This is a genomic window from Streptomyces sp. CBMA152 (assembly GCF_014596475.1).
In the GTDB taxonomy this organism is placed as follows: domain Bacteria; phylum Actinomycetota; class Actinomycetes; order Streptomycetales; family Streptomycetaceae; genus Streptomyces.
The window spans coordinates 1-57,671 of sequence record NZ_MECJ01000005.1 but is presented as its reverse complement, the minus strand read 5'-3'; the positions used below and the strand labels follow the sequence as shown (position 1 = coordinate 57,671).

Annotated in this window: 44 protein-coding genes and 1 pseudogene; 25 read left to right on the top strand and 20 right to left on the bottom strand. The window is 70.9% G+C overall.

Going from position 1 to position 57,671, the window contains the following annotated elements:
- Positions 1 to 248: 248 nt before the first annotated feature.
- The 3 genes from BG418_RS05545 to BG418_RS05535 form a co-directional block, all read right to left on the bottom strand.
- On the bottom strand, positions 249 to 1,226 hold the full coding sequence (locus tag BG418_RS05545; protein WP_188272562.1) for a VCBS repeat-containing protein: 978 nt from the start codon (positions 1,224 to 1,226) through the stop codon (positions 249 to 251).
- A 237-nt stretch (positions 1,227 to 1,463) separates the two neighbouring features.
- Positions 1,464 to 2,399 (bottom strand): VCBS repeat-containing protein, encoded by a 936-nt coding sequence (locus BG418_RS05540; protein ID WP_317453517.1) that lies wholly within the window; start codon positions 2,397 to 2,399, stop codon positions 1,464 to 1,466.
- A 154-nt stretch (positions 2,400 to 2,553) separates the two neighbouring features.
- Positions 2,554 to 6,405, bottom strand: coding sequence for a GH92 family glycosyl hydrolase (locus BG418_RS05535; RefSeq protein ID WP_188272560.1), 3,852 nt, complete (start codon positions 6,403 to 6,405; stop codon positions 2,554 to 2,556).
- 539 nt (positions 6,406 to 6,944) lie between these two features.
- Here BG418_RS05535 and ngcE point away from each other — a divergent pair.
- The 10 genes from ngcE to BG418_RS05485 all read left to right on the top strand — a co-directional run bounded on the left by ngcE (position 6,945) and on the right by BG418_RS05485 (position 20,615).
- Positions 6,945 to 8,396, top strand: a complete 1,452-nt coding sequence (gene ngcE, locus BG418_RS05530) for an N-acetylglucosamine/diacetylchitobiose ABC transporter substrate-binding protein (protein ID WP_188272559.1) — start codon at positions 6,945 to 6,947, stop codon at positions 8,394 to 8,396.
- 60 nt (positions 8,397 to 8,456) lie between these two features.
- Complete coding sequence (locus tag BG418_RS05525; RefSeq protein WP_188272558.1) at positions 8,457 to 9,383, top strand: carbohydrate ABC transporter permease; 927 nt, start codon at positions 8,457 to 8,459, stop codon at positions 9,381 to 9,383.
- Positions 9,380 to 10,297 (top strand): carbohydrate ABC transporter permease, encoded by a 918-nt coding sequence (locus BG418_RS05520; RefSeq protein ID WP_188272557.1) that lies wholly within the window; start codon positions 9,380 to 9,382, stop codon positions 10,295 to 10,297. The genes BG418_RS05525 and BG418_RS05520 overlap by 4 nt, the downstream gene beginning before the upstream one ends.
- Positions 10,298 to 10,514: 217 nt before the next feature.
- Complete coding sequence (locus BG418_RS05515) at positions 10,515 to 11,714, top strand: ROK family transcriptional regulator (protein ID WP_188272556.1); 1,200 nt, start codon at positions 10,515 to 10,517, stop codon at positions 11,712 to 11,714.
- A 120-nt stretch (positions 11,715 to 11,834) separates the two neighbouring features.
- Positions 11,835 to 12,950: a sugar ABC transporter substrate-binding protein gene (locus tag BG418_RS05510; RefSeq protein ID WP_188272555.1), complete on the top strand. Its 1,116-nt coding sequence runs from the start codon at positions 11,835 to 11,837 to the stop codon at positions 12,948 to 12,950.
- Positions 12,951 to 13,171: 221 nt separating this feature from the next.
- Positions 13,172 to 13,960: an ATP-binding cassette domain-containing protein gene (locus tag BG418_RS05505; protein WP_188272554.1), complete on the top strand. Its 789-nt coding sequence runs from the start codon at positions 13,172 to 13,174 to the stop codon at positions 13,958 to 13,960.
- 56 nt (positions 13,961 to 14,016) lie between these two features.
- Positions 14,017 to 15,297 carry an ABC transporter permease subunit gene (locus BG418_RS05500; RefSeq protein WP_317453523.1) on the top strand — a complete coding sequence of 427 codons (1,281 nt, stop codon included), beginning with the start codon at positions 14,017 to 14,019 and terminating at the stop codon, positions 15,295 to 15,297.
- A 178-nt stretch (positions 15,298 to 15,475) separates the two neighbouring features.
- Positions 15,476 to 17,392, top strand: coding sequence for a 1-deoxy-D-xylulose-5-phosphate synthase (gene dxs, locus BG418_RS05495; RefSeq protein WP_188272592.1), 1,917 nt, complete (start codon positions 15,476 to 15,478; stop codon positions 17,390 to 17,392).
- A gap of 152 nt (positions 17,393 to 17,544) precedes the next feature.
- Positions 17,545 to 19,020: an amino acid permease gene (locus tag BG418_RS05490; protein WP_188272552.1), complete on the top strand. Its 1,476-nt coding sequence runs from the start codon at positions 17,545 to 17,547 to the stop codon at positions 19,018 to 19,020.
- Positions 19,021 to 19,070: 50 nt separating this feature from the next.
- Positions 19,071 to 20,615 (top strand): glycosyltransferase family 39 protein, encoded by a 1,545-nt coding sequence (locus tag BG418_RS05485; RefSeq protein ID WP_188272551.1) that lies wholly within the window; start codon positions 19,071 to 19,073, stop codon positions 20,613 to 20,615.
- Here BG418_RS05485 and BG418_RS05480 read toward each other — a convergent pair whose 3' ends face one another.
- A complete protein-coding gene (locus tag BG418_RS05480) occupies positions 20,616 to 21,002 on the bottom strand; it encodes an NTP pyrophosphohydrolase (RefSeq protein WP_188272550.1) in 387 nt (128 codons plus the stop codon).
- A gap of 159 nt (positions 21,003 to 21,161) precedes the next feature.
- Here BG418_RS05480 and BG418_RS05475 point away from each other — a divergent pair, with 159 nt between their 5' ends.
- Positions 21,162 to 22,319, top strand: coding sequence for a hypothetical protein (locus BG418_RS05475; protein WP_223184407.1), 1,158 nt, complete (start codon positions 21,162 to 21,164; stop codon positions 22,317 to 22,319).
- 88 nt (positions 22,320 to 22,407) lie between these two features.
- Here the strand turns inward: BG418_RS05475 and BG418_RS05470 are convergent, their stop codons facing one another.
- The 5 genes from BG418_RS05470 to BG418_RS05450 form a co-directional block, all read right to left on the bottom strand.
- Positions 22,408 to 24,537 carry a 3-hydroxyacyl-CoA dehydrogenase NAD-binding domain-containing protein gene (locus tag BG418_RS05470; protein ID WP_188272549.1) on the bottom strand — a complete coding sequence of 710 codons (2,130 nt, stop codon included), beginning with the start codon at positions 24,535 to 24,537 and terminating at the stop codon, positions 22,408 to 22,410.
- Positions 24,534 to 25,760 carry an acetyl-CoA C-acyltransferase gene (locus tag BG418_RS05465; protein WP_188272548.1) on the bottom strand — a complete coding sequence of 409 codons (1,227 nt, stop codon included), beginning with the start codon at positions 25,758 to 25,760 and terminating at the stop codon, positions 24,534 to 24,536. Before BG418_RS05465 ends, BG418_RS05470 begins: the two co-directional genes overlap by 4 nt.
- A 208-nt stretch (positions 25,761 to 25,968) precedes the next feature.
- The gene (locus BG418_RS05460) at positions 25,969 to 27,255 is read right to left on the bottom strand and encodes an HRDC domain-containing protein (RefSeq protein ID WP_188272547.1); all 1,287 of its coding nucleotides are present in this window, start codon (positions 27,253 to 27,255) and stop codon (positions 25,969 to 25,971) included.
- A gap of 204 nt (positions 27,256 to 27,459) precedes the next feature.
- Complete coding sequence (locus BG418_RS05455; protein ID WP_188272546.1) at positions 27,460 to 28,122, bottom strand: LuxR C-terminal-related transcriptional regulator; 663 nt, start codon at positions 28,120 to 28,122, stop codon at positions 27,460 to 27,462.
- Positions 28,123 to 28,473: 351 nt separating this feature from the next.
- Positions 28,474 to 29,118, bottom strand: coding sequence for a DUF3000 domain-containing protein (locus BG418_RS05450; RefSeq protein ID WP_188272545.1), 645 nt, complete (start codon positions 29,116 to 29,118; stop codon positions 28,474 to 28,476).
- Positions 29,119 to 29,208: 90 nt separating this feature from the next.
- On the opposite strand from BG418_RS05450, the gene hemE reads away from it, so the two are divergent.
- Complete coding sequence (gene hemE, locus BG418_RS05445) at positions 29,209 to 30,273, top strand: uroporphyrinogen decarboxylase (RefSeq protein WP_188272544.1); 1,065 nt, start codon at positions 29,209 to 29,211, stop codon at positions 30,271 to 30,273.
- Between the two features lie 7 nt (positions 30,274 to 30,280).
- Here hemE and BG418_RS05440 read toward each other — a convergent pair whose 3' ends face one another.
- A complete protein-coding gene (locus BG418_RS05440) occupies positions 30,281 to 31,657 on the bottom strand; it encodes an FAD-dependent oxidoreductase (protein ID WP_188272543.1) in 1,377 nt (458 codons plus the stop codon).
- A gap of 175 nt (positions 31,658 to 31,832) precedes the next feature.
- Here BG418_RS05440 and hemG point away from each other — a divergent pair, with 175 nt between their 5' ends.
- A complete protein-coding gene (gene hemG / locus BG418_RS05435; protein ID WP_188272542.1) occupies positions 31,833 to 33,263 on the top strand; it encodes a protoporphyrinogen oxidase in 1,431 nt (476 codons plus the stop codon).
- A gap of 4 nt (positions 33,264 to 33,267) precedes the next feature.
- Positions 33,268 to 33,981: a hydrogen peroxide-dependent heme synthase gene (gene hemQ / locus BG418_RS05430; protein WP_188272541.1), complete on the top strand. Its 714-nt coding sequence runs from the start codon at positions 33,268 to 33,270 to the stop codon at positions 33,979 to 33,981.
- 76 nt (positions 33,982 to 34,057) lie between these two features.
- Here the strand turns inward: hemQ and BG418_RS05425 are convergent, their stop codons facing one another.
- The 5 genes from BG418_RS05425 to BG418_RS05405 form a co-directional block, all read right to left on the bottom strand.
- Positions 34,058 to 35,656: an alpha/beta hydrolase gene (locus BG418_RS05425; protein ID WP_188272540.1), complete on the bottom strand. Its 1,599-nt coding sequence runs from the start codon at positions 35,654 to 35,656 to the stop codon at positions 34,058 to 34,060.
- A 124-nt stretch (positions 35,657 to 35,780) separates the two neighbouring features.
- Positions 35,781 to 36,527: a TIGR04222 domain-containing membrane protein gene (locus BG418_RS05420; protein ID WP_188272539.1), complete on the bottom strand. Its 747-nt coding sequence runs from the start codon at positions 36,525 to 36,527 to the stop codon at positions 35,781 to 35,783.
- Positions 36,528 to 36,601: 74 nt separating this feature from the next.
- On the bottom strand, positions 36,602 to 37,384 hold the full coding sequence (locus BG418_RS05415) for a DUF4142 domain-containing protein (RefSeq protein WP_188272538.1): 783 nt from the start codon (positions 37,382 to 37,384) through the stop codon (positions 36,602 to 36,604).
- A gap of 180 nt (positions 37,385 to 37,564) precedes the next feature.
- Complete coding sequence (locus BG418_RS05410) at positions 37,565 to 38,842, bottom strand: DUF692 domain-containing protein (RefSeq protein WP_188272537.1); 1,278 nt, start codon at positions 38,840 to 38,842, stop codon at positions 37,565 to 37,567.
- Positions 38,843 to 38,969: 127 nt separating this feature from the next.
- Positions 38,970 to 39,695 carry a peptidyl-tRNA hydrolase gene (locus BG418_RS05405; protein WP_188272536.1) on the bottom strand — a complete coding sequence of 242 codons (726 nt, stop codon included), beginning with the start codon at positions 39,693 to 39,695 and terminating at the stop codon, positions 38,970 to 38,972.
- Positions 39,696 to 39,765: 70 nt separating this feature from the next.
- On the opposite strand from BG418_RS05405, the gene BG418_RS05400 reads away from it, so the two are divergent.
- The 3 genes and pseudogenes from BG418_RS05400 to BG418_RS05390 all read left to right on the top strand — a co-directional run bounded on the left by BG418_RS05400 (position 39,766) and on the right by BG418_RS05390 (position 41,942).
- Positions 39,766 to 40,443 (top strand): AIM24 family protein, encoded by a 678-nt coding sequence (locus tag BG418_RS05400; RefSeq protein ID WP_188272535.1) that lies wholly within the window; start codon positions 39,766 to 39,768, stop codon positions 40,441 to 40,443.
- Entirely contained in the window at positions 40,440 to 41,276 is an 837-nt protein-coding gene (locus BG418_RS05395) for an ATP-binding cassette domain-containing protein (protein ID WP_223184420.1), read from the top strand. The genes BG418_RS05400 and BG418_RS05395 overlap by 4 nt, the downstream gene beginning before the upstream one ends.
- Positions 41,273 to 41,942 (top strand): annotated as a pseudogene (locus tag BG418_RS05390) (ABC transporter). The gene BG418_RS05395 and the pseudogene BG418_RS05390 overlap by 4 nt, the downstream one beginning before the upstream one ends.
- A 25-nt stretch (positions 41,943 to 41,967) precedes the next feature.
- Here BG418_RS05390 and BG418_RS05385 read toward each other — a convergent pair.
- Entirely contained in the window at positions 41,968 to 42,861 is an 894-nt protein-coding gene (locus tag BG418_RS05385; RefSeq protein WP_188272534.1) for a polysaccharide deacetylase family protein, read from the bottom strand.
- Between the two features lie 532 nt (positions 42,862 to 43,393).
- Here BG418_RS05385 and BG418_RS05380 point away from each other — a divergent pair.
- The 4 genes from BG418_RS05380 to BG418_RS05365 all read left to right on the top strand — a co-directional run bounded on the left by BG418_RS05380 (position 43,394) and on the right by BG418_RS05365 (position 49,688).
- Complete coding sequence (locus BG418_RS05380; RefSeq protein WP_317453515.1) at positions 43,394 to 44,809, top strand: MFS transporter; 1,416 nt, start codon at positions 43,394 to 43,396, stop codon at positions 44,807 to 44,809.
- Entirely contained in the window at positions 44,806 to 46,689 is a 1,884-nt protein-coding gene (locus tag BG418_RS05375) for an alpha/beta fold hydrolase (protein ID WP_188272533.1), read from the top strand. Before BG418_RS05380 ends, BG418_RS05375 begins: the two co-directional genes overlap by 4 nt.
- A gap of 361 nt (positions 46,690 to 47,050) precedes the next feature.
- A complete protein-coding gene (locus BG418_RS05370) occupies positions 47,051 to 48,979 on the top strand; it encodes a RiPP maturation radical SAM C-methyltransferase (protein WP_188272532.1) in 1,929 nt (642 codons plus the stop codon).
- A 34-nt stretch (positions 48,980 to 49,013) separates the two neighbouring features.
- The gene (locus tag BG418_RS05365) at positions 49,014 to 49,688 is read left to right on the top strand and encodes a DUF5825 family protein (protein WP_188272531.1); all 675 of its coding nucleotides are present in this window, start codon (positions 49,014 to 49,016) and stop codon (positions 49,686 to 49,688) included.
- A gap of 7 nt (positions 49,689 to 49,695) precedes the next feature.
- Here the strand turns inward: BG418_RS05365 and BG418_RS05360 are convergent, their stop codons facing one another.
- The 4 genes from BG418_RS05360 to zapE all read right to left on the bottom strand — a co-directional run bounded on the left by BG418_RS05360 (position 49,696) and on the right by zapE (position 53,728).
- On the bottom strand, positions 49,696 to 50,562 hold the full coding sequence (locus tag BG418_RS05360) for a PPK2 family polyphosphate kinase (RefSeq protein ID WP_317453514.1): 867 nt from the start codon (positions 50,560 to 50,562) through the stop codon (positions 49,696 to 49,698).
- Between the two features lie 59 nt (positions 50,563 to 50,621).
- Positions 50,622 to 51,998, bottom strand: a complete 1,377-nt coding sequence (locus BG418_RS05355) for an alkaline phosphatase PhoX (RefSeq protein ID WP_188272529.1) — start codon at positions 51,996 to 51,998, stop codon at positions 50,622 to 50,624.
- Between the two features lie 181 nt (positions 51,999 to 52,179).
- On the bottom strand, positions 52,180 to 52,605 hold the full coding sequence (locus BG418_RS05350; protein WP_188272528.1) for an OsmC family protein: 426 nt from the start codon (positions 52,603 to 52,605) through the stop codon (positions 52,180 to 52,182).
- A gap of 52 nt (positions 52,606 to 52,657) precedes the next feature.
- Positions 52,658 to 53,728, bottom strand: coding sequence for a cell division protein ZapE (gene zapE, locus BG418_RS05345; protein WP_317453513.1), 1,071 nt, complete (start codon positions 53,726 to 53,728; stop codon positions 52,658 to 52,660).
- A 36-nt stretch (positions 53,729 to 53,764) separates the two neighbouring features.
- Here zapE and BG418_RS05340 point away from each other — a divergent pair, with 36 nt between their 5' ends.
- From BG418_RS05340 to msrB, 4 genes are all read left to right on the top strand, one after another.
- Positions 53,765 to 54,529, top strand: a complete 765-nt coding sequence (locus BG418_RS05340; RefSeq protein ID WP_188272527.1) for a pyrimidine reductase family protein — start codon at positions 53,765 to 53,767, stop codon at positions 54,527 to 54,529.
- Between the two features lie 161 nt (positions 54,530 to 54,690).
- The gene (locus tag BG418_RS05335; RefSeq protein ID WP_188272526.1) at positions 54,691 to 55,176 is read left to right on the top strand and encodes an indole-3-glycerol phosphate synthase; all 486 of its coding nucleotides are present in this window, start codon (positions 54,691 to 54,693) and stop codon (positions 55,174 to 55,176) included.
- A 205-nt stretch (positions 55,177 to 55,381) separates the two neighbouring features.
- Positions 55,382 to 56,776, top strand: coding sequence for a UDP-N-acetylmuramate--L-alanine ligase (murC, locus tag BG418_RS05330; RefSeq protein WP_188272525.1), 1,395 nt, complete (start codon positions 55,382 to 55,384; stop codon positions 56,774 to 56,776).
- A 13-nt stretch (positions 56,777 to 56,789) separates the two neighbouring features.
- On the top strand, positions 56,790 to 57,203 hold the full coding sequence (gene msrB / locus BG418_RS05325; protein ID WP_188272524.1) for a peptide-methionine (R)-S-oxide reductase MsrB: 414 nt from the start codon (positions 56,790 to 56,792) through the stop codon (positions 57,201 to 57,203).
- Positions 57,204 to 57,671 lie beyond the last annotated feature (468 nt).

Below are 57,671 nucleotides of genomic sequence, written 5' to 3'. Positions count from 1 at the left end.
GTCTCCATTGGTCGAGATTGAGACGCGATGCGACTCACGGGATGAGTCGAGTCACGAGTTCAGCGGAATCGTTTCACGACTCCTTTACCTGTCAACCCGCCAGAGGCCGAAGGGGAGCAAGTCAACAGCCGTTTCTCGCCACGTGTTTACCCCCTGTATCCCGATTTGGAACAGAAGGGCCGCACCCCCTGCGTGGGGAATGCGGCCCTCCGGTTGTGTCGACGGTCGGAACAGCAATCAAACAGCAATCAGAAGAGCAACCGGTACGTGTTCCAGCCGCCGTTGCCGATCTTCACCCGGGGCTTGTACGGCGCCGCCGCGTCCCCCGTGCCCCGGTACAGCCACAGCGCGCCCGCGCCGTCGCGCGCCACCAGGTCGGTCTTTCCGTCGAGGTCCACATCGCCCGAGGACACGATGGCGTTGTAGATGTTCCAGCCGCCGCCGATCTTCGTACGGGGCTCGAAGGGGGCCTTGTAGTTGCCGGTGCCCTTGTAGAGCCACAGCGTGCCGGACGCGTCGCGGGCGACGATGTCGGGCTTGCCGTCGCCGGTCAGGTCGCCGTTGCCGGCGAGCGCGGTGTACTGGCCCCAGCCGCCGCCGACCTTGTAACGGGAGGTCAGTTTGCCGTTGCCGTAGCCCAGGTAGAGCCAGAGCGCGCCGGACGCGTCGCGGCCGAGGAGGTCGCCGCCCTCGGCGCCGCCGAGGTTTCCGGGGGACAGGAGTGTGTTGTAGATGTTCCAGCCGCCGCCCACCGTCACCGTGGTGAGGTCGGTGAGGGGCTCGAAGGTCATGGTGCCCTTCGCGTCCCACTTCCAGGTGCCGTCCGGGGCGCCGTCGGCGTCGTTGTCGACCTGTGCGGCGTTCTTGACGCCGCCCTGGCCTTCGTCCATCTGCATACGGGCCGAGAAGCCGCCCTCGAAGTCGGGCAGATAGGCGTACTCGTTGCCCGAGCGGTCCACGCCCCTGAGCGGGAAGACCGGGTAGGCGCCGTTCGGGTCGCCGTCCGCGCGCGCGGCGCCGTGCAGGGCGGCACCGCTCCTGGCGGCGATGGCCTTCTTCGCCGCGGCCTTCACCGACGCCTTGGCGGAAGAAGGTGCCGTCGGGTTGTCGGCGGCGAACGCGGAGGCGCCGGTGGCGACGAGTGCCGCGGCGACCGCCGCAGCAGCGAGACGGGCGGATATCCGCCCCCGCGTACGCCCAGAAATCTTGGCCGGAGTCTTGGCCACGTATCTCTCCAGAGTCTCGATGGTCTCGATGAGAGGTGACGCGGCACCGGCGCGCCATGGAGCCGAGCACCGGACACGTCACGCGATCAGCGAGATCCTTACACAACTCCCTTACGTGTCAACCTGTTTGAGTGCGGACCGGCCACCAAAGGACGCGCTCACGACGGAGGGTCATAGCGCACGGCAAAGGGCCGCACTCCTGGTGGGAGTACGGCCCTCTCGTCGCGTAGGACGGGATCAGAAGAACAGCCGGTACGTGTTCCAGCCGCTCGTCCCGATGTTCTGGCGCGCCGCGAACGGCGCCGCCGCGTTGCCCGTGCCCGAGTAGCGCCACAGGCCGCCGTTGGTGTCCCGGGCCAGCAGATCGGTCTTGCCGTCCAGGTCCAGGTCGCCGACGGAGAAGATGGCGTTGTAGGCGTTCCAGCCGCCGCCGATCTTGATACGGGGCTCGAAGGGGGCCTTGTAGTTGCCGGTGCCCTTGTAGAGCCACAGGGTGCCGGACGTGTCGCGGGCGACGATGTCGGGCTTGCCGTCGCCGGTCAGGTCGCCGTTGCCCGCGATCAGGTTGTACGCGTTCCAGCCGCCGCCGATCTTGTAGCGGGAGGCGACCTTGCCGTTGCCGTACCCCAGGTACAGGTACATCGTGCCGGTGGCGTCGCGGGCGAGCAGGTCGCCGGCCGAGGCGCCACCGAGGTTGCCGGGGGACACCAGCATGTTGTAGGTGTTCCAGCCGCCGCCGACGGTCCACGGGTCGGTGGCGTCGTCCGGGGCGTAGTACATCGTGCCGTTGTTGTCCCACTCCCACCAGCCGTCGGCGTAACCGTCGGCGTCGTTGTCGACCTGGACCGTGTTCTTGATCTTGTCCCAGCCCGTGTCGATCTTCGCGCGCGGGCTGAACGCGCCGCCGCCGTCGCGGATGTAGCCGTACAGCGTGTTGGCCCGGTCCGCCGCGAACAGGTCGAACTGCGGCGCGTCCGCGCTGGGTGCGGAGGCGACGCCGGAGCGCAGCGACGGCGTCAGTGTGGTGGCGCTGGTGTACGGCTTCGGCGGGTTGTCGACGGCGACGGCCGACGTACTGGTGCCGACGATCGCGGCGGCCGCCACCGCGGCGGCGAGACGGGTGGCTATCCGCCCACGCCCACGGCCGGAATTCTTGGCCACTGTCTTGGCCACGTAGTTCTCCATGAGGCTCAGATGCGTCGTGGCGCGCCTCAGCAGACGAGACGCGCCACGGGTTTCACCGGAATCTTGTCATGACTCCTTTACATGTCAATCGGCTTGAGGTAAAAGCGGCCAACTCGACATCCGTGCCCGCCCGATGGAACCGTCACCGCAGAAGTTCCGTCTCCGCTAGGGTTGCCGGGCCACCGGTGGACACCAGCCGGTAGTGCCCGTACGAGCCGGGGCGGGCCACGGAGAACACCCGGGTCTGCTTGTCCCAGGCGAACGACTCGCCGGTCCTTCTGTCGAGATCGACCCACTTCGTCCCGTCGGTGGAGCCCTGGAGGACCCAGCCCGTGGGGGCCTTGGCGCGCTCCGACGACGTCAGGGTGTACTGCACCGCGCGCGTGGGCGACGCCACCGGCAGCTCGACGGAGTCGAACGTCGCCGCCGTGGCCGAGGTGTTGTCGAAGAGCGGACCGCTCCCCGAGATCGCGTCGGACGGCGGCGTGGGCACCTTGTCGTCCCGGGTGATCGAGGTCGGCGCCGCGTTCTTGCCGCTGCCCCAGGTCGACGGACGCGGCCCCATGGCGAAGTCCAGCGTGCCGCCCCGGGCGAGCAGGGAGTGGGGGAGCGCGGTGGAGTTCCACGCCTTGCCGTTCACCCGCAACGACTGGACGTACACGTTCCGGTCGCTGTTGCGCGGCGCCTTCACCACCAGGTCGCGGCCGTTCTCCAGGTGCAGCGTCGCCTTGGTGAACAGCGGCGAGCCGATGGCGTACTCGCCGCTGCCCATGACCAGCGGATAGAACCCGAGCGCCGAGAACAGGTACCAGGCCGACATCTCGCCGTTGTCCTCGTCGCCGGGGTAGCCCTGGCCGATCTCGCTGCCGATGTACAGGCGGCGGGTCACTTCGCGGACCTTCTCCTGGGTCTTCCAGGGCTGTCCGGCCGCGTCGTACATGTAGGCCACATGGTGGGCGGGCTGGTTGGAGTGCCCGTACATGCCCATCCGCACGTCACGGGCCTCGGTCATCTCGTGGATGACGCTGCCGTACGAACCCGCGAAGTCGGGCGAGGCGGTCTCCGGGGTCGCGAAGAACGTGTCCAGCTTCCTGGCCAGTCCACCCTGGCCGCCGTACAGGTTGGCGAGACCGCGCGAGTCCTGCACAGCGGTGAACGCCATGCCCCAGCCGTTGGTCTCGGTGTAGTCGTAGCCCCAGATACGCGGGTCGTACGTGCCGCTCGGCACCCGCCAGTCGCCCTTGGCGTCGCGGCCCTGGAAGAAGCCGGGGGCGCCCGCACCGGCGCTGGCCGCCTTGGGGTCGAAGAGCTTGACGTAGTTCTGGGCGCGGCCCAGGAAGTACGTGGACTCGTCCTTGTAGCGGGACTTGCCCGTCTTCTTGTAGAGCGCCTCGCCCATCCGCGCCAGGCCGTAGTCGTTGAGGTAGCCCTCCAGGGACCAGGACAGGCCCTCGCCGGTCGAGGTCGGGGTGTAGCCGAGGAACGGTGAGGTGTCCATGCCCTTGCGGCCGACCCCCGGCGACGGCGGGGCGACCGTGGCGTTCTTCAACGCGGCCTCATAAGCGGCCTCGCCGTCGAACTTCACGCCCTTCACATACGCGTCCGCGAACGCCACGTCCGAGCTGGTGCCGGTCATCAGGTCCGCGTAACCGGGTGAGGACCAGCGGGAGATCCAGCCGCCGTCCTTGTACTGCTGGACGAACCCGTCGACCATCTCGCCCGCCCGACCTGGGGTGAGCAGCGAGTACGCGGGCCAGGTCGTGCGATAGGTGTCCCAGAAGCCGTTGTTGACGTACACCTTGCCGTCGACGATCTTCGCGCCGGTGTGGGTGGGGGTGTTCTCACCGGTGCCGGGGGAGAAGGGGCTGGCGTAGACGTCCTTCGAACCGGCCTTCTCGGAGCTGGAGTTGGGGTAGAGGTAGAGCCGGTAGAGCGAGGAGTAGAGGGTGGTGAGCTGGTCCTGGCTCGCGCCCTCGACCTCGACCCGGCCCAGGATCCGGTCCCAGGCGCGCTGCGCCTGGTCCTTGACCCGGTCGAAGGGCGTCCCGGCGGGGATCTCGGCGGCGAGGTTCGCCTTGGCCTGGTCCACACTGATGAGTGATGTCGCGAGCCGCAGGGTGACGGTCCGGTCCTTGCCGGGTTTCAGGCGCAGATAACCGGTGACGTCCGCGCCCCCGCCGCCGGGCAGCTTGGCCCCCGCGGTGGCCGGCGCGTCGAAGACCCCGTACACGAAGAGCCTGGTCGCGCCCGCCGACAGACCGCTCTTCACATCGGAGTAGCCGGTGAACGAGGACGTCGACGGGTCCAGGGTGAGCCCGCCGTTGTTGTTGACGTTGTCGAGGACGACGCTCGCGTCGTCACCGGGATAGGTGAACCGCATCGTCGCCGCGTGATCGGTGGGCGCCATCTCGGCCTTGAGGCCGTTCTCGAAGGTGACCCCGTAGTAGTACGGCTTCGCCACCTCGTTCTCGTGCTTGAACGGCAGCGCCCGCGCGGTCCGCGAGGCGTCCGGGGTCCCGGCCGCAGCGGACGGCATCAGCTGGAACGTCTGCCGGTCGCCCATCCACGGGCTCGGCTCATGGCTGGCCCCGAACGCCTGCAACACCGGCAGATTGTCCGTGTTGTTGCGCCGCGCGTAGTCGTACAGCCAGTCCTGGGATGCGGCGTTGGTCATCGGGGTCCAGAAGTTGAACCCGTTGGGCACGGCCGTCGCCGGGAAGGTGTTGCCGCGCGAGAAGGAGCCGCTGGAGTTGGTGCCCCGGGTGGTCAGGGCGTAGTCGGAGAGGTGCGCGAGGCGCTTTTCCGGCTTCTTCGGGGCGATCGCGATGTCGTCGATCCAGCCCTGGAATTTCGCCGGGCCCTTGGGCGAGTCGTACGCGAGGAGGATCCGGTCGACGGTCTTGCCCGCGGCCACCGCGCCGATCCGCGACGACACCTGGTTCCACTGGTTCACATAGAGCGTCTTCGCCGCGCCCTGGCCCTGCGGGCTGAGCAGCCCGCCGTGCGAGTCGACGGCCCGCAGATCACTCAGATAGGTGCCGTCGGTGAAGGCGAGGTCCACCGACACGTTCGTGGCGGGGTAGTTGAGGTCCGTCTCCGGCATCGACGGGAAGATCTTGTAGTCGAGCTCGGTGTCCCGGCCGATCCGGGTGTTCACGTGGAAGACCTTGTTGTACGAGTACGCCCGGCCGTCCGCCTTGTGCGTACCGGCGTAACGCAGGGCCCTCTTTCCGGTGAATCCGGCGTTCGCCTTGGCGGTCGGCGATCCGCCCGGTCCCCGGTCGGGCTGGGTGCGCATGTCCGGCGGGACGGGGGTGTTGGTGTTCCCGTCGGAGAACTGGATGTCCGCCAGCTGGGTGATGTCCGCGCCGCTGTTGCGGGTGATCTCCAGGCGGTAGTGCGCGTACGCCGTGGAGTTGGTGAAGTCGTACGACTTGGTCTGGAAGCGCGAGGAGAACGTTTCGCCGGACCGGGTGTCGAGCGTCGTCCAGCTCTTGCCGTCCGCCGACCCCTTCAGCGTCCAGTCCTTGGGGTCGCGGGGAGCGGCGTCATTGGCCGAGGTCAGGGCGTAGGTGACGACCTTGACGGGCGCGTCGAGATCGAACTCCAGCCAGGCGGTCGGGGCGAAGGCGAGCCACTTGGTGCTGGGCTGGCCGTCGACGAGGTTCTCCTTCACCTCGCCCGAGGCCTCGTTCTCGGCGCTCGCCCGGACCTCGGTCACGTGGTCGGTGACATTGCCCGGTATTCCGCTGGTGAAGGAGCCGTCGACGCCCGACGCGCGCTTGGTGCCGTCGGGTCCGCTGTCCACGGTGTTGAGCCAGTCGGGTTGCGGCTGGCCGGTTTCGAACGATGTCCGGAACGTGTCGCCGCCCGAAGCGGGTTCGGCGACGGCAGGCTGGGCGGTCGCGGCCCACTGGGCGGTCACGACGAGCATGAAGGCGGCAGCCGCCAGGGCGGCCGCCGGTCCTTGTCTGTGCCGGGATCCGGTCGGCATAGGGGGCCTTTCGATTGGCGGGCGCATGACACACCTCGGCCGAAACAGGGACACGTCCGGCCGGTGTACGGCGGTCATACGATCTGGACAACGTTGTCAGAGTGAAAATGCAGGATCCAGTAGGAAGGTAAGTCATAGGTGGTGTCAAGGGTGTTGAGGGGGAATGGCGCGGTCGTCCCGGATCTTGCCGGAAGTGTCGCGTCGGCGCGGCCCGTCGCGCTCCGCCGCCAGATATCCAGGAGGTCTCAACTCGGGAAAGGATGCCGTCCAACCATGCTTTCGATCTTGCTCAGTTGACGGAAAGTGGACTATACCTGTCGGCGTCCGCTCCGCCGGGAAACCGACGGACCTGGGGGACGGAGGACGTCGGGGAAGCAACGGCACGTCATCCTCCGCACAGTCCGACGTATCCGCTGCGTACCCTGCACTACCCAAGCTTCAGCACAACTGACCGCGGTGGCGGGGCCCTTCGCCTGTTGGCGATTCGGTACGGGCGACCGGTACACCGCCTGAGTCCTGGAGAAGGCGAGGACTTGAGCATGGGATCCACCTCCGCCCACGACACCAATGAGGGCCTGGGCCGTCGCGATCTGATCAAGCGGTCCGCGGCGCTCGGTCTGATCGCTGTTCCGGCAATGGGCTTCCTGTCCGCCTGTGCGAGCGGCAGTGACGACAGCGGCACGAAGCCCACCAAGGGCACCAAGTCCGCCCAGAATCCGCTGGCCGTCAATGAGACGGCCCCCCTCGAAGTCGTCATCTTCGACGGCGGATTCGGCACCAAGTACGCGACCGACGCGAATGCCGTCTACCAGAAGGCGTTCCCGAAGGCAAAGATCAATTTCCACAAGACCCAGAAGATCCAGTCGGAACTCCAGCCGAAGTTCAACGGCGGCACCCCGCCGGACCTGATCGACAACTCGGGCGCCGAGCAGATGGACATGGGCGTCCTGGTCGGCAAGAGCCAGCTCACCGACCTCACCCCGCTGCTCGACGCGCCCTCCATCGACGACCCGAACAAGAAGGTCCGCGACACGCTGCGGCCCGGCATCGTCGAGATGGGCCAGTTCGACGGTGAGCAGTGCTGGATCTTCTACTACGCGTACACCGTGTACGGCGTCTGGTACTCGCAGACCGCGCTGGACAAGCTGGACGCCAAGTACCCCGAGACCTGGGACGAGATGCTCGCCCTGTGCGAGAAGGCGAAGAAGCAGGGCATCGCCGGCTGGACCTACCCCGGCAAGTACCCGTACTACCTGCCGTTCTCGCTCTACCCGTTCATCGCCAAGATCGGCGGCAGGGAAGTCCTCGACGCCATCGACAACCTGGAGCCGAAGGCCTGGGAGCACCCGGCCGTCAAGGCCGCGTTCGAGGCGTACTACGAGCTCTACAAGAAGGGCTACATCCTCCAGGGCACCCCGGGCATGACCCACATCCAGGCGCAGACCGCCTGGACCAAGGGGCAGGCGCTGTTCATCCCCAACGGCTCCTGGGTGGAGAACGAGGCGGCTCCCACCACGCCCAAGGACTTCAAGATGATGGTGGGCGCGCCCTCCAGCCTGGACGGCAACGACAAGATGCCGTTCGGCACCATCTGGGCGTCCGGCGGCGAGCCGTTCATCGTCCCGGCCAAGGCCAAGAACCCGGCGGGCGGCATGGAGCAGCTGCGCATCATGCTCAGCGAGGCGTCCTCGAAGAACTTCACCACCCAGGTGAAGTCGCTCTCCGCCTTCAACGGCGGCACCGACGGCCTCCAGCTCTCCACGGCGCTGCAGTCCGGTGTCGACGCGCTGAAGAAGGCCGGCACCAATGTCGTCAACCCGCGGCTCCAGGACTGGTATGTGAAGCTCCAGAAGGAGCAGATCGGTGTCTCGGGTCTCGGCGAGATGATGGCCGGCCGCGCGACCCCGGCGGAGACCATCAAGAAGATCCAGGGGTACGCCGACAAGGCCGCCCAGGACCAGAACATCAAGCACTACAAGCACAAGAAGTAGCGGCACAGTGGGCAAGCGTCACCAGCGGCGGCACCCGCCAGCAGATCGGGGTCGGTAACCATGCAACACGGCAAGTACCGGTTCATCGTGGGATTTCTGGTACTCCCACTGGCGTTGTACTCACTCTTCGTCATCTGGCCGTTCGTCCAGTCCATCTACTACTCGTTCACGGACTGGACCGGTCTGAGCCCGGACTTCAAGATGGTCGGCTTCGACAACTACAAGCGGATGTTCCACGACGACATCTTCTGGAAGTCGTTGCGGCACAGTCTGCTGTTCGTGGCGCTGCTTCCGCTGGTGACGCTGGGTCTCGCGCTGTTCTTCGCCTTCATGCTCAATGTCGGCGGGCGGCGCCGGAAAGGCGCCGCCATCGCCGGAGTGCGCGGCTCCGGTTTCTACAAAATCGCGTACTTCTTTCCGCAGGTGCTCTCGATCGCGATCGTCGCCCTGCTCTTCCAGTTCGCGTACAACCCCAATAACGGCGTCATCAACTCGGCGCTCAAGGGCGTCGGTCTCGGCAGCGTCCAGCCCAACTGGCTGGGCGATCCGAAACTGGCCCTCTACTGCGTGATGGCCGTGCTCGTCTGGTCCACGGTCGGCTTCTTCGTGGTCCTGTTCTCGGCCGGAATGGCCTCCATTCCCCGGGACTTCTACGAGGCGGCGCTGCTCGACGGGGCGAGCCGTTTCACCACGTTCTTCCGGATCACCCTGCCGCTCCTGTGGGACACCGTGCAGTCCGGCTGGGTCTACATGGGGATCCTGGCGCTCGGCGCCGAGGCGTTCGCCTCCGTGCAGATCATGACGGTGGGCCCCGGCGGCCCCGACTACTCGACCACGGTGCTGCCGCTGTACGTCTATCAGTCGGCGTTCCGCGACGGGCAGGCCGGCTACGCGACCACGATCGGTGTCGCGCTCCTCGTCGTCACGCTGCTGTTCGCGGCGATCGTGATGCGGCTGGGGCGGCGCGAGCGGCTGGAGTTCTCATGACCACTGACACCTCGACCGCCGACCTCGCCGAGGAGGAGCGTCCTCCCGTGGCCGAACAGAGCGCGCCCGCCGCCAAGGAGAGCAAGGGCGAGGGGCGGATCCTCAACGTCTTCTCGCACGGTGTGCTGATCATCTGGGCGTTCATGGTCGTGATCCCGCTGCTCTGGGCGGTCATGGCGTCGTTCAAGGACGACGACTCGATCCTGTCGACCCCGTGGGCGCTCCCGGACAAGCTGCACTTCGACAACTGGTCGCGCGCCTGGTCCCAGGCCCACATGAGCGACTACTTCGGCAACACCCTGATCGTGGTGGGCGGTTCGCTCTTCGGGACGCTGCTGCTCGGCTCGATGGCCGCGTATGTGCTGGCGCGCTTCGACTTCCCCGGGAACCGGTTCATCTACTACCTGTTCATCGGCGGGATGAGCTTCCCGATCATGCTGGCGCTGGTGCCGCTGTTCTACGTGATGAACAACCTGAGCCTGCTGAACACGACGCACGGGCTGATCCTGGTCTACATCGCGTACTCGCTGCCGTTCACGGTCTTCTTCCTCACCTCGTTCTTCCGTACGCTGCCGACCTCGGTCGCCGAGGCGGCGATGATCGACGGCGCCTCCCACACCCGTACCTTCTTCCAGGTGATGCTGCCGATGGCCCGTCCGGGTCTGATCAGCGTGGGCATCTTCAACTTCCTGGGGCAGTGGAACCAGTACATGCTGCCGACGGTCCTCAACACGGACCCGGACAAGCGGGTGCTCTCGCAGGGTCTGGTCGAGCTCGCGACCAGCCAGGGGTACAAGGGCGACTGGTCGGGGCTGATGGCGGGACTGGTCATGGCCATGCTGCCGGTGCTCGCCGCGTACATCGTCTTCCAGCGGCAGGTCGTCGCGGGCCTGACGGCGGGGGCGCTGAAGTAGCGGTACGTCACACTCCGTATCCACCACGGGACCGCCCGTCGGCGACACGCCGACGGGCGGTCCCGTGGTATGTCCCACTGCTCAGGTCTTGACGGGAGACAACCCGAAAGGCTCAGCTTAGAGTTCACATGTTGGAGATAGGACGGGGCCTCGGAGTTGCGGTCCCGTGCGGGGGCGGCCGTCGTGCCGCCTGCCTACGGCGGGAGTGGATGAGTCGATGGAGACTCCGGGGTCGCAGACGTCATTGCACCGGGCCAACCTTGAGCGGGTCGTACGTGCGGTCCGCATGGCCGGCTCACTCACCCAGGCCGAGATCGCCAGGACGACAGGGCTCTCCGCGGCCACGGTCTCCAACATCGTTCGGGAGCTGAAGGACAGCGGCACCGTCGAGGTCACGCCCACGTCGGCGGGCGGCCGCCGGGCCCGCAGCGTCTCGCTCAGCGGCTCCGCGGGCATCGTGATCGGCGTCGACTTCGGGCATACGCACCTGCGCGTCGCGGTCGGCAACCTGGCCCACCAGGTGCTCGCCGAGGAGTCCGAGCCGCTGGACGTCGACGCCTCCGCCGCGGAGGGCTTCGACCGGGCGGAACAGCTGGTCAACCGCCTGATCGCGGCCACCGGCATCGGCCCCGACAAGGTCATCGGCGTCGGCCTCGGCGTGCCCGGCCCCATCGACATGGAGTCCGGCACGCTGGGTTCCACGTCCATCCTGCCGGGCTGGACCGGCATCAACCCCAGCGAGGAGCTCTCGGGCCGGCTGGGCGTGCCGGTCTACGTCGACAACGACGCCAACCTGGGCGCGCTCGGCGAGCTGGTCTGGGGCAGCGGGCGCGGGGTCAAGGACCTGGCGTACATCAAGGTCGCGAGCGGTGTCGGCGCGGGTCTGGTCATCGACGGGCAGATGTACCGGGGCCCGGGCGGCACGGCGGGCGAGATCGGGCACATCACCCTGGACGAGTCGGGCCCGGTGTGCCGCTGCGGCAACCGCGGCTGCCTGGAGACCTTCACGGCCGCGCGGTACGTCCTGCCGCTGCTCCAGTCGAGCCACGGACCCGATCTGACCATGGAACGCGTGGTCCAGCTGGCCCGCGAGGGCGACCCCGGCTGCCGGCGTGTCGTCGCGGACGTGGGCCGCCACATCGGCAGCGGTGTCGCCAACCTCTGCAATCTGCTCAACCCCAGCCGGGTGGTGCTCGGCGGCGATCTGGCCGAGGCCGGTGAGCTGGTCCTGGGGCCCATCAGGGACTCCGTGTCGCGGTACGCCATCCCCAGTGCGGCGCGCCAGCTTTCGGTCCTTCCGGGTGCCCTGGGCGGGCGCGCCGAGGTGCTCGGCGCGCTGGCTCTGGTACTGAGTGAAATGGGCGATTCGACCCTGTTGGAGAACGCTCTTCCGGCGAGCACCCCTGCCTTCACTTAGATAACGGATGGCACCGTTGTCATCTCGTTAAGGATTTACTCCTTGACGGTGGCTCCCCGGCCGAGTTGACTTCCAGCCACCTCGGCCGCAACGTCGCGGCCTCGTCAGGGAGGTTTCAGAATGAACACGCGTATGCGTCGTGCCGCCGTGGCCGTGGCCGCCACCGCGATGGCTGTCTCTCTCGCCGCCTGTGGCAGCGCCAAGGAATCCGGCAACAAGACGAAGGAGTCGTCCGGCTCCACCAAGGGCGACGCCATCAAGATCGGTCTGCTCCTGCCGGAGAACCAGACCGCGCGCTACGAGAAGTTCGACAAGCCGCTCATCGAGAAGAAGGTCAGCGACCTGACCAACGGCAAGGGCCAGGTGATCTACGCCAACGCCAAGCAGGACGCGACGACGCAGACGCAGCAGGTCGACACGATGATCACCAACAAGGTCGACGCGCTGATCGTGGACGCGGTGGACTCGAAGGCGATCGCGGGTGCGGTGAAGAAGGCCAAGGACGCGGGTATCCCGGTCGTGGCGTTCGACCGTCTGGCCGAGGGTCCGATCGACGCGTACACGTCGTTCGACAACGAGCAGGTCGGCCATGTGCAGGGCAAGGCCCTGGTGGACGCGCTGGGTTCGAAGGCGAAGGACGGTGACATCGTGATGATGAACGGTGCGATCACCGACCCGAACGCCGCGCTGTTCAAGAAGGGCGCGCACGCCGAGCTGGACGGCAAGGTGAACATCGGCAAGGAGTACGACACCAAGGAGTGGAAGCCGGAGAACGCCAACGCCAACATGGAGGGCGCGATCTCGGCCCTGGGCAAGGACAAGATCATCGGTGTCTACTCCGCGAACGACGGCATGGCGGGCGGCATCATCACGGCCCTGAAGGCCGCCGGTCTCTCCAAGCTTCCCCCGGTCACCGGCCAGGACGCGGAACTCGCGGGCGTGCAGCGCATCGTCGCGGGCGAGCAGTTCATGAGCGTCTACAAGCCGTACGTCCAGGAGGGCCCGATCGCGGCCGAGATGGCCGTCGCGCTCGCCAAGGGTGAGAAGCTGGACTCGATCGCGAAGTCCAAGGTCGACAGCCCGACCACGAAGGGCGTCCCGTCGGTCATCCTGCCGGTCGTCTCGCTGACCAAGGACAACATCAAGGACACCGTCATCAAGGACGGTATCTACAAGGTCGACGAGATCTGCACCGCGAACTACAAGGCCGCCTGCGACGCGATCGGTCTGAAGTAGTTCCCCGCCGGGTCCCGCCCACGTACACAGCCTCCCGCTCGCGTACGTGACCGGGTTCCCGGCCCCCCCCGAAGCCCCTCCGGCGCCCCGCCCTCCTTCTCAGCCCCCGCTATCGGGCGGGGTGCCGGACGGAACGCTTCTCCTCCTCGTTCTCTTCTGCTCAACCTTCGCGCCCCCTCTCCTCGGGGCGCGGCATCCCCGCCGGTCAGGCGGCGAAGGAGATGGTTCACGTGTCCGCTACGCCCGTGCTGGCGTTGCGCGGGGTCTCCAAGCGGTTCGGTGCTGTTCAGGCGCTCACCGACGTAGAGCTTGAGGTCCACGCCGGTGAGGTGGTCGCCCTGGTCGGCGACAACGGTGCCGGAAAGTCCACGCTGGTCAAGACGATCGCCGGCGTCCACCCCATCGATGACGGCGCCATCGAGTGGGAAGGGAAGTCCGTACAGATCAACAAGCCGCACGACGCCCAGAGCCTGGGCATCGCGACCGTCTACCAGGACCTCGCGCTGTGCGACAACATCGACGTCGTCGGCAACCTCTACCTCGGCCGGGAGCTGCGCAAGCGCGGCATCCTCGACGAGGTCGAGATGGAGCGCCGCTCGCGCGAGCTGCTCACGACGCTGTCGATCCGCATCCCGAGCGTGCGCATCCCGATCGCCTCGCTCTCCGGCGGCCAGCGGCAGACCGTCGCCATCGCCCGCTCGATGCTGGGCGAGCCCAAGCTCGTCATCCTCGACGAGCCCACCGCGGCCCTCGGCGTCGAGCAGACCGCGCAGGTCCTCGACCTGGTCGAGCGGCTGCGCGAGCGCGGCCACGCGGTCATCCTCATCAGCCACAACATGGCCGATGTGAAGGCCGTCGCCGACAAGGTCGCGGTGCTGCGCCTCGGCCGCAACAACGGAGTCTTCGAGGTCAAGACCACCTCGCAGGAAGACATCATCTCCGCCATCACCGGCGCCACGGACAACGCCGTGACCCGCCGTGCGGCGCGCAACGCGGAGGTTCAGAAGTGAGCACCGACAAGACCTCCCCCGTGGACAAGGCCGCCGCGGCCGACCCGACGGAGCCCATCCACCTCGACGAGCCGCACGAGGCCCCGGTCGACGCGCCGCCCGCCGCGGGCGAGGCGGTCACCGCCGTCGACCCCCGCCTCCTGGTCCGTGAGCAGGGCTTCGCGGGGTACCTGAACGAGTTCAAGCGCAAGATGAAGGCGGGCGACCTGGGGTCCATCCCCGTCGTCATCGGCCTGATCATCATCATGGCGATCTTCCAGAGCCTGAACTCGAACTTCCTGACCGCCGGCAACCTCTCCGACATCTCCGTCGCCATGGTCGGCACGGGCATGATCGCCACCGGCATCGTCTTCGTGCTGCTGCTCGGCGAGATCGACCTCTCCGTCGGCTCGGTCAGCGGTGTCGCGGGCGCCACCTTCGCGGTGCTCAACGTCACGCACGGCATGACCGAGTGGGTGGCGCTGGTCCTCGCGGTCCTCACCGGTACGGTCGCGGGCGCGATCCACGGCTTCGTGTTCGCCAAGATCGGCGTCCCCGCGTTCGCCGTGACCCTGGCCGGTCTGCTGTTCTGGAACGGCTTCATGCTCCAGATCCTCGGCAGCAACGGCACGATCAACCTGGACTCCGAGGGCCTGGTCGCCAAGCTGACCAGCTACTACTTCAGTGATGTGGCGGCCGCCTACGGCCTGGCCGTGGTCGCCGTGGCGCTGTTCTTCCTCACCTCGTTCCTCGACAGCCGCCGCCGTGAGGCGGCCGGTGTGCCGTCGCGGCCGCTGAGCGAGATCGTGCTGCGCACGGTGCTGCTCGCGATCCCCGCCTTCGGTGTGGCCGCCGTGTACAACCAGTACAAGGGCCTCCCGCTCGCGGTGGTGCTGTTCCTCGCGGTCCTGGTGATCACCGACTTCGTGCTCCGGCGCACCGCGTACGGCCGCAAGGTCTTCGCGCTCGGCGGTTCCATCGAGGCCTCCCGCCGGGCCGGCATCAACGTCGTGATGATCCGCACCTCGATCTACGCGATCTCCGGCACCTTCGCCGCCATCGGCGGACTCTTCCTCGCCTCGAAGATCACCGCGGCCAACCAGGGCGCGGGCAGCGGTGAGCTCCTGATGAACGCCATCGCGGCGGCCGTCATCGGCGGCACCAGCCTCTTCGGCGGCCGCGGCCGCACCTGGAACGCGCTGCTCGGTGTGCTGGTGATCACCTCGATCCAGTACGGCCTGGCCCTGCAGGGCATCGCCTCGCCGATCCAGTACATGATCACGGGTGGCGTACTGCTCGCCACCGTCGTGATCGACGCCGTCACCCGCAAGACCCAGAAGTCCGCGGGCCGCGCCTGACCGCGGTCCCCCAAGGCGTGCCCGGTGCCCTCGCGGCGCCGGGCACGTCTGTGCGTACCCGCGAATGTCGGCCATTCGCGGGACGCGGAACCCACCGCCCGATGAACGCCGTCGCGGGCGGAACATTAGACTCGGCCAAATCGGCATGCTCGACCAGCACGGATGCAAGGAGGCACGGGTGCCGCTGCTTACCCGTATCAGGGGACCGCGCGATCTCGACCGGCTCAGCCCGGAGCAGCTGGACCAGCTGGCCGCTGAGATCCGGACCTTTCTCGTGGACGCGGTCTCCAAGACCGGCGGGCACCTCGGACCCAACCTGGGCGTCGTGGAGCTCACCATCGCGCTGCACCGCGTCTTCGAGTCCCCCAAGGACAAGGTCCTGTGGGACACGGGCCACCAGAGCTATGTGCACAAGCTCCTCACCGGCCGCCAGGACTTCGCCAGGCTGAAGATGAAGGGCGGGCTCTCCGGCTACCCCTCGCAGGCCGAGTCCGAGCACGACGTCATCGAGAACAGCCACGCCTCCACCGTGCTGGGCTGGGCCGACGGTCTCGCCAAGGCCAACGAGGTCCTCAAGCGGGACGACCACGTCGTCGCGGTCATCGGCGACGGCGCCCTGACCGGCGGCATGGCCTGGGAGGCGCTGAACAACATCGCCGCCGCCAAGGACCGCCCGCTGGTCATCGTCGTCAACGACAACGAGCGCTCGTACGCGCCGACCATCGGCGGCCTCGCCAACCATCTGGCGACCCTGCGCACCACCGACGGCTACGAGCGCTTCCTCGCCAAGGGCAAGGACCTCCTGGAGCGCACCCCGGTCGTCGGCAAGCCGCTCTACGAGACGCTGCACGGCGCCAAGAAGGGCCTCAAGGACTTCATCGCCCCGCAGGGCATGTTCGAGGACCTGGGCCTGAAGTACGTCGGCCCGATCGACGGCCATGACATCGAGGCCCTGGAGTCCGCCCTGACGCGCGCCAAGCGCTTCGGCGGCCCGGTCATCGTGCACTGCCTCACCGAGAAGGGCCGCGGCTACCAGCCGGCGCTCGCGGACGAGGCCGACCGCTTCCACGCCGTCGGCAAGATCCACCCGGACACCGGCCTGCCCGTGTCGACCTCGGGCCTCGACTGGACCTCGGTCTTCGGCGAGGAGATGGTCAAGCTCGGCAAGGAGCGCGAGGACATCGTCGCGATCACCGCGGCCATGCTCCAGCCGGTCGGGCTCGACAAGTTCGCCAAGGCCTTCCCCGAGCGGGTCTACGACGTCGGCATCGCCGAGCAGCACGCCGCGGTCTCCGCGGCGGGCCTCGCCACCGGTGGTCTGCACCCGGTCTTCGCCGTCTACGCCACCTTCCTCAACCGTGCCTTCGACCAGGTCCTGATGGATGTCGCCCTCCACAAGTGCGGTGTGACGTTCGTACTGGACCGGGCCGGGGTCACCGGCACCGACGGCGCCTCGCACAACGGCATGTGGGACATGTCGATCCTCCAGGTCGTCCCCGACCTGCGGATCGCCGCGCCGCGCGACGCCGACCAGGTGCGCGCGCAGCTGCGCGAGGCCGTCGCGGTCGAGGACGCCCCGACCGTCGTGCGGTTCTCCAAGGGCGCGGTCGGCCCGGCGGTCCAGGCCGTCGGCCGGATCGGCGGCATGGACGTGCTGCGCACGGCCGACGCGGAACGGCCGGACGTGCTGCTCGTCTCCGTCGGCGCGCTCGCCCCGATGTGCCTGGAGATCGCCGATCTGCTCGACGCTCAGGGCATCTCGACGACCGTGGTCGACCCGCGCTGGGTCAAGCCGGTCGACGAGGCGCTGGCGCCGCTCGCCGAGACCCACCGGGTCGTCGTCACCGTCGAGGACAACAGCCGCGTCGGCGGCGTCGGTTCGGCCGTCGCCCAGGCGCTGCGCGACGCGGGCGTCGACGTCCCGCTGCGCGACTTCGGCATCCCGCCGCGCTTCCTCGACCACGCCTCCCGGGGCGAGGTCATGGCCGAGATCGGGCTGACCGCTCCGGACATCGCCCGCCAGGTCACCGGCCTGGTCGCCAAGCTCGACGGCAAGTACGACAGCGAGGCCGCCGTGGAGCCCGCGCGCGACTGACGCGAGCGGGCACACCGGTCAACGGGCCGGTCCGATCACCCTGTACGGGTGGTTGGACCGGCCCAATTGCGTGAATTACCGCTGCCGCCCGGTACCCGTACGGCCACTCCTCCCGATCATGGCGAGGACGTTGAGCTAGCGGAGGTGTACAGGTGGCCAGTAACGGTCTCTTCCGGACCAAATCCATTGAGAAGTCCATCAAGGACACAGAGGAGCCCGAACACGCACTCAAGAAGTCGCTGTCCGCGCTCGATCTGACGGTCTTCGGGGTCGGTGTCATCATCGGCACCGGCATCTTCGTCCTCACCGGCAAGGTCGCCAAGGAGAACGCGGGACCGGCGGTGTCCCTGGCCTTTGTCGCGGCCGGCGTCGTCTGCGCGCTGGCCGCGCTGTGCTACGCCGAGTTCGCCTCCACCGTGCCGGTCGCCGGGTCCGCGTACACCTTCTCGTACGCCTCGCTCGGAGAACTCCCCGCCTGGACCATCGGCTGGGACCTGGTGCTCGAATTCGCCCTCGGCACCGCCGTGGTGGCCGTCGGCTGGTCAGGGTATGTGCGCTCGCTGCTCGACAACGCGGGCTGGCACATGCCCGAAGGGCTCAGCGGCCGTGACGGCGCGCACGGGTTCGGCTTCGACATCCTGGCCGCCGCCCTGGTCCTGGTGCTGACGGCCATTCTCGTCGTGGGGATGAAGCTCTCCGCCCGGGTCACCACGGTCGTCGTCGCCATCAAGGTGACCGTGGTGCTCATCGTGATCATCGCGGGCGCGTTCTTCATCAAGTCCGAGAACTACAAGCCGTTCATCCCCACCTCGCAGCCGCAGAGCGCGGGCGGCACCCTCAAGGCGCCGCTCGTCGAGCTCATGTTCGGCTACGCCCCCACCAACTTCGGTGTGATGGGCATCTTCACCGCCGCGTCCGTCGTCTTCTTCGCCTTCATCGGCTTCGACATCGTGGCCACCGCCGCCGAGGAGACGAAGAACCCCCAGCGGGACATGCCGCGCGGCATCCTCGGCTCGCTCTTCATCTGCACCGCCCTGTATGTGGCCGTCTCCATCGTGGTCACCGGGATGCAGCACTACTCCAAGCTCTCCGTGGACGCCCCGCTCGCCGACGCCTTCAAGAGCACCGGGCACCCCTTCTACGCGGGCGTCATCAGCTTCGGCGCGGCCGTGGGCCTCACCACCGTCTGCATGATCCTGCTGCTCGGCCAGACGCGCGTGTTCTTCGCGATGAGCCGGGACGGGCTGCTGCCCCGGTTCTTCTCCCGCGTCCACCCGCGCTTCCGCACCCCGCACCGGCCCACGATCCTGCTCGGCGGGCTGATCTCGATCCTCGCGGGCTTCACCAGCCTCAGCGAACTGGCCGAGCTGGTGAACATCGGCACCCTCTTCGCGTTCGTCGTCGTCGCGATCAGCGTGATCATCCTGCGCCGCACCCGCCCCGACCTGCCGCGCGCGTTCCGCACCCCGCTGGTGCCCCTGGTGCCCATCCTGTCGGTGGCCGCCTCCCTCTGGCTGATGCTCAACCTTCCGGCCGAGACGTGGATCCGGTTCGGGATCTGGATGGTGATCGGTTTCGTCGTCTACTTCCTGTACGGACGGTCTCACAGCCGAATTAACGTACAGTGACGACGCCGAGTTCCCGGAGTTGATCGACCGGCCCCGTATGTCCCGCTTAGATGGGAACTGCGGGGCCGGATAGCGTGCTTCCCGTGCACCGAACGCTCGTCGAGTCCGCCGCCCCGTCACGCTCCGTACGTGCGTCTCGGGTGCCCCGGCCGCGGGCAGCGCCCGGGCGCCGCGCGGGGTACTGGACGCGGCTGCTGCCCGCGCTCGCCGCGCTGGCCGTGCTGACCCGGCTGCCGTCCTTCCGCCATCCCCTGTGGAACCCGGACGAGGGCTATCTCGCCGTCCAGGCGCGCCAACTCGCCGCCGGGGGAACGCTGTACGACACGGTCGTCGACCGCAAGCCCCCGCTGCTGCCGTGGCTGTACGAGGCGGCCTTCGCGGTCTTCGGGGACACCTCGCTCAGCCCGCTGCGGCTCGCGGCGGTGGGGGCGCAGCTGCTCACGGCGGTGCTGCTGGCCTCCACCGCCCGCCGCCGCTGGGGCGACCGGGCCGGACGGGTCGCCGGGGTCCTGCACCTGCTCGTCTCCATCGGCCTCAACCCCGAGGACGCGCAGGCCGCCACGTTCGAGGTGTTCATGCTGCCGTTCACGGTCGCCGCGGTGCGCTGCGCCGACCGGGGCCACTGGGGCCGCGCCGGTCTCGCCGTCGCCGGGGCGCTCCTGACCAAGCAGACCGGCGGCGCCACGCTCGTCCCGGTCCTGTGGCTGCTGTGGCGCACGGCCGCGCCGCGCCGAAGCGCCCTGCTGCGTACGGGAGTCGGGCTCTGCGGTCCGGTGCTGCTCGGCGCGCTCGCCACCGGCCCGTCCCGCTTCCTGTTCTGGACGGTCACCGGCTCCGGCGCGTACGCCTCCTTCACCGGCTCCGAACTGCACGTACTGGCACGGGGGTTGGTGAACACGGCGCTGCTCGCGACCGCCTGCGCCGGGCTGATCCCGCCGGTGGTGCGGGTGCTGCGGATCGCGCGGACCGGCGCCGCCGACGTATGGCTGTGGCTGGCCTCCTCGGCCGGTGCCGTCCTCGTCGGCTTCCACTTCTTCGGCCACTACTACCTCCAGCTCATCCCGCCGCTGGTGCTGCTCGCCGCCGCCGCGCTGCAGATCCTGCCCCCGTACCGGCTGACCAGCGCGCTGCTCGCGTCCGCCTGCGGCTGCGCGCTCTTCCTCGGCTGGGGCCTGCTGGCGCCGCGCCCCGAACTCGCCCACGCCGAGCGCCTGGCCGCCGCCGTACGGGCCCGTACGGCGCCGCAGGAGCCGGTGCTGGTCTGGGGCATACACCCCGAGACGTACTGGCTCGCGGGCCGCGCCCCCGCCACCCGCTATCTGACGGCCGGACTCCTCACCAACTACAGCGGCGGCCGCGACGGCCCCCAGGTCGGCGAGAAGTACGGCGTCGACGGCTCTTGGCCGGTCTTCCGCACGGAGCTGACGACCCGGCCGCCCGCACTGATCGTGGACGACTCACGCGGCAAGCCGTACGCCCCCGAACGCCTCCCCAGCCTGCGCCGCCTGCTGGCCGCGCACTACGAACCGCTGGCGGGGACGGTCGACGGGGCGGTCCTCTACGTATACGTACGTACGCAGCCGGCGGGGGACTGACTACCCGGTGGCCTGTCGTACCGTCCGGGGGCCCGCGCACCGGGCGCCGTGGGCCTCGACGCGGCGGCGCAGTTCGCGGTCGGCCGTCACCACCAGGCAGGGGCGCTCCGCCTGCCGCTCGGCGACCAGTTCCACGATCCTGTCGTCGCCGCTGCCGGGCGCCGACTCGACCCGTACGCCCGGCACCGACTCCACGGCCCGCGCCGCGCCCTCGACCACCAGGACCAGCTCCACGGGGCCGGGAAAGCCGGGCAGGCCGGTCCCGGCGTACCCGGTGAGGTGGTCGCGCAGGCGCTCGGCGGCGCCGCGCCGGTCGCGCCACCAGCCATCCGGAACCGAGCCCACCACATTGGCCGCGTCCACGATCACCAGCGAGGTCGTCACCATCCCGGCAGCCTGGCACGGAACAGGGGAAAATCGCACGTCGGGCCGGGGAAATCCCGCGAATTCCGGGCCCCGGACCGAGTGTTATTGTCGCTGGGTCTCATGGTGTGTCGCATCCGGCCGCTCATCGCGGATCTGGTAGGGAAAGGTGGTCGGTGAGCCATGGCGTTGAAGCCCGCGCGGACGTCGAAGGGTGGGTCGGGCCGGGAGCCCGAGGCCCCCGCCCCGAAGGCCACCGCCGCGCCCGGCCTCGCTCCCGTGCTCGCCACGCCGGACGGCCGTGTCACGGTCACCGGCTGGCTGCTGCGCGGCAAGGACGGCCGGCTCACGGCGTACGCGCCGACCGAGGGCGGGGTGCTCCGCTGGACCGAGGTCTCGCCCGGCGGCCCCGAGTGGACCGGCCCCGAGCTGGTGGCCCCGAAGACCGGCCTCGACCCGCGCCTCACGGTCGCCCAGGGCGCCGACGGGTATGTGCACTTCTTCGCGCTGTGGCGGTCGGTGACGCCCGCCGGTGAGCCCCACTACGACGTCGTCCACGCGATCCAGTACCAGTCGGGCCGCCCGGTCAAGGACTGGTACCCGCTGGGCACCCCGTACCGCGACCAGTCGAAGGCCGCCAAGGTCGGTCACCCGGCCGCCGTCGTCGACTCCGACGACAACCTGCACGTGTTCGTCCGGAACGCCGGGACCGGCCTGTGCGCCCGTGTCCAGGAGTCCTCCGGCAAGTGGGGCAACTGGCTCGACCTCGACGGCTCCGGCTCGTACGGCGCGGTCTGCGCGGGCGCGGCCGACGACGGCAGGGTCGAGGTCATGATGCCGGCCAAGCGCGGTGTGATGCGCTGGACCAGGGCCGCCGGGGCCAAGGACTACGAGCGGCTGCCCGACCTCAAGGAGCAGCCCGAGGACGGCTCGGTGGCGGCCCAGCACACCGGTGAGGACCGGATCACCTTCCTGTGGCGCGAGAGCAAGTCCGGCGAGGTGCAGGCCGTGCGCGGCGACGCCCCGCCCGTGCCGCTCGGCGGCGCCGCGAGCGGCCCCGTCGCCGTGCTGCGCACCCCGGTCGACGGCCACGACTGCACCCTGATGGCCCAGCGCGGCGCCGACGGCCGCCCGGCGCTGGCCGCCTACCCGACCGAGGCCGAGTCGGCCGGAGCCGTGTGGGCCTCGACCGGCGAGGTCTGCGCCGGAGTGCCCGCGCTGGCGACCGACGCCGCCGGGCGGGTCGTCCTCGCCGCCTTCGGCACGGACGGCAGGCTGCGCGTCACCCGCCAGAAGACCACCGAGCCGGGCCTGGCCATGGAGCCCTGGATCACGGTCTGACGCCTTACGGCGAACCGGTGTCGTACGGACACGAAGGAGGCCCCCGCTCGCCGAGCGGGGGCCTCCTCGTATGCGCTGCGAAGTGACGTTACGCCGGGACGCTCGCGACGCCCTGCGCCAGGAACTTCTTCCCGTTCACGCGCTCCGAGACGCCCTCGCGGTCCAGGTACGGCGTGATGCCGCCCAGGTGGAAGGGCCAGCCCGCACCGGTGATCAGGCAGAGGTCGATGTCCTGGGCCTCGGCCACGACACCCTCCTCCAGCATGAGCCCGATCTCCTGCGCCACCGCGTCCAGGACGCGGTCACGGGTCTGCTCCTCGGTCAGGACGACATCGCCCTGCTTGAGGAGAGCGGCGACCTCCGGGTCCAGCTCCGGCTTGCCGGAGTCGTACACGTAGAAGCCGCGCTTGCCGGCCTTGACCACCGCGGCCAGGTTCTCGGAGACCGTGAAGCGGTCCGGGAAGGCGCGGTTGAGGGTCTCGGAGACGTGCAGACCGATCGCCGGGCCCACCAGCTCCAGGAGCACCAGCGGCGACATCGGCAGACCCAGCGGCTCGACCGCCTTCTCGGCGACGGCGACCGGGGTGCCCTCGTCGATGACGTTCTGGATCTCGCCCATGAAGCGGGTCAGGATGCGGTTGACGACGAACGCCGGGGCGTCCTTCACCAGGACCGCGGTCTTCTTCAGCTTGCGCGCCACACCGAACGCCGTGGCCAGCGAGACGTCGTCGGTCTGCTCGCCGCGCACGATCTCCAGGAGCGGGAGGATCGCGACCGGGTTGAAGAAGTGGAAGCCGACGACCCGCTCGGGGTGCTTCAGCTTCGACGCCATCTCGGAGACCGAGAGCGACGAGGTGTTGGTGGCGAGGATCGCGTGCGCCGGGGCGACCGCCTCGACCTCCGCGAACACCTGCTGCTTGACGCCGATCTCCTCGAAGACGGCCTCGATGATGAAGTCGGCGTCGGAGAAGCCCTCGGCCTTGTCCAGCACACCCGAGACCAGGCCCTTGAGGCGGTTGGCCTTGTCCTGGTTGATACGGGACTTCGCGAGCAGCTTGTCGATCTCGGCGTGGACGTAGCCCACACCCTTGTCGACGCGCTCCTGGTCGATGTCGGTCAGCACGACCGGCACCTCAAGGCGGCGCAGGAACAGCAGCGCGAGCTGCGAGGCCATCAGGCCCGCGCCCACGACGCCGACCTTGGTGACCGGGCGGGCCAGGTTCTTGTCCGGCGCGCCCGCCGGGCGCTTGGCGCGCTTCTGTACGAGGTTGAACGCGTAGATGCCGCTGCGGAGTTCCCCGCCCATGATCAGGTCGGCGAGCGCGATGTCCTCGGCGTCGAAGCCGGCCTGGAGGTCGCCGTTCTTCGCGGCCTCGATGATCTCCAGGGCGCGGTAGGCGGCCGGGGCCGCGCCGTGCACCTTGGAGTCGGCGATGAAGCGGCCCTTGGCGACGGCCTGGTCCCAGGCCTCGCCGCGGTCGATCTCCGGGCGCTCGACCGTGACGTCGCCCTTGAGGACGTTCGCGGTCCAGATCAGCGACTGCTCCAGGAAGTCCGCACCCTCGAACAGCGCGTCCGCGATGCCGAGTTCGAAGACCTGCTTGCCCTTGAGCTGGCGGTTCTGGTTCAGCGAGTTCTCGATGATGACCGAGACGGCCTTCTCGGCGCCGATCAGGTTGGGGAGCAGCGTGCAGCCGCCCCAGCCCGGGACCAGACCGAGGAAGACCTCGGGCAGCGAGAACGCGGGCAGCGCCTTGGAGACGGTGCGGTAGCTGCAGTGCAGACCGACCTCGACACCGCCGCCCATGGCCGCGCCGTTGTAGTACGCGAAGGAGGGCACGGCCAGCGCGGCGAGGCGCTTGAAGACGTCGTGGCCGCTCTTGCCGATGACCAGCGCGTCCTCGTGCTTCTTGAGGATCTCGACGCCCTTGAGGTCGGCGCCGACCGCGAAGATGAACGGCTTGCCGGTGACACCGACGCCGACGATCTTGCCCTCGGCCGCCTCCTGCTCGACCTGGTCGATGGCGGCGTTGAGGTTCGCCAGCGAGCCGGGGCCGAAGGTGGTCGGCTTGGTGTGGTCGAAGCCGTTGTCCAGCGTGATCAGCGCGAACTTGCCCGCGCCGAACGGCAGGTCGAGGTGGCGCACGTGCGCCGAGGTGACGACCTCGTCCGGGAACAGCTCGGCCGCACCCTTCAAAAGCTCAGCGGTGGTGCTCACTTGCTGCCTCCGGCGTCCTTGTGGTGCGGGTTCTCCCAGATGACCGTGGCGCCCATGCCGAAGCCGACGCACATGGTGGTGAGGCCGTAGCGGACCTCCGGCTGCGCCTCGAACTGCCGCGCCAGCTGGGTCATCAGGCGAACGCCCGAGGACGCGAGCGGGTGGCCGTAGGCGATGGCGCCGCCGTACTGGTTGACGCGGGCGTCGTCGTCGGCGATGCCGTAGTGGTCCAGGAACGCGAGGACCTGGACGGCGAACGCCTCGTTGATCTCGAAGAGGTTGATGTCCTCGATCGAGAGGCCGGCCTTGGCCAGCGCCTTCTCGGTCGCCGGGATCGGGCCGTAGCCCATGACCTCGGGCTCGACACCGGCGAAGGCGTACGAGACCAGGCGCATCTTGACCGGCAGGCCGTTCTCGCGCGCGAACTCCTCGGACGCGATGATCGACGCGGTGGCGCCGTCGTTGAGACCGGCGGCGTTGCCCGCGGTGACGTTGCCGTGGACGCGGAACGGCGTCTTCAGGTTCGCCAGGCTCTCCAGGGTGGTGCCCGGGCGCATCGGCTCGTCGGCGGTGACCAGGCCCCAGCCGGTCTCGCCCACCTCGGCGTTGGTGTTGCGCACCGAGATCGGCACCAGGTCCTGCTGGATCTTGCCGTCGGCGTACGCCTTGGCGGCCTTCTCCTGCGAGCGCACGGCGTACTCGTCGGCGCGCTGCTTGGTGATCTGCGGGTAGCGGTCGTGCAGGTTCTCGGCGGTCATGCCCATGAAGAGGGCCGACTCGTCGACGAGCTTCTCGCTCACGAACCGCGGGTTCGGGTCGACGCCCTCGCCCATCGGGTGGCGGCCCATGTGCTCGACACCACCGGCGATGACGGCGTCGTACGCGCCGAAGGCGATGGAACCGGCGACCGAGGTCACGGCGGTCAGCGCGCCCGCGCACATACGGTCGATGGAGTAGCCCGGCACGGACTGCGGCAGACCCGCGAGGATGCCCGCGGTGCGGCCCAGGGTCAGACCCTGGTCACCGATCTGGGTGGTCGCGGCGATGGCGACCTCGTCGATCTTGGCGGGGTCGAGGGCCGGGTTGCGGCGCAGCAGCTCCCGGATCGCCTTGACGACGAGATCGTCGGCGCGGGTCTCGTGGTAGATGCCCTTCGGGCCCGCCTTGCCGAACGGGGTGCGGACGCCGTCGACGAAGACGACGTCCCTGACGGTACGAGGCACGATGGCTCTCCTCCAGGGTGCGGGGTGGCACTGCTGCGCGTGGCGCGAAACGCCTGAGCGCGCGCTCACCCCGACATGCTACTTGCGGGTAACCAAACTGCCCAGTCCCCTCGGCCAGAGCGGCGAAGGTCACACTCCGGATGGCCCCGGAAACGGTCGTACCCCCTGATGACGGAGGTCGTCAGGGGGTACGTGGGCGCGGTGCGGGTCAGGCCGTCTTCGTCGTCAGGGCCTGGGTCAGGAGCGGGGTGACCTGCTCGATCTGCCAGCGCCGGGCGCCGTGCGTGGCCAGGGCCTCGGCCACGGCCGCCTCGGAGCGGTCGCCCGGGGGCTCCCAGCACACCCGGCGGACGGTGTCCGGGGTGATCAGGTTCTCCTGCGGCATGTTCAGCCGCTCCGCGAGCTCGGATACGGCGGTACGGGCCGCCGACAGCCGCGCCGCGGCCGCCGGGTCCTTGTCCGCCCACGAGCGCGGCGGCGGCGGGCCCGTCATCGGCTGGCCGGGCTGCGGCAGGGCGGAGTCCGGCAGCGCCTTGGCCCGGTCGACCGCCGCCTGCCACTGCTCCAGCTGACGGCGCCCCATCCGGTGCCCGTAACCGGGCAGCGCCATCAGGGCCTGTACGTCGACCGGCAGCGCGAGGGACGCCTCGATGATCGCGGAGTCGCTGAGCACCTTGCCCGGCGAGACGTCACGGCGCTGGGCGACCTTGTCCCGGGCCGTCCACAGCTCCCGCACGGCGGCCATCTGGCGGCGCCGGCGCACCTTGTGCATCCCGGAGGTGCGCCGCCAGGGCTCCTTGCGCGGCGGCGCGGGCGGCGCGGCGGCGATGGCGTCGAACTCCTGGCGGGCCCAGTCCAGTTTGCCCTGGCGGTCCAGCTCCTTCTCCAGCGCGTCGCGCAGGTCGACCAGGAGCTCGACGTCGAGGGCGGCGTAGCGCAGCCACGGCTCGGGCAGCGGCCGGGTCGACCAGTCCACCGCGGAGTGGCCCTTCTCCAGGGCGTATCCGAGGACGCTCTCGACCATCGCGCCCAGGCCCACCCGCGGGAAGCCCGCGAGCCGCCCGGCCAGCTCGGTGTCGAAGAGTCTGGAGGGCACCATGCCTATTTCCCGCAGGCACGGCAGGTCCTGGGTCGCGGCGTGCAGGATCCACTCGGTGTCGGCGAGCGCGTCGCCGAGTGCGGAGAGGTCGGGGCAGCCCACCGGGTCGACGAGCGCGGTGCCCGCGCCCGCCCGGCGCAGCTGCACCAGATAGGCGCGCTGGCCGTACCGGTAGCCGGAGGCGCGCTCGGCGTCGACGGCCACGGGGCCGGTGCCGGCCGCGAACGCGGCGACGACTTCGGCGAGCGCCTCGTCGGTGGCGACGACGGGCGGAATGCCGTCTCGGGGCTCCAGCAGGGGAGTCGGCAGCCCATCAACCGGGACGTCGTCGTCCGGGGGAGCGCCCCCGGTGGTTCGCAGTGCTGTCTCTGCTGCGGTCTTATGGGCGTCGGTCACCTGTCAAGGGTACTTGTGTATACGCCGCGCCCGTCGACGGAACGTTCCGTCGACGGGCGCGTGAGGGGCGCACGGAGCTTTGTGGGGGGAGCATGGCCCTCGGGACCGGTGGGTCGGCAGGTGATTCCGTACGTCTGCGGCGGTGGACGATTCGGGATCCCCGGGTCTGTGGACGACCCGGGATCCCCGAATCCGGTCTCTGCGTCAGTGGATGATTCCCGTACGCAGCGCGACGGCCACCATGCCGGCCCGGTCGCCCGTGCCGAGCTTGCGCGCGATGCGGGCGAGGTGGCTCTTCACGGTCAGCGCGGACAGGCCCATGGAGACGCCGATCGCCTTGTTCGACTGGCCCTCGGCGACCAGCCGCAGCACCTCGACCTCGCGCCCGGAGAGCTCGCGGTAGCCGCCCGGGTGGCTCGGGGCACCCGGGGGGCGGCGGTGCATACGGGCGGCCGCGGATCCGATGGGGGCGGCGCCGGGGCGGGTGGGGTGGCCGATGTTGGTGCGCGTACCGGTGACGACATAGCCCTTCACGCCGCCCGCGAGGGCGTTGCGCACGGCGCCGATGTCGTCGGCGGCGGACAGGGCCAGGCCGTTGGGCCAGCCCGCCGCCCGGGTCTCGGACAGCAGGGTGAGCCCGGAACCGTCGGGCAGATGGACGTCGGCAACGCAGATGTCGCGCGGGTTGCCGACGCGGGGACGTGCCTCCGCGATGGACGACGCCTCGATGACGTCCCGTACTCCGAGGGCCCACAGGTGACGGGTGACGGTGGAGCGGACTCGGGGGTCGGCGACGACGACCATGGCCGTCGGCTTGTTCGGGCGGTAGGCGACCAGGCTTGCGGGCTGCTCAAGGAGAACGGACACCAGGCCTCCTGGGAAGGGTGCTGGGACGGGGCCGGCTCGGGGATGAAGCCGGGGCGAACCGTGCAGATAGGGTCACAGACCTCTTCGGCAGGCAGCCCGTCCGGCTTTAGGGAATGATCACGATTTGGTGAGAAACATTTAGGGCAATTAGGACAGGTGGTCGATGGGGGAGTGACCGGACGAGTCCCCTCGGGGCTCAGCCCCGAATCCCCCGCAGGGCGCGGATTGCCGGTGCGGACCGTGCGTGGCTGGTCGCGCAGTTCCCCGCGCCCCTTATAGGGCAGCTGGTCGCGGCCAGCACCCAGCAGCGCCGCACCTGCTTGCGGGCGCCGGCCCTGCGAAGCGCAGCGCTCAGCGAGGATCGCGTCGCTGCGGAAGCGTGACGACACCCGCGTCCGCCGAGGACACCGGCGGCAACCCGGCGACCTGGCACAGCAGATCGCACCAGGCCGAAAGGTGCGCGGCGGAATCCGGCACACCGCCCAGCCCCTCGCGCGGAGTCCAGGACGCCCGGATCTCGATCTGCGTCGCGGGCCGCCGTTGGGAGAGCCCGCCGAAGTAGTACGACCCGGCCCGCGTCACGGTGCCGCTCGCCTCCCCGTACGAGAGGCCACGGGCCTCCAGCGCGCCCGTCAGCCACGACCAGCACACCTCGGGCAGCAGCGGGTCCGCCGCCATCTCCGGCTCCAGCTCCGCCCGTACGAGCGTGACGAGGCGGAACGTTCCCTGCCAGGCGTCGTGCCCGGCCGGGTCGTGGAGCAGCACGAGGCGCCCGTCCGCCAGGTCCTCGTCGTTCTCGACGACCGCCGCCTCCAGCGCGTACGCGTGCGGCGCGAGCCGCTGCGGCGGTCTGGTCGGGTCGACCTCGATCTCGGGTCGCAGCCGCGCCCCCCGCAGCGCGTCGACCGCCTGGCGGAAGGCGGGCGGAACGGTCCTGCCGTCCGCACTGTCCGTGCCGCCGGCGCCATCCGAAGTTCGTCCCTGAGCGGCAGTCATGCCGGAAGACTAGGCGGAACGGGCGCCCCGCGTCGGTAGAGACACCCGGGCCCGGCCGACCGCTTGGGGGCGCGTGCGAAGATTCTGGGCGTGACCGCCAACGAACGCCCCTCGGGCCCGCCGACACAGACCTACGACTCCGCCTTCCTGAAGGCCTGCCGCCGCGAGCCGGTGCCGCACACACCGGTCTGGTTCATGCGGCAGGCGGGGCGCTCGCTGCCCGAGTACCTGAAGGTGCGCGAGGGCATCCCCATGCTGGAGTCGTGCATGCGGCCCGAGCTGGTCACCGAGATCACGCTCCAGCCCGTACGCCGCCACAAGGTGGACGCGGCGATCTACTTCAGCGACATCGTGGTCCCGCTGAAGGCCATCGGTATCGACCTCGACATCAAGCCCGGCGTCGGCCCGGTCGTCGCCGACCCGATCCGCACGCGCGCGGACCTGGCGCGGCTGCGCGACCTCACCCCCGAGGACGTCCACTACGTCACCGAGGCGATCGGCATGCTGACCGCCGAGCTCGGCGAGACGCCGCTGATCGGTTTCGCGGGCGCGCCGTTCACCCTCGCGAGCTACCTCGTGGAGGGCGGCCCGTCCCGCAACCACGAGCACACCAAGGCGCTCATGTACGGCGACCCGCAGCTGTGGGCCGACCTGCTCGACCGCCTCGCCGAGATCACCGGCGCGTTCCTGAAGGTCCAGATCGAGGCGGGCGCCTCCGCCGTCCAGCTCTTCGACTCCTGGGTGGGCGCGCTGGCCCCCGCCGACTACCGCCGCTCGGTGCTGCCCGCCTCGGCGAAGGTCTTCCGCGAGGTCGAGAAGTACGGCGTCCCGCGCATCCACTTCGGCGTCGGCACCGGCGAACTGCTCGGCCTGATGGGCGAGGCCGGGGCGGACGTCGTCGGCGTCGACTGGCGCGTCCCGCTCGACGAGGCCGCCCGCCGCGTCGGCCCCGGCAAGGCGCTCCAGGGCAACCTGGACCCCGCGGTCCTCTTCGCGCCGCCGGAGGCGGTCGAGGCGAAGACCCGCGAGGTCCTGGACGCGGCGGCGGGCCTTGAGGGCCACGTCTTCAACCTGGGCCACGGCGTCCTGCCGACGATGAACCCGGATGCCCTGACGCGCCTCGTGGACTACGTCCACACGCAGACCGCGCGCTGAGCCCGGCCTAGTTCCCCGCCGCCCGTACGGCCGACACGGCCTTGCGGGCGGCGACCAGGACCGGGTCCCAGACCGGGGAGAACGGCGGGGCGTAGCCCAGGTCCAGGGTGACCAGCTGCTCCACCGTCATCCCCGCCGTCAGCGCGACCGCCGCGATGTCGACGCGCTTGGCGGCCCCGTCGCGGCCGACGATCTGGACGCCGAGCAGCCGCCCCGTACGCCGCTCGGCGAGCATCTTCACCGTCATCAGGGCCGCGCCCGGGTAGTACCCCGCGCTGTTCGTCGACTCGATGGTCGCCGTCACGAACTGCAGGCCCGCCTCGCGCGCGTCCCGCTCGCGCAGCCCCGTACGCGCGATCTCCAGGTCGCAGACCTTGCTCACGGCCGTACCGACGACGCCGGGGAAGGTCGCGTAACCGCCGCCCACGCCCGAGCCGATGATCTGGCCGTGCTTGTTCGCGTGCGTGCCGAGCGCGATGTGCCGCTCGCGGCCCGACACCAGGTCCAGGACCTCCACGCAGTCGCCGCCCGCCCAGATGTCCTCGTGGCCGCGCACGCGCATCGCCAGGTCCGTGAGCAGCCCGCCGTACTCGCCGAGCGGCAGCCCGGCCTTGCGGGCCAGCTCCGTCTGCGGCTCGACGCCGATGCCGAGGGCCACCACGTCCGCCGGGTACTCGGCGTCCTCCGTGGCCACCGCCCGCACCCGGCCGTCGTCCCCTGTCAGGATCTTCGTGACCTCGGCGCCGGTCACCGTCGTGATGCCCAGGCCGTCCATCGCCTCGCGCACCAGGCGGCCCATGTCCGCGTCGAGCGTGGACATCGGCTGCTCGCCCCGGGTCACCACCGTCACCTCGTAGTCGCGGTGCAGCAGCGCCTCGGCCATCTCCACGCCGATGTAGCCCGCGCCCACGATCACCGCGCGGCGGCCGGGCGTCGAGGCCAGCGTGTCGAGCAGCGCCTGACCGTCGTCGAGGGTCTGCACCCCGTGCACACCGGGCGCGTCGATCCCCGGCAGCTGCGGCCGCACCGGCCGGGCGCCGGTCGCGATGACGAGCTTGTCGTACGAAGTCCAGTACTCCTCGCCCGACTCCAGGTCCCGGGCGCGCACCCGCCGCCCGGACGTGTCGATCTCCAGCACCTCGGTACGGGTGCGCAGATCGATGCCACGCGCGCGGTGCTCCTCGGGGGTGCGGGCGATCAGATCGTCCCGCTCGGGCACATCGCCGCCCACCCAGTACGGAATGCCGCAGGCGGAGTACGAGGTGAAGTGGCCGCGCTCGAACGCGACGATCTCCAGCTCCCCGGGCCCCTTGAGCCTGCGGGCCTGGGACGCGGCGGACATCCCCGCCGCGTCCCCGCCGATGACCACCAGTCGCTCCGCCATTGCGCACCCCTCGTTCGTTCGTCCCGCCGTCTCCTTCGGAAGATACGTACGGCGGGCGCGCGGAATTCCCGGACGCGGCCGGGATGTTGACGCGTGCGACCTCCACAGGCGCGGACGGCGGGGCCCGCAGCGGGCTCCGCGCCGGGGTGTCACAGGCGTCTGAGACAGTGGAGGCATGGACAACGCCGTCGCAGGAACACCGCACATCGTCGTCGTCGGAGGCGGCATCGCCGGGCTCGCCGCCGCCCACCGGCTGCTGGAGCCCGGTGTGCGCGTGACCCTGCTGGAGGCCACCGACCGGCTCGGCGGCAAGCTGGAGTCGGGCGAGATCGCGGGCGCGCGCGTGGACCTCGGCGCCGAGTCCATGCTGGCGCGCCGACCCGAGGCCGTCGGCCTCGCGCGCGAAGTCGGCCTCGGCGAGCGGCTGCGGGCGCCGTCGGCCACCGCCGCGATCTGGACCCGGGGCGAGCTGCGGCCGATGCCCAAGGGCCATGTGATGGGCGTCCCGGCGGACCCGGCCTCGCTGTCCGGCATCGTCTCCGCCGAGGGCCTGGCCCGCATCGCCCAGGACCGCGAGCTCGCCCGGACCGAGGTCGGGGACGACGTCGGCGTCGGCGAGTTCGTCGCCCGGCGGCTCGGCCGCGAGGTCGTCGACCGGCTCGTCGAGCCGCTGCTCGGCGGGGTCTACGCGGGCGACGCCTACCGCATCTCGATGCGGGCCGCCGTCCCCCAGCTCTTCGAGGCCGCCCGCGGCCACGCCTCGCTCCTCGACGGCGTCCAGGACCTCCAGGCGAAGGCCGCCGCGCGCCCCCAGGAGGGCGGCCCCGTCTTCATGGGCCTCGACGGCGGCATGGGCACTCTGCCGCTCGCGGTGGCCGACGCCGTACGGGCCAAGGGCGGCGTCATCCGTACCGAGGCGCCCGTCGTCGCGCTTTCCCGGACCGCCGACTCCTGGCGGATCCGCACCGACCACGAGGTGATCGAGGCCGACGGCGTGGTCCTCGCCGCCCCCGCCTGGTCGGCCTCCGCGCTGCTCGCCGCCGAGTCCCCGGCGGCGGCCGCCGAGCTGGCCGGTGTCGAGTACGCGTCGATGGCGCTGGTCACGATGGCCTTCCGCCGTGCGGACCTTGAGCACCTGGAGCGCAGCTCCGGCTTCCTGGTCCCGTCCGTGGACGGTCGCACGATCAAGGCGTCCACCTTCTCCTCGTACAAGTGGCAGTGGGTCACCGACGGCGCCCCGGACCTGTTCGTGCTGCGCACCTCGATCGGGCGCTACGGCGAGGAGCAGCACCTGGAGCGGGACGACGCCGACCTGGTCGACATGTCGCTGCGCGACCTCGGCGACGCGGTCGGCCTCGCCGCGAAGCCGGTGGCGAGCGAGGTGACGCGCTGGACGGGCGGGCTGCCGCAGTACCCGGTGGGCCACCTCGCGCGCGTGGCGCGGGTGCGCGCGGCCGTCGCCGAGCTGCCCGCGCTGCGGGTCTGCGGGGCCGCGTACGACGGCGTCGGCATCCCCGCGTGCATCGCGAGCGCGCGGCGCGCCGCGGACGAGATCATCGCCACGTCGACCCTGGCGCGGAACACTCAGCGTGACGCGGGACAATAGCCTCATGAGTGCACCGGAAAAGAGCCCGAACGCGGGGAAGAAGGCGAAGGACCTCAACGAGGTCATCCGCTACACGCTGTGGTCCGTCTTCAAGCTGCGCGATGTGCTGCCCGAGGACCGCTCCGGCTTCGCCGACGAGGTCCAGGAGCTGTTCGACCAGCTCGCCGCCAAGGACATCACCGTCCGTGGCACCTACGACCTGTCCGGCCTGCGCGCGGACGCCGACGTCATGATCTGGTGGCACGCGGAGACGGCGGACGAGCTCCAGAGCGCGTACAACCTCTTCCGCCGCACCAAGCTGGGCCGTGCGCTTGAGCCGGTCTGGTCGAACATGGCGCTGCACCGCCCCGCCGAGTTCAACAAGTCGCACATCCCGGCGTTCCTCGCCGACGAGCAGGCGCGCGACTACGTCTCGGTCTACCCGTTCGTGCGCTCGTACGACTGGTACCTGCTGCCCGACGAGGACCGTCGTCGTATGCTCGCCGACCACGGCAAGATGGCCCGGGGCTACCCGGACGTGCGCGCCAACACGGTCGCCTCGTTCTCGCTCGGCGACTACGAGTGGCTGCTGGCCTTCGAGGCCGACGAGCTGCACCGCATCGTCGACCTCATGCGTCATCTGCGCGCCTCCGAGGCCCGGATGCACGTCCGCGAGGAGGTCCCGTTCTACACGGGCCGCCGCAAGTCGGTCGCGGATCTGGTGGCGGGCCTGGCCTGACGGCCGCCCACCACCTCGTATGCCCGGTGACCGGGCCCGTTCAGGACGGGCCCGGACTCACCCCTGACCCGGAAGATCAGAGAGCGGACGGCCGCTGCCCAGCCCTGGGCGCCGACCGCTTGTCCAGCGACACCGGGTTCGGCTCCGGGTGCGGCGCGCACGCAGCGCGCCGCACCGGCGTCCGTCCATGGAGGAGATAGTCCTCCAGATAGCCGTTGACGCACTTGTTGGCGCCTCCGCCGATGCCGTGCGTACCGGCGTCCTTCTCGGTCACCAGCACCGAGCCGGGCAACCGTCGCTGCAACTCCAGCGCCCCCGGATACGGCGTCGCCGCGTCTCGCTCGGCCGCCAGGATCAGCGTCGGCGGCAGCGCACCGCGCGCGGTGCCCACGTCCACCGGCTGCTGCCGGGGTGCGGGCCAGTAGGCGCACGGCAGGTTCATCCAGGCGTTGTCCCAGGTCTCGAACGGCGCGATCTGAGCGAGTTCGGTGTTGTCCCGGTCCCAGGTGGCCCAGTCGGTGGGCCAGGGCGCGTCGTTGCACTCGACCGCCGTGTAGACCGCGTTGCCGTTCTCGTCGTCCCAGGCGGTCTCCGGCCGTGGCGCGGCCTGCGCGATCAGCGGCTTGGGGTCGCCCTTGAGATACGCCGAGAGCGCGGTCGCCCGCATCGCCCAGAAGTCGTCGTAGTAGCCCGCCTTGAGGAACGCGCCCTGGAGCTGCGCCGGGCCGACCGTCCCGCCCGCCGGCTCCTGGGCCAGACGCGCGCGCACCTTCTCGAAGTTCTCCAGCACCCGCTCGGCCGTGGTGCCCAGGTGGTACACGCCGTCGTGCCGGGCGACCCAGGCGCGGAAGTCCTCCCAGCGGCTCTCGAACGCGAGCGACTGGTCGAGGTTGTCGCGGTACCAGATCTTGCGCGGGTCCGGGTCGACCGCCGAGTCGAAGACCATCCGGCGTACGTGCGAGGGGAACAGCGTCGCGTACACGGCTCCGAAGTAAGTGCCGTAGGAGGCGCCGATGAACGTCAGCTTCTTCTGGCCGAGCGCGGCCCGCAGCACATCGAGGTCGCGCGCGTTGTTGAGGCTCGTGTACTGCCCCAGCGCCGCCCCCGCGCTGCGCTCGCACCCCTGCGCGTACGCCTTGGCCTGTGCGATCCGCTCCAGTTTGTACGAGGGCGACGGGTCGGTCGGGGACTGTGTGGGCGCCTTGGCGAAGTCCTTCGGGTCCTGGCAGGACAGCGGCGCGGAGCGCGCGACTCCGCGCGGGGCGTAACCGACGAGGTCGTACGCCCGCGCAATCCGCTTCCACTCGGGCAGCGGGGCGACCATCGGGAAGTACATGCTGGAGGCGCCCGGGCCGCCGGGGTTGTAGACGAGCGCGCCCTGGCGCTCGCCGGGCCCGCCCGACGCCTTCACCCGGCTGACCGTGAGGGCGATCTGACGGCCCTTCGGGTGGGCGTAGTCGAGCGGGACCCGGACCGTGCCGCACCGCACGGTGTCGGGCAGCATCTCCGCCTTGGGGCAGCGGCCGAAGGCGATACCGGCGGCCGCCGCGCGCTCGGCCGCGATCACGGTGCCGCGCGCCTCCGCGGTGCGAGGGTCCGTGCCGGCGGCCGGTGCGGCGGCCAGGGCGGACAGAACAAGGGAACCGACGGTTCCGTACAGCGCTGCTGCTCTCATCCCACATCGATCCCTTCGGGCACATGCAGTACAAAAGGGATGATTATGGGGCTAATTAATGAAGTAAAGCACCGCAGTGCGGTGCGCCGGGATCAATGTCCCCGGCGCGTCGTCCTGCGGCGCGTCAGCGGCCGCCGCGCAGCGCGGTCCTGAGCGCCGGGTCGTCGACCGCGCTCACGCCCCGTACCGCGAACGCCGTCAGCGGGTCGCCCGCCGGGTCGATCCGGCCAAGGAGCCGCTGGCCGTCGGGGGAGGCCCAGCGGGTGTGCGGGTGGACCTCCACGCGCGCGATGAAGAGGCAGCCGAGCGTGAGGACCAGCGGCAGCGAGAACCAGGCGGCGATCTCGGCCTGGGTGGCGCGGTCCTGGCCGGGCATCAGCAGCGCGACCGCCCCGAGGAGCAGCGTGAGCACGGTGGCGCCGCGAACGGCCCGTACGGAGGCCGTGATGCCCGTCCTGGCCGCGTCCGGGACGGCGAGCCCGGCGGCGGCCAGCCGGTCGGCCAGTGCGTGCACCGCGTCTGCGGCGGCCGCGGTGGACCGTATGGCCGCTATCCGCGCCTGTCCCTCCGGCCCGATCGCGCCGATCACCGACCGCTCCAGGTCGTCCCGGCCCTCCGGGTCGACGACCGTGGCCCAGCCGGTGTGCGCGAGCAGCAGCCGGCGGGCCCGGTGCATCGCGACCAGCGTGAGGTCGGTGACCCGCAGGGGCCCGCCCGAGAGGAACGCGGCCTCGTACAGCGAGAGTTCGGTGTCCCGGGCCCGCGGTCGCACCGCCGCCGGATCGGCCGCCGCCGACGCGGCGAGGCAGAGCCGCGCGCAGCTGAAGGCGGACGCGAGGCACCCGACTACCAGGAAAAGAACCCAGAACATGGCCGAGTTGTATGTGACGCGACAAGCCCTGCGCCATGACTTTCCCATGATGTGGACATGGAGTTATCGGTTCGTTACGGGGTGTCGGTGGGGCTGGCGGGCGGAGTGGTGGCAGGGGTGTCGGTGGGGAGGGCGCGGCTGGCCGCCGGTGGCAGCGGGAACGAGGGGGTGACCGGGACGGGTGAGGCGGGCGTGGCTCCCGGGGTGGGCGGCGGCGGTCCGCTGGGCGACGTGGTCGCGGTGGCGACGCTGTCGCGGGCCAGCGCGTCGAAGTCCACCAGACCGGTGGCCTCCAGCATCTTGATGTGGTCCAGGACGGTCGTGTTGGCGTCGTCGGCGAGCGCGCGGACCAAGGAATTCCGGGTGTTCGCCCGGATCTGCGCGACCAGCGAGAACACCTTGCCGTGTGCCGAACGCAGGATGTTGGCGAAGTCCTTCTCGTACGCGGCGCCGCTGTCGGCCGTCAACGTCCGCAGCCAGGACTGCTGCTGGGCGTTGGGCTGGTCGGGCAGCTCCATGCCGAGCTGGGCGGCGACCTCGCGCACGCGCGCGTCGAGGAAGGCGTGGCCGTCGACGAGGTGATGGCCCGCGGCGGTGACCGCCGCGCTCGGGGCCCGCTCGATGGCCTGCTGACCTGCGGGCAGTTCCCACAGTCCGGCGAGTCTCACCCGTACCACGAAGTCCCGGTCGGCGGCCGACAGCGGCCCCCAGCGGGTGGGCACGGAACCGGCGTTGAGATTGGCGAGCCCGGTCCCGGAGCGGTCGGCGTACGACCACACGGGGAAGAGCAGGGCGGCGATGGTCGCCGTCAGGGCGACGATGACCAGGCCGGTACCGGAAATAAATATCCGACGCATGAAAGCCTCCAGGTGCGGTGCGCACGGTAATGCGGAGGCGGGTGATCCGGGGAGGGGTTCGGGGAAATCGGTGACGGTGTGGTGTGGGAGGCATCACGTGTTGGGCGAGTACGGGGCAACTTGGTGGCGGGAGTGGTAGTTTGCCCGCCTTCATGAGGCCAGTCCGTGTACGGCTGTGCGTCAGGCGGCCCGTACAAGTCCGCGCAGGAACCGGGTCGTCCGGCCCGGCGGGCGCGCGCCGGAGCGTTCCTTCCACCAACGCGTAAGGCGGCGCCGGGTCTCGGTGTCCGGCTCCCCTCCCTCGCTGTCGAGCAGCGACTCGACGAAGTCGAGGGCGTCGCGGCGGTAGCCGTCGCGCAGCGGATGGCTGCGGGCGTACGCGAGGAACGCGGGGCGGTAGCCGTCCCCGAGGATCACGGGCAGTTCGGGCGCGACCTTCGCGACGATGTCGGCCCGCTTCGCGGCCAACGCGCGCGCCTGTACGCCCAGTCGCGCGCCGTCGAACCCGTACGGGACGGGGGTCCCGGCGACGAGGGCGGACAGCAGCGCCGTCTGCGCCAGCGCGAGCCGCTCCCGGGCGCCGGTGCGCGGGGCGTCCGCTGTCGGCGAGGACGCGCGCGTGGGCGGTGCCTCAGGCGTACCGGCCCGCACCACGTCCCGTATCGCCGCGAGCTCCCCGGCCAGCTCGGCCTGTGGCGGGAACGCGTCGTCGCGCTCCAGGAGCACCCCCGGAGGCGAGACGCGGGACACCAACTCGGCCAGGACGTCCAGGATTTCCGGTCCCACCGGATGCGCGTGCGTGTCGTGCCAGACGCCGTCCTTCTCCACCCCGCCCGCCACATGGACGTACGCGATCGCCTCCACCGGCAGCTCCGCCAGCGCCTTCGCCGGGTCCTCGCCCCGGTTGACGTGGTTGGTGTGGAGGTTCGCCACATCGATGAGGAGCTTCACGCCTGTACGATCGACCAGCTCCGCCAGGAACTGACCCTCCGTCATATCCTCGTCCGGCCAGTTGATCAGCGCGGCGATGTTCTCCAGCGCGAGCGGCACCGGCAGGCAATCCTGCGCGATCCGTACGTTCTCGCAGAGCACGTCCAGCGCGTCCCAGGTGCGCGGCACCGGCAACAGGTGCCCGGCCTCCAGCCGGGGCGAGGCGGTGCGCTCGCCTCCCGCCCGTACGAAGGCGATGTGCTCGGTGACCAGCGGAGCCGACAGCGCCCGCGCGCACGCCGCGAGGTCGGCGAGGCGCGCCGGGGCGGGGTGGTCCGCGCCCCCGAGCCCCAGCGAGACCCCGTGCGGCACGACCGTCACCCCGCGCTCCCGCAGCCGTACCAGCGACTCGGGAAGGCGGTCCGTGCAGAGGTTCTCGGCCACCGCCTCCACCCAGTCGACGCCGGGCAGCCCTTCCACCGCTTCGGCGATCTCGGGCCGCCAGCCGATACCTATGCCCAGCTCCATGGTTCGCCCCCCGGTCGATGTGGTCATGGCACGTGGAGTGGTCATGGCCCTGCCGGGCGCCCGCCAATCCGCCGGACCCCACCTTCAGAGCTTCATTTGAGGTTGGGACCGGTCGGACCGAGGGGTGTCAGCCGCGCAGCGCCGGGTGGTCCGCGACCACCGTGCAGGAGCCCGGCGCGATCTCCGTGAAGCCCGCGTCCCGTACGACCGGCAGCCCGCTCGTGGTCAGCGCCGTCCACTGCTCGCGCGCCGCGACCCGAACGGACAGCGGGAAGTCCGCGTCCCGCCACGCCCGGCGGTCCGCCTCCGACAGGTCCCACCACGCCAGCTGGGCGCCGTGCCCGGCCTGGGCCATCGCCTTGCCCGCGGACATGTCGAGCTCCGGGTTGAGCCACAGGACCGGCGCGAGGGGGTCGGCGGCGCCGGGGGCAGCCGGGTCGTCCAGGTCCGTGCCGGACACCTGGAGCTTGGCCAGCTCCTTGGGCCAGCCGTCGAGCGGGACGGGCGGGAAGACCCGCACCTCGGCGGACTTCCCGGTGACCGTGATGCCGGGCAGCGTCGACGCCTTGCGCCACTCCGCGCCGCGCGCCCGGCGCACCACCTTGCGGATCCTGGCGTCCTGCCAGTCGCGCATCGCCTGCGCCCACTCGCCGTCCCCGAGCGCGCGCTCGTCGCTGAGCATCACCAGGACGGCCCGGGCCGCCGTCTCCAGGGCGTCGGTACGGGCGGGCGGTTCCGCCTTCTCTATGCGGACGACCAGCGGAAGCACGTACTGGGGCGCCTCGTCGCGGACGTTCGGCTCCTGGTGGAACGGGCTTGCCGGGGGCGTCTCGGGGGTCTCTTCGCTGCTCACCCGCCCAGTCTGCCAGCCGCGTCTTTCCGGATTCTTGGCGGAATGAACCCTTCCGGGTCAGGATGCGCGCATGAAGAGCGATCTTTTTGCCACGGACACCATGGCGCAGCCGGCCACCGCCCCCGGCATGACCCTGCAGAACGCCAAGTCGATCAAGTACGCCGTCGACGGCGAGATGTTGGCGCGCCAGGGAGCGATGATCGCTTACCGGGGCAAGCTGCAGTTCGAGCGGCGCGGCCAGGGCATTGGCGGCATGCTCAAGCGCGCGGTCACCGGCGAGGGCCTGCCGCTGATGTCGGTCTCGGGCCAGGGCGAGGCGTGGTTCGCGCACGAGGCGCAGAACTGCTTTATCGTCGACATCGAGCAGGGCGACAAGCTGACCGTCAACGGCCGCAACGTGCTCTGCTTCGACGCGTCCCTCTCGTACGAGATCAAGACCATGAAGGGCTCCGGCATAGCCGGTGGCGGCCTCTTCAACAGCGTCTTCACCGGCCGGGGCCGGCTCGGCCTGATCTGCGAGGGCAACCCGCTGGTGATTCCCGTGACCGCGCAGCAGCCGGTGTACGTGGACACCGACGCGGTCGTCGGCTGGACCGCCGACCTGGCCACCTCGCTGCACCGCTCGCAGTCCATCGGCTCGATGATCCGCGGCGGCTCCGGTGAGGCCGTACAGCTGATGCTCCAGGGCGAGGGCCATGTCATCGTCCGCCCGAGCGAGGCCACCCCGAAGAAGATGGAGCAGCACTGAGTCCGGTGCTCTCCCTCGCCGCGGTGGGCCGCCGGTACGGCATCGGCGGCCCCTGGGTGCTGCGCGGGGTCGATCTTGAGCTGCCCCCGCGCACCCTGGTCCGCGTGGAGGGCACCAACGGCACCGGCAAGTCCACCCTGTTGCGCCTGCTGGCCCGGATCGACGCGCCCACCGAGGGCCGCGTTCGGGGCCGTCCCCGCACCGCGTACGTGCCCGAACGTTTCCCCGCCGCCCTGCCGTTCACGGCGGAGGGCTACCTCATCCACCTCGGGCGCATCCACGGACTGTCCCGGCGAGCGGCCGCCACGCGCGCGGGGGAGTGGCTGGAGCGGTTCGGCGCGGGCGGCCACGCCGGTACCCCGCTCTCCGAGCTCTCCAAGGGCACCAGCCAGAAGGTCGCCGCCGCCCAGGCGCTGCTCGCCGGGCCCGAACTGCTGGTGCTCGACGAGGCCTGGACCGGCCTGGACACCGCCGCGCGCGCCGAGTTGGACCGCGCGGTGGCCGAACGCGTCGCGGACGGCGCCGCCGTGGTCTTCGTCGACCACGACCCCCGGCGGCTCGCGGACACGGTGGACACGCGGTACGCGGTCGAGGACGGCGGTCTGGTCCGCCGGGCCGAAGACGCCGCGCCGACCCGGGCGCAAGGTGACCTCGTACGCATAGACGTCGTCGGCCCCGTCCCGCCCGACGGGCTGCCCGGCGCACCTGTGCTGACCCACGGCCCGGACGGGACCCACACGCTGACCGTCGAACCCGCCCACTCCGACGCGCTGCTGCGCGCGCTGCTCACCGCGCGGCCGCCCTGGCACATCCGAGGAGTGTCGCGCCCATGAACCCGCTCGTGCGCTACCAGACGGCCCTGCTGCTGCGCTCGCAGCGCTGGCTTCCGCCCGTCCTGCTGTACGCGGCGTTCGTCGGGATCGGCATCCAGCCGGGCAACCCGGTCCTCGACTCCCTCGGGTACGCGGCCGCCGGGCTGCTCCCCGTCGGCGCCTGGCTCGCCCGGGTCTGCGTCACCCAGGAACCGGCCGCCGCCCGCGACTGCGCGGCCGCGGCGGCGGGCCCCGGCCGGGTCCATCTCGCCGCGCTGCTCACGGCGTTGGGAGCGACCGGGGTGCTCGGGGCCGCCGGGACGCTGTACGTGGTGGCGGTGGGCGACCCGGCGAGCGCCGATCACCGGGTCGCGGTACCGCTCGGGCCCGCCACGGTGGCCGGGCTGCTCGCGGGCGCGGTGTGCGCGCTGCTCGGCGCGGCGGTCGGGGCGCTCGGCAGCCGTCCGCTGCTTACGCGCGCGTGGCTGGTCGATCTGCCTCACCACGCTCGCCGCACTGCTCGCCCTGGTGGTCGCGCCCTCGCCCGCCACGTACGCCGTCAACGGCCTCGTCACCGGCTCGCACACCGGCGCGGTGCACCTGGCGGTGGTGCCGCTGATCGCGGCCGCGGCCGTGACGGCCGCAGCCTGGGCGACCGCGTGCGCGCTCAGTTCGCGACGCGGGTGACCACGCCCGTACGCAAGGACAGGCCCTACCCTTCGGCCGCCGAGCCGATCAGGTCCGAGACCTTCACGAAGCGGTAGCCGCGCTTGCGCAGCTCCGGCACGATCCGCTTGATGGCCGTGTCGGTGACGGGCGCCGCGCTGCGGGTGCAGTGCATGACCACGAGCGAGCCCGGCTTCACCCCGGTCAGGACCTGCTCGGCCACCGCGTCCGCGTCGTGCGCGAAGGCGTCGCCGCTGACCACGTCCCACTGGATGGCGGTCATCTTCAGTGGGGCCAGCGTCCGCAGCACGTCGTCGTTGTAGCAGCCGCCGGGGAAGCGGAAGTACGGGACGGTGTTGCGTACGCCCGCCTTCTTGAAGGAGGCGGTCGCCTTCTCCACGTCGGTGCGCATCTCGCCCTCGGCCACGACCGGCAGGCCGTAGCAGGGGGACTTGAAGGCGTAGTGGCTGTACGAGTGGTTGGCGACCTCGAAGTTCGGGTCGGCCCCGATGGCGCGCGCCTCGGCCGGGTACTCGTCGGCCCATCGCCCCGTCATGAAAATGGTGGCGGGCACTTTGAGCCGCCGCAGATCGTCGATGAGCGCCGGGTTGTCGAAGTGCTCGCCCTGCGCTGCGCGCGGCCCCTGGTCCGCGGTCATGTCCGCGTCGAAGGTGAGCGCGACGATCTTCTGCCCGCCCTTGGGCGCACGCTCGAAGACCGGGGTGAGCCCGCCGGGCCCGGGCGCGATCGTCGGCACCTGCTTGCCGGGCTGCGGCGTGGTCGTGGCCGGGGACGAGGAAGCGGCGGTCGACGGCGACGGCTTGCCGGCCCCCGGCGCTGCCTTCGCGGCATGGTCGGACGGGGCGGGATCCGAGCTGCAGCCCGCGAGCGCGGCACCGAGAACGGCAACCGCCAGCAGCTTTTGTACAGAAATGGTCACGGGCGGAAACTATCCGATCAGTGGGGGAGTGGCGGTGCGCGCCGCCGCCGGGCGGCGCACGTTTCCGGCCAATGAGTGAACCGGAGCGCCTGCCCCACCCCGATCCGCCGGAGCCGCCGAAGAACGCGCGGAGACCGGCGACCGGACGGCCTCGCGCCGCGCCAGGGTACGGATTCCGCAGCCGCGCGGGGTTTCCCGCCGGGAAGCGCATATGCCCCACCGGCCTGCGGGTGAACCCGTCGGCCCGGGGCCGGTGTTCGCCACCGTGAAGCGGTGATGCGGCGAAGGGGTCCGCCGTCCGCCCGGGACGGCTGCGGATTCCCTCGTCCCCCGGGTGCGAACCCGGTAAGAACCGCCGGATGGAGTGAGGCCTACAGGGCAATCGGTTTCTTTGCCCGGCGCTTACGAAGTCGGAATCCGGCCGTCGCAGCAGAACTCTTGTGAGCGGTGCGACGCCCTGGTTAGGCTCCGGCTCGTTTCGTTTCGATTCCTGCACATTTCCTTCGCAAGTCTGACCAACTGTGAGGTAGCTGTGGAGATTTCGAATGCCCCGGGCTCCGGCCCGTCGGCACCGCGCTCCACGGAAGCGGCCGCCGACAGGACCGCCGGACCTCCCGGGGAAGCCGCCGAACCTCCAGAGGGAGACGGGCCCGCCCGGCCTCCCTTACCCCGCGACGTACGCCTCTTCTGGACCGCGCACGCCGCCGACGCCCTCGGCACCCAGGCGTCCGGAGTGATCCTGCCGCTGCTGCTCCTCGGGCTCGGCCACTCGCCCGCGACCGTCGGGCTGATCGCCGGAGTCTCCACGGCCGCCGGGCTGCTCCTCGCCCCGTTCGCCGCGATCCCGGCCGACCGGGGCGCGCGCAAGCCCGTGATGTTCTGGTCCGCCACCGTCTCGGCGCTCGCCATGGCGGGCGTGACCCTCTCGGTCGCCACCGGCACCCCGCCGCTGGCCCTGCTGATCGCCGTCGTCCTGGTGGAACGGTTCTCCGCAGCGGTGTACGAGGCCGCCGCCACCGGCACCGTCGCCATGATCGCGCCGCCCGCCGACTACCCCCGCGCGGTCGCCGGGCTCCAGGCGGGCGAACAGGGCGCGCTGATCCTCGGCCCGGCGCTCGGCGGCGCCCTCTACCAGGTCTCGCGCGCCCTGCCGTTCCTGGCGGACGCGCTTTCGTACACCGTCGCGGCCGCGCTCGTCCGATCGCTGCGCTCGGACCTGCGGCCGGAGCGCGACGAGAGCGACCCGGAACGCACCGAGTCGGACCTGCGGCCGCAACGCGCCGACAGCGACAACGACAGCGCGGAGAAGGGCACGCCCTCCGACGCCCGCCCCCGCCGCCTCGCCGCGTTCACCGCCGAACTCGGCGCGGGGCTCGCTCTCGTGCGCACCTCGCCCTTTCTGCGCCTGGTCCTTCTCTGGAGCACCACCGTCAACGGCGTGATCGTCACGCTCTTCTACGGCGCGGTGTTCACCCTCCAAGAGGGCGGCCACGGCGGCGCCCCGATGGGCCTGGTCCTCGGGCTCGCCGGCGCCGCCGGGCTCGCCGGATCGCTCGCCGCGCCCCGGCTCGCGGGCCGGATCAGCGCCGCCCGCCTCCTTGTCGCGGTGTCCTGGCTGCTCGTCCCACTCGCGGCCGGGCTCGCCACGGCCGAGGGGCCCTGGACGTACGGGGCGCTGTTCGGGGTGTTCTGTCTGCTGATGCCGCTGGTCGTGGTGGTGCTCCAGTCCCGCGCCATCCAGGAGACACCGCCCCACCTCCAGGCCCGGGTCGGCGCGGTGCTCGCGACCTCGGCCGGGGGCGCCGCCGCCCTCGCGCCCGTCCTCGCCGGGCTCTTCGCGGCCGGCGCCGGGACCGCCGCGCCCGCCGTTCTCTGCTCGGGTGTGCTGGCGCTCCTCGCCCTGCGGACGACGGCCGTGCGCGGCCGACTGCGGGGAGCGGCCGGATGAGCCGCGGCTACCACCTCTACCTCGCCGCGCTGCCCCAGGTGTGCGCCGCAGACCCGGGCCGGATGGTGTTCACCGCCGACGCCGGGGGCCGCTGCGAGGTGTTCACCTGGGACGCGGTCACCGGCGCGGCCCGCCAGGTCACCGACCGGCCGCGCGGCACCCTGCACGGCGCGATCGACCGGGACGCGCACATCTGGTGGTTCGACGAGGACGAACACGGCCGGGGCCGCTGGATGTTCCAGCCGTTCCACGGCGGCGCGGACCGTCCGGGCCTTACAGGGGTGGGCCCGGGTGAGCCGCGCGGCCTCGCCGTCGCCGACCGGGCGATCGTCGCCGTGGGCATCGGGGACGCCCGGACCACCGCCGTCCATATCGGCCCGCGCGGCGGCGAGGCCCGCGAGGTGACGCGCGTCGACGGCCACGCCGCGCTGAGCGGCATCACCCCCGACGGCCGCTTCCTCGCCCTCACGGGCGCCGCGGGCTCGGCCCGGGCCGTCACCGTGCTCGCCGACGACGGCACCGTACGCGCGGTGCTCCCCGGCGACGGCGGCCACGGCAGACTCTGGTGCCTGGGCTTCGCACCCGTGGCCGACCGGGCCGAACTGCTCCTGGTGCGCGAGAGCGGCGACCGCTATCTGCTGGCCAGTTGGCGGCCCGGGAGCGGGATCACCACCCACGCCTGGCAGCCGTTCGACACCGAGATCACCGCCCGCTGGTACCCCGACGGCCGCTCGGTCCTGGTCCGCCAGGACCGCCACGGCCGCAGCGCGCTCCACCGCGTACACCTCGTACGGCGCACGACCGAGACCGTGGCGACGCCGCGCGGCACCCTGTTGGACGCGGCGCCCCGGGCCGCCGACGATGTGCACTACCTCTGGACCGACACCGCGACCCCGCCCCGGATCGCCTCCACCAAGGGCACCCCGCTGCCCCCGGCGCACGACCCCGCGAGCCAGGTGCCGGGCGAGCACCGGGACCTGTGGACGCCCGGCCCCGACGGCCCGGTGCACACCCTGCTGAGCCTGCCCGAGGGCCGCAGGGGCCCGGTCCCGGCCGTGTTCCTGGTGCACGGCGGCCCCGCCGACCACGACCGGGACGCCTACGACGGCGTGGTCCACTCGCTGGTCGACTCCGGGTTCGCCGCCGTCCGCGTCAACTACCGCGGCTCCACCGGCTACGGGCCGCGCTGGCGCCGGGCGTTCGACGAGGGAGTCGGGCTCACCCAGGTCGCGGACCTCGTCGCGGTACGGGCCGACCTCACCGCACGCGGCCTCGTCCGCGCCGACGCGGTGGGCCTGTGGGGCTTCTCCTGGGGCGGCTATCTCACCCTGCTCGCCGCCGGGGTCCACCCGAAGCTGTGGCGCGCGGGCGTCGCGGTCAAGCCGATCGCCGACTACCCCGTCGCCTCCCGCACCACCACGGCGGCCCTGCGCGCCCTGGACGAGCGGCTGTTCGGAGGCACCCCCGACCAGGTGCCCGAACGGTACGAGCTGAGCTCACCCCGCCACTACGCCGCCGCCGTGCGGGCACCGCTCCTGGTCGCCGCCGCGACCCGGGACGCCAAGTGCCCGCCCGGCCAGGTCCGCGGCTACCTCGCCGCGCTGCGCCGCGCGGGCGTGCGCCATGAGGCGATGTGGCTGGACACCGGCCACAACGGCTACGCGGCCGACACCCATGTCGCCGTCCTGCGCCGCGCCCTGGTCTTCCTCGACCGGGAGCTGCGCGGCGCCACCCCCCAGACCCCCCGCCCGCACCGGAGCGGGGACCCCGGACGGGCCCGTGCCACCACGACGCCCGCCGGGGCCGGCACCACCCGACCCACCGAGAGGAGAACCGGTCATGCAGAAGGACATCATCCAGAACGACCCGCTGGCGGGTGACGACGAGAACCGTGCCGTCGGCGTCAGCGTCAAGGTCACCATCCCGCTCCGCAACGCCGAGGGCGGCGAAGAGGAGTGATCCCCGCCGGCCCGGCGGTCCGCCGCCGGGCCGGCACCGCTCCATCGCCAGAGAGGGAGTTCCGCCGTGCAGAAGGACGTCATCAAGAGCGACCCGCTCGTCGACGACGAGGAGATGCGGTCCGTTGGCGTGAGCGTCAGCGTCAGCCGGCGTCGCAACGATCCCGGCGCCGAGGAGTAGATCCTCGCCGGCCGGTCCGGCGGTCCGCCGCCGGCCCGGCCGGTTCCCGCCGTGCCTCTTTGAGCGTGTTCCGTATCTCTCCGCAGGGCCCGAGGAGCCGACATGCGTGTACTGCTGGTCAATATGCCCTGGTCGCCGATCGATCTTCCGTCGCTGGCCCTGGGAATTCTCAAACGCAGTGTGACCGAATGCGTGCCCGGCGGCTCGGCCGAGGTGCTGCACGCCAATCTCGAATACATCGACTGGATCACCGAGCACACCGAATTCACCGCCAAGGACTACGAGTTCTACTCGCTCTCCTCCTATTTCATGGGCTGCGGCGACTGGGTCTTCTCCTCCGCCCTCTACGACGACCCCGAATGGCGCGTCCAGGAATTCACCGACGCGATGAAGGGCAAACTCCGCAAGGCCCGCCTCGACCTGTCGTACGAACTCCACCGCCGGGCACCGGAGTTCGTGGAGATGATCGCCCGCCGCATCGTCGAGTACGCGCCCGACGTCGTCGGCTTCACCTCCACCTTCCAGCAGAACACCGCCGCCCTGGCCGCCGCCAAGCACGTCAAGCGGCTCGCCCCGCACATCGTGACCGTCATGGGCGGCGCCAACTGCGACGGCGAACAGGGCGAGGCCGTCCACCGCAACTTCCCGTTCGTGGACTACGTCGTACGCGGCGAGGGCGAGGCCGCCTTCCCGCAGCTGCTCACCGCGCTCACCGAGGGCGGCGACCTCACGGACGTGGCGGGCCTGTGCCACCGCGCCCCCGACGGCACCAGCACCGCCAACCCCATGGCGACCCGCCCGCTGCCGCCCGCCGCGATCCTCGGCCCCGACTACAGCGGGTACTTCGAGCGCCTGGCCGCGTCCGTGGCGCACAACTGGATCGAGCCCAAGCTGGTCGTCGAGGGGGCGCGGGGCTGCTGGTGGGGCGAGAAGCACCACTGCACCTTCTGCGGCCTCAACGGGTCGTTCATGCAGTACCGCTCCAAGAGCCCGGAGACGTTCTACGAGGAGATCATGGAACTCGCCCGCCGCCACCGGGTGCTGGACATGTACCTCGTCGACAACATCCTCGACATGGGCTACCTCTCCACGGTGCTGCCGCGCATCATCGAGAGCGGCTACGACCTGCGGATGCACATCGAGATCAAGGCGAACATGCGCCGCAACCAGCTCCGTACGCTCGCCGAGGCCGGACTCATCTACGTGCAGCCCGGCATCGAAAGCCTCAACGACCGGGTGCTCGACCTGATGGACAAGGGCGTCAGCGGCTGCCAGAACGTCCGGATGCTCCGCGACGGCGCCGAGACCGGACTTTCCGTCTCCTGGAACTATCTGCACGGCTTCCCCGGCGAGACCGTCGAGGACTACGAACCGGTCATCGCCCAGCTCCCGGCCCTGGAACACCTCGACCCGCCGGTCGACCTCTCCGCCCGGATCGCCATCGAGCGCTTCAGCCCCTACTTCAACCGGCCCGAACTCGGCTTCGACGGGCTGCGCCCCGAGGAGCACTACCGCTTCACCTACGACCTGCCCGAGTCGGAGCTCTACGACCTCGCGTACGTCTTCGAGGCCCCCCAGCGCGGTATCGGCGAGCCCACGGTCACCTCGCTCAACGACGCGCTGGACGCCTGGAAGAAGCACCACTCGGCCGCCCGGCTCACCCACACCGACCTCGGCGACAGGATCGTCCTGGTCAGCAGGCGCCGGATGTTCGCCTGGCGCACCCTGGAGCTGACCCGCCCGTTCGAGCTCGCCGTCTTCCGCCTCCTGGACCAGCCGCACACCCCGGCCGCCCTCGCCCGCAAGGCCGCCGCCCGGGCCGGCGGCGAGGTCCCGGACGAGAGCGGGATGCGCGCGCTCCTCGACTCCTGGGTGGCGCTCGGCCTGGTCTTCACCGACGGCGGCCAGTACGTCCACATCGCGCCCGCCGCGGTCAACGAGGACCTGCTGCGCCTCGACTTCATGCGCCACGCCGACGACGCCACCGCCCCGGGCGAGAGGCCCACCGCCCCCGAACCCGTCGGCGTATGACCCGCGAGCACACCGGAGCAGGAGGACACCACCGATGACCACCGCCCTCACCACCGGCCCCGCGCTCACCGTCACGGCCTGGCGCGACTACGACCCCGAGGCCTGCGGCCTGCCCGGTATGGACCTCGGGGAACGCGAACTGACCGGTCCCGTCGACGCCGAGAGCGACGGGCTGTGGGAGCTGGGCGCCCGCCGGGTACGGCTCGCGCGGCCCGTGGACCTCGCCGGGGCCGGTAACCCGGACACGGCCGAACACGCGGTACGCGCCCTCAGCCTGGTCCGGGACCTCACCGCCCGGGCCGTCCTCGTCGAGTGGGAGCTGCTGCTCGACCCGGCCGCGCCCGACGACGCCTGGCGGGCGCTCGGTCACCTCCAGCCGCCGCAGCGCCTCGAAGGCCCGGGGGAGGCGGCCGAGGTGCTGGAGTCCTGGCGGCGGGGCCACTATCTGTGCAAGTGCCTGTGGCGCCAGGGCCCGGGATTCGTCCAGATCCGCGACCGCCGCTGGGGCGACCTGCGCCGCTTCACCGCCGACGAGCCGGAGTACCGCGAGGCCATCGCGGACCTGTCCTACGGCGCCCCGGCCGCCGACGTCCCCGCGGCCGTCCTCGCCGACTTCCTGGGCGAGCAGCTGGTCCTCCAGGTCGGCGAGCTGGCGTGGTGGCTCCCGTACCGGGTGAGCCGCTGGCTCCAGGAGGGGATGGTTCTCTGACGGTACGTCAGGTCAGCAGCCGCCGTCGGCACTCCGCCACATCGAAGTCGCCCGCCGGATACTTCGGGTCGAGCTCGCGCAGCTGCTCCAGGAGCAGTCTGCTGATCGCCCAGTTCCGGTACCACTTGCGGTCGGAGGGGACCAGATACCAGGGGGCCACGTCCGTCGAGCAGCGCTCCAGAGCGATCTCGTACGCCTTCTGATACGCGGGCCACAGTGCCCGCTCGTCGATGTCGCCCGGGTCGAACTTCCAGTGCTTCTCGGGGTTGTCGAGCCGTTCGAGCAGTCGGCGGCGCTGCTGCTCGTAACCGATGTGCAGAAAGACCTTGATCACGCTCACCCCGTCGTCCGCGAGCGACTCCTCGAAGCGGCTGATCTGCCCGTAGCGGCGGCCCAGTCGGCGGCGCGGGACCAGCTCGCGGACGCGGGCGATCAGGACGTCCTCGTAGTGCGAGCGGTCGAAGATGCCGATCTCGCCGGGCTGTGGCAGCGCCCGCATGATCCGCCACAGGAAGGGGTGGTTCAGCTCTTCCCTGGTGGGCGCCTTGAACGAAGTGATCCGGCAGCCGGACGGATTGAACAGGCCGATCACGTGCTTGACCGTGCCGCCCTTGCCACTGGTGTCCATGCCCTGGAGGACGAGCAGGACCCGGCGCCGGTCGCCCCCTGTACTCGCCGCGAACAGCCGCTCCTGGAGCTCGGCCAGCTCCTCGCCCATCTCGGCGGTCGCCGCCAGGCCCTCGGCCTTGCCCTTGGGCCCGCCCGGAGTGGCGTCGGGCGGATACGCGGTCAGGTCGACCGGCCTGCCCACCGGGATGCGCAGCAGCGAGCGCAGATCCTGCCGCTCGGGCTTCTTCTTGCCCTTCTTGGCCACTGCGCACCCCTTCGGTCGGTTCCCTCGATCGTGCGACGGAACGCGACGCGGCGCGAGTGCTAATGGGCGAACGGGCCCGTCACCGCGAAGGTCGTCCCCGGTGTGTAGCAGTTGACGTACATCGTCCGCCGGTCGGGCGCGAAGGTGACCCCCGCGAACTCGCCCCATTCCGGGCTGCCCGGTTTCCCGATGTCTTGGCGGCCTCGTGCCATCGCGTACACCTCGCCGCGGCGGGTCAGGCCGAAGACGTGCTGGGCTCCGTTGCCGTCCTCGCACACCATCAGCCCGCCGTCCGGCGCGAGGCAGATGTTGTCGGGGGAGTCGCCGGGCAGCCGGACGTCGGTGCCCGGGCCGAAGACGACCACGAGGGTGAGCCGGTCGCGGCGCGGCTCGTACCGCCACACCTGGCCGAAGTGGTCGGCGCCCGCGCCCTCGGCCACGCGCGCGTAGCTGGAGACGAAGTAGACGCAGTCGCCGCCCCAGTAGCAGCCCTCCAGCTTCTGCGCGTGCGTGATGCCGCCCGGGCCGAAGTCCTGGAACCGGACCGGGGTGTCCCGGGCGAGCGGATCGGGCACCGGCACCCACTCGATCCCCTCGAAGCGGGCGCCGGGCCGCTGGATCACGGAGAGATCGGGCACGTCCGGTACGCGCATCGCGGTGAGCTCGCCGCCCGCGCGCAGCGAGCCCGTACCGCCCAGCGGCCGGTTCGGCAGGAAGCGGTAGAAGAGCCCGAAGGGCTTGTCGAAGGCGTCCTCGGTCTCGTACACGGCACCGCTGCCCGGGTCGATCGCGATCGCCTCGTGCTGGAAGCGGCCCATAGCGGTGAGCGGTACGGCTCCGGTGCGGTGCGGATCGGCGCCGTCGACCTCGAAGACGAAGCCGTGGTCCTTGGTGTAGCCGTTGGTACCGGCCCGGTCCTCGGTCTCCTCGCAGCTGAGCCAGGTGTTCCAAGGGGTGCGCCCACCCGCGCAGTTGACGGCGGTGCCGCTGAGGGCGACCCGCTCGGAGAGCACCCGGTTGTGCGCGTCGAGATCGAGGGTCGTACAGCCGCCCCTGCCGCCCGGGTCGTACACGAGTCCGGCGACATGCGGGACGGGAATCGCGGCGGTGACCCGGTTCTCGTGGTTGCGGACCAGCCGGACTCCGCCGCGTCGGCCCGCGAACGCGGCCATCCCGTCGTGGTTGCCCGGCACCCGGCCCTCGCCGGAGCGCAGCGGGTCGCCCTCCCGGGACAGCACCCGGTAGCGGAATCCTTCCGGCAGATCGAGCAGCCCGGCCGGATCGGGAATCAGCGGGCCGTACCCGCGACGACTGGCGGTGGCCGACGCCGGACCCCCGGCGAAGAGCTCGGTCACCGCACCAGTGAAGGCGATCGCGGCCGCCGAGGCGCCGGTGCGGGCCAGCAACTGACGTCGTGTTGCTCCTGCTTCGGACATGAGGCAACTCCCCTGTTGGCGGACAGGAAGACGTGACCCGCATGATCAAATCACGCGTTCGGTGATCCGTGAATCATGCGGGTCGTGTCGCCTCGAAGTGGCCGAATCCGGTCGTGACGCAGGCTGTTGCGTGGGCCGGATCCAGCCACTGCCCGGGCTGTTGCCCAGCCCGGCGTCAGTGTCAGACCAGCTCGGCCGTGAGCGTGATCGTCGTGCCCGTCAGCGCCTGGCTGACCGGGCAGTTCTTCTTGGCGTCCTCGGCGGCGGCCGCGAAGCCCTGCTCGTCCAGGCCCGGCACCTCGCCGCGCACGCTGAGGTGGATGCCGGTGATGCCCTCGCCCGGCTGGAACGTCACGTCGGCCTTGGTCTCAAGGCGGGTGGGCGGGGTGCCCGCGCCGGTCAGGGCGTGCGAGAGGGCCATGGAGAAGCAGCTGGAGTGGGCCGCTCCGATGAGCTCCTCCGGGCTGGTCTTGCCGTTGGCCTGCTCGGCGCGGGACGCCCAGCTGACCGGCTGCGAACCGATGCCGGACGAGTCGAAGCTGACGGTCCCCGAGCCCTTGATGAGCTCGCCTTCCCAGACCGTGTGCGCCGTACGCGTGGTGGCCATGATGTTTCCCTTCTGGTGGCTGAGGGGGATTTGGGCCCCCTGTGTGCCAAACCTACTGCCCCACAAGCCCCTTCGCGTCGCGGGCGAGGGCGGTGAGGCGGGAGATGGCCCGGAAGTACTTCTTGCGGTAGCCGCCGTTCAGCATCTCGTCACTGAACAGCTTGTCGAACGGGACGCCGGAGGCCAGCACCGGTATCTCGCGGTCGTACAGCCGGTCGGCGAGCACCACGAGCCGCAGCGCCGTCGACTGGTCCGGAACCGGCTGCACATCGGTGAGGCACACCGCCTTCAGCCCGTCGGTCATCGCCCCGTAACGGCTGGGGTGGACGCGCGAGAGATGGTCGAGCAGCCCGGGGAAGTCGTCGAGCGCCGCGCCCTCGGTCGCGTACGCCGTCTTGGCGACCTGCTCGTCGGAGTACGGCGGCGGGGCCTCGGGCAGCCCACGGTGGCGGTAGTCCTCGCCGTCGATCCGCAGTGGCTTGAAGTGCGCGGACAGACCCTGGATCTCCCGCAGGAAGTCGACAGCCGCGAACCGGCCCTCGCCGAGCTTGCCGGGCAGCGTGTTGGAGGTGGCGGCCAGTGCGACCCCCTCCTCGACCAGCTTCGCGAGCAGCGAGGAGACGAGGACGGTGTCGCCCGGGTCGTCGAGCTCGAACTCGTCGATGCAGAGCAGCCGGTGCCCGCTCAGGGTGCGCACGGTCTGCTGGAAACCCAGCGCGCCGACCAGGTTGGTCAGCTCCACGAAGGTGCCGAAGGCCTTGAGCGCGGGCTCGGCCGGGGTGGCGTGCCACAGCGAGGCCAGCAGATGCGTCTTGCCGACGCCGTATCCGCCGTCGAGGTAGACCCCGCGCGGCGCGACGGGCGCGGCCGGCTTGCGGGCGAACCACTTGCGGCGCCCGCTCCCGGTGGCGTGCGCCCCGCCCAGACCCGCCGCGAAGGAGCTGAGGACCGTGACGGCCTCGCGCTGGCTCGGCTGGTTCGGGTCCGGTACGTACGTCTCGAAGCGGACCGAGTCGAACCGCGGCGGCGGCACCATCTCGGCGACGAGACGGTCGGCGGGGACATGCGGTTCGCGGGCGCAGAGCGAGAGCGGGGCCGCTTCGATTATCGGGCTGGTCGACACAGTTCCCCACTGTAAGCGCCGTGTAAGACTGCACGGATGCGACGCCTGTTCCCTGTGACCGACCAGACACCGTCCGAGCCGGAGGGCGAGTGGTCGTTCGACGCGCTGGCCGAGGCCTACGCGTACCCCAAGACGGACGGCCCCTGGCTGCGGGCCAACATGGTCTCCTCGCTCGACGGCGCGGGCCAGCACGAGGGCCGCTCCCAGCCGCTCTCCTCCGACACCGACATGCGTATCTTCGGCACGCTGCGGGCGCTGGCCGATGTGGTCGTGGTCGGCGCGGAAACGGTACGCCAGGAGGGTTACCGCCCGGCCAGGGCGCGGGAGGCCTTCGCGGCCCGGCGCGAGGCGGCGGGCCAGGGCCCGGCCCCGGTCATCGCGGTGGTCACGGCCAGCCTCGACCTGGACTTCGGCCTGCCCCTCTTCACCTCGCCGCTGGTCCCGACCCTCGTCCTCACGGGGGCCGCCGCGCCCCCGGAGCGGGTGCGCGAGGCCGAGCTGGCGGGCGCGGTGGTGGTGGTCGCGGGCGACGGGCCCGGTGTGGAGCCCGCCCGGGCCGTCGAGGCGCTGGCCGGCCGGGGTCTGCCGCGCATGCTGACGGAGGGCGGGCCCCGGCTGCTCGGCCAGTTCGTGGCCGCCGGAGTCCTCGACGAGCTCTGTCTGACGGTGTCCCCGCTGCTGACGGCGGGCACCGCCCAGCGCATCGCGGGCGGCCCCCCGGTGAGCGTCCCGGAACGCTTCCAGCTTGAGTCGCTTCTGGAGGAGGCCGGGTTCCTCTACACGCGTTACCGTCGGATCTGACAATCAGCGGAATTTGCCGTTCCGGTTAGCTTCCGGCGGGCACACTTACTCACGCAGACCCCGTGCGGGCACGGGGAAGGATGGTTTCCGCAGGGGCCGGGCCGCCGCCGAAGACGATTCGAGGCGGCACCGGCCACGGAGAGAAGAGAAGGGCGCCTGTCGTGTTCACGAGCGTTTTGATGATCGAGAAGCCCCTGACCTCCGTCGACGTGGAATTCGTCACCACCCTGCACGGCGACGAGCCGGTCTCCTTCGTCGTCCTGATGCAGCCCAGGGGCGACCAGGACCGGCTGCTGCGCGCCATCGACGACGTGGCGCTGGGCGAACTCGACGAAGCCGTCCACGAGGCCGACGAACCCGAGGGCAGCGAGGCCCGCCAGCCCGCCGAGGTCGGCCTGCAGTACTCGCTCCGGGTCCTGCGCGACCAGGGGTGCGAGGCCGTGGGCAGGATCGTCGAGGACCATCCCCTGGACCTGCTGAAGTCCGTCGTGGACGAGGTGAACGCGGACGAGGTGATCGTGCTGACCGCGCCGCACTACGTCGAGGAGTTCTTCCACCGCGACTGGGCCTCGCGGGCCCGCCACAAGGTCGGCGTACCGGTCCTGAAGCTGTTCGCGCACAGCGAGGAGGCGCACAGCGAGCAGTGAGGCCTGGCTCTGCGTGCCGGGCGCTCACGGCTTGCGCGCAGCGCCTGGCGACGGGCGCGCGCCGCTCAGGGAGCGACCCCGAGGGCGAGCCACCGCGCGCGTGGCGTGCGCCACCGCACGACGAGCCGTCCCGGACCGCGATCGCCGGGACACCGCATAGGCTGATGCCCACCTCTGTACGTCGCACCCCCGGGAGACACACGCAATGGCACCCGCGATTCCCACCGCCATGGAACGGCCGCACTTCATCGGCATCGGCGGTGCCGGAATGTCGGGGATCGCGAAGATCCTGGCCCAGCGCGGTGCCAAGGTCGCGGGCAGCGACGCCAAGGAGTCCGGCACGGCCGACGCGCTGCGGGCGCTCGGCGCGACCGTCCACATCGGGCACGCCGCCGACCACCTCGCCGCCGACGCCAGCTGCGTCGTCGTCTCCAGCGCCATCCGCGCCGACAACCCGGAGCTCGCCCGCGCCGCCGAGCTCTCCATCCCGGTCGTCCACCGCTCCGACGCGCTCGCGTCGCTCATGGGCGGCCTGCGCGCCATCGCCGTCGCCGGCACCCACGGCAAGACGACCACCACCTCGATGCTGGCCGTCGCCCTCACCGAGCTGGGCCTCGACCCCTCGTACGCGATCGGCGGCGACCTCGCCGGACCCGGCACCAACGCCTGCCACGGCGAGGGCGACATCTTCGTCGCCGAGGCGGACGAGAGCGACCGCAGCTTCCAGAAGTACGACCCCGAGGTCGCCATCGTCCTCAACGTCGAGCTCGACCACCACGCCAACTACGCCTCGATGGACGAGATCTACGACTCCTTCGAGACCTTCGTCGGCAAGATCGTCCCCGGTGGAACGCTCGTCGTCGCCGCCGACCAGCCCGGCGCCGCCGAGCTGACCCGCCGGGTGCGCGACCTGTCGTCGCTGAAGGTCGTGACGTACGGCGAGGACCCCGAGGCGGACGTACGCGTCCACAAGGTCACCCCGCGCGGTCTGACCAGCGAGGTCACCGTGCTGCTCGGCGGCAAGTTCCTCACCTTCACGGTCTCGGTCCCCGGCCGCCACTACGCGCACAACGCGGTGGCCGCGCTCGCCGCCGGCGTCGCCCTCGGCATCCCGGCGCACAACCTGGCCTCGGCGCTCGGCAAGTACACCGGCGTCAAGCGCCGCCTCCAGCTCAAGGGCGAGGCGGCCGGCGTGCAGGTCATCGACTCGTACGCGCACCACCCGACCGAGATGACCGCCGACCTGGAGGCGATGCGTTCCGCTGCCACGGACTCGCGCCTGCTCGTGGTCTTCCAGCCGCACCTCTTCTCCCGTACGCAGGAGCTGGGTGCCGAGATGGGCCGGGCGCTCGCCCTGGCGGACGCCTCGGTCGTCCTCGACATCTACCCCGCGCGCGAGGACCCGATCCCGGGCGTCACCAGCACGCTGATCATCGACGCCGCCCATGCGGCAGGCGCCGACGTCACGGCCGTCCACGACAAGACGACCGTGCCGGACGTCGTCGCGGGAATGGCCAGGCCGGGCGATCTCGTTCTCACCATGGGCGCGGGCGACGTGACGGACCTGGGCCCCCAGATCCTGGCCCGCCTGTCCAACTGAGGGAGTCCCTGCCATGTCGTACGAGGTCGAGAAGTCGGACGAGCAGTGGCGCGCGGAGCTGAGCCCGGCGGAGTACGCCGTGCTGCGGCAGGCCGGCACGGAGCCCGCTTTCGTCGGTGAGTACACGGACACCAAGACGCAGGGCGTCTACTCCTGCCGGGCCTGCGGCGCCGAGCTCTTCACATCGGAGACCAAGTTCGCGTCGCACTGCGGCTGGCCGTCGTTCTTCGACCCGAAGGACACGGACGCGGTCGAACTGATCGCGGACAGCTCGCACGGCATGGTCCGCACGGAGGTGCGCTGCGCCCGCTGCGGCTCGCACCTGGGTCATGTCTTCGAGGGCGAGGGCTACCCGACCCCGACGGACCAGCGGTACTGCATCAACTCGATCTCGCTGCGGCTGGAGCCGACGCCGGGCGAGGCCTGAGCCGGTCGGCCCGGTCCGATCCGGGCCGACCCGGCCTTGGGTTGACGTGAGTTCAACGGGCGCGTAATGTTCTCCGGGTTGTCGCGGAGCCGGAACGGTTCTGCGACAGCCGTCCGCCGCAGACTTGCGGCACCCCAACTCAGCACGACCTCCCGATCGGGATGAATTTCGGCATGCCGAATTCCATTTCGAACGGACTGGAAGTGCACCGGTGGACTGGATGACTCGCTCGATTAGGAGTCGCCCGGGAAATCGGCTAGAGTCTGGGACGTCGGAACGGCCCAACAGCCGGAAAGACAAAACGACTTGAACCTGGGAGACCGGGAATCGGACACGAAAGAGTCTGATAGAGTCGGAAACGAAGGAAGCGCCCGGAGGGCCCGGAAACGGGAACAAAGGAAGCGTCCGTACCTTGAGAACTCAACAGCGTGCCAAAAGTCAACGCCAGATTGACAACCCCGGCCTGCC

Excerpts from the sequence above, each read along its gene's own strand:
- BG418_RS05535 (WP_188272560.1), bottom strand. The coding sequence starts at position 6,405 with ATGCCGACCGGATCCCGGCACAGACAAGGACCGGCGGCCGCCCTGGCG.
- ngcE (WP_188272559.1), top strand. The coding sequence starts at position 6,945 with ATGGGATCCACCTCCGCCCACGACACCAATGAGGGCCTGGGCCGTCGC.
- BG418_RS05525 (WP_188272558.1), top strand. The coding sequence starts at position 8,457 with ATGCAACACGGCAAGTACCGGTTCATCGTGGGATTTCTGGTACTCCCA.
- BG418_RS05520 (WP_188272557.1), top strand. The coding sequence starts at position 9,380 with ATGACCACTGACACCTCGACCGCCGACCTCGCCGAGGAGGAGCGTCCT.
- BG418_RS05515 (WP_188272556.1), top strand. The coding sequence starts at position 10,515 with ATGGAGACTCCGGGGTCGCAGACGTCATTGCACCGGGCCAACCTTGAG.
- BG418_RS05510 (WP_188272555.1), top strand. The coding sequence starts at position 11,835 with ATGAACACGCGTATGCGTCGTGCCGCCGTGGCCGTGGCCGCCACCGCG.
- BG418_RS05505 (WP_188272554.1), top strand. The coding sequence starts at position 13,172 with ATGGTTCACGTGTCCGCTACGCCCGTGCTGGCGTTGCGCGGGGTCTCC.
- BG418_RS05485 (WP_188272551.1), top strand. The coding sequence starts at position 19,071 with ATGGGAACTGCGGGGCCGGATAGCGTGCTTCCCGTGCACCGAACGCTC.
- BG418_RS05480 (WP_188272550.1), bottom strand. The coding sequence starts at position 21,002 with ATGGTGACGACCTCGCTGGTGATCGTGGACGCGGCCAATGTGGTGGGC.
- BG418_RS05475 (WP_223184407.1), top strand. The coding sequence starts at position 21,162 with ATGGCGTTGAAGCCCGCGCGGACGTCGAAGGGTGGGTCGGGCCGGGAG.
- BG418_RS05450 (WP_188272545.1), bottom strand. The coding sequence starts at position 29,118 with ATGACTGCCGCTCAGGGACGAACTTCGGATGGCGCCGGCGGCACGGAC.
- BG418_RS05440 (WP_188272543.1), bottom strand. The coding sequence starts at position 31,657 with ATGGCGGAGCGACTGGTGGTCATCGGCGGGGACGCGGCGGGGATGTCC.
- hemG (WP_188272542.1), top strand. The coding sequence starts at position 31,833 with ATGGACAACGCCGTCGCAGGAACACCGCACATCGTCGTCGTCGGAGGC.
- hemQ (WP_188272541.1), top strand. The coding sequence starts at position 33,268 with ATGAGTGCACCGGAAAAGAGCCCGAACGCGGGGAAGAAGGCGAAGGAC.
- BG418_RS05425 (WP_188272540.1), bottom strand. The coding sequence starts at position 35,656 with ATGAGAGCAGCAGCGCTGTACGGAACCGTCGGTTCCCTTGTTCTGTCC.
- BG418_RS05420 (WP_188272539.1), bottom strand. The coding sequence starts at position 36,527 with ATGTTCTGGGTTCTTTTCCTGGTAGTCGGGTGCCTCGCGTCCGCCTTC.
- BG418_RS05415 (WP_188272538.1), bottom strand. The coding sequence starts at position 37,384 with ATGCGTCGGATATTTATTTCCGGTACCGGCCTGGTCATCGTCGCCCTG.
- BG418_RS05410 (WP_188272537.1), bottom strand. The coding sequence starts at position 38,842 with ATGGAGCTGGGCATAGGTATCGGCTGGCGGCCCGAGATCGCCGAAGCG.
- BG418_RS05400 (WP_188272535.1), top strand. The coding sequence starts at position 39,766 with ATGAAGAGCGATCTTTTTGCCACGGACACCATGGCGCAGCCGGCCACC.
- BG418_RS05375 (WP_188272533.1), top strand. The coding sequence starts at position 44,806 with ATGAGCCGCGGCTACCACCTCTACCTCGCCGCGCTGCCCCAGGTGTGC.
- BG418_RS05370 (WP_188272532.1), top strand. The coding sequence starts at position 47,051 with ATGCGTGTACTGCTGGTCAATATGCCCTGGTCGCCGATCGATCTTCCG.
- BG418_RS05365 (WP_188272531.1), top strand. The coding sequence starts at position 49,014 with ATGACCACCGCCCTCACCACCGGCCCCGCGCTCACCGTCACGGCCTGG.
- BG418_RS05355 (WP_188272529.1), bottom strand. The coding sequence starts at position 51,998 with ATGTCCGAAGCAGGAGCAACACGACGTCAGTTGCTGGCCCGCACCGGC.
- BG418_RS05350 (WP_188272528.1), bottom strand. The coding sequence starts at position 52,605 with ATGGCCACCACGCGTACGGCGCACACGGTCTGGGAAGGCGAGCTCATC.
- BG418_RS05340 (WP_188272527.1), top strand. The coding sequence starts at position 53,765 with ATGCGACGCCTGTTCCCTGTGACCGACCAGACACCGTCCGAGCCGGAG.
- murC (WP_188272525.1), top strand. The coding sequence starts at position 55,382 with ATGGCACCCGCGATTCCCACCGCCATGGAACGGCCGCACTTCATCGGC.
- msrB (WP_188272524.1), top strand. The coding sequence starts at position 56,790 with ATGTCGTACGAGGTCGAGAAGTCGGACGAGCAGTGGCGCGCGGAGCTG.